Below are 47,016 nucleotides of genomic sequence, written 5' to 3'. Positions count from 1 at the left end.
AAAGGGCAGCCACTTCCTTGCCTTCCTCGGCCTCGCCGCAGCCCTCACCTGCTACAAAAGACTCGCGAAGCTCGCCACGTGAGACATCCTCTAAGTTCGCGTTTCCTCGATGTAAGTTAGCGATCTCGCCCCGACTTCCGCCAGGGAGGCAGGGAAAGTCTTTATCAAGGCGACCGGACAATTGCTGCTGATAGCGGCATTTTCCCCGTCAGGGAGGGTCGGGTTCCCGGCTGCGGCCCTTGACTTACTTTTCTTGTCGGTCCTAACTTTCAGGCGTCCCGGGCCGATCGCCGTGTCGGCTCTCCGCCGGACCGATGGAGGCCCACCCATGCGCCCAGGGCGCTCACCCGCGCGGCTTCGCGCACTCGCCGCGGCGGTCACCGGGGCAGTGTTCGTCGCGGTGCTGGCCGGCTGCACGCAGGACGGCGGCCGGATCGACATGGCTCCCACCGGCGGTGTCCCCGTGCGCGGCGGTACCGCGACCATGGCCCTGCCGCCGGCCGCGACCCCCAACTGGATCTTCCCCATCGGCGCGCCCGGTTATGGCGCCTCCTACAACTACGCGATCCAGTCGCTGCTGTACCTGCCGGTGTACGACGCGGTGAAACGGGACGGCGCGCTCACCACCACCGGCCCCAACACCCTTGGCGGCAAGCCCGTCTACAGCGATGGGAACACGACCGTCACCGTGCCGCTGCGCGAGGACATCACCTGGTCCGACGGACGTCCTGTGACCTCACGGGACATCGAGTTCTGGTTCAATCTGGTCAAGGCCAACAAGGCGGACTGGGGCAACTACTCGGTCGGCACGATGCCCGACAACGTCAAACGCTTCGAGACCGTCGACGCGCACACCGTACGGCTGCGCCTGGACCGCGCGTACAACCCCGACTGGTTCACCGCCAACCAGCTCACACTGATGCGCGCCCTGCCGCAGGCCGCCTGGGACGCGAAGACCGACGGTGGGAAGACGGGGGACTGGGACCGCACCACCGCCGGGGCCAAGGCCGTGTTCGCCCGGCTGACCCGGCACTCCAAGAGCCTGGGCTCCTATGCCAGGGACCCGCTCTGGAAAACGATCAACGGCCCCTGGAAGATAGCCGAATGGCGGGACTCCGGCCAGGTCTCTCTCGTACCGAACCCCCGGTACACCGGCGACGACCGGCCGCACCTCGACAAGGTCGTCCTCAAGCCCTTCACCACCACCGACTCCGAATTCAATGTGCTGCGTTCCGGCGGGGTCGACTACGGCTACATCCCGCCCTCCGCGCTGGCGCAGAAGGCGAAGTTCGAGAGCCGGGGCTACCGCGTCGACCCGTGGGAGGGCTGGGCGGTCACCTACATCGTCTACAACTTCAACTCCTCCCACGCGGGACCGGAGATGAGGCAGCTCTACCTACGCCAGGCCATGCAGCACCTCGTCGACCAGCGGGCCATGAGCGATGTCGTCTGGCAGGGCAGCGCCGATCCGACGCTCGGCCCCGTGCCCGCCAAGCCGAAGACGCAGTACCTCTCCGACTCCATGGAACGGAACCCGTATCCGTACTCCGTGAGCAGGGCCAGGGCCCTGCTGACCGGACACGGCTGGAGCATCCACGACGGTGAGGCCCGTTGTGTACGACCCGGTACCGGCGCGGGGGAGTGCGGGGCCGGCATCCGGAAGAACGCGCCGCTGAGGCTCACACTGCTCTCCCAGTCGGGCTCCACCGAGACGACAAACATGATGCAGGAGCTGAAGTCCTCCCTCAGCAAGGCCGGTATCGACCTGACGATACGTCAGCAACCGCTCAACTCCGTCCTCGGGAACTCCGTGCCCTGCAAGGCGGGAGAGCCCGGCTGCGCGTGGGACATGTCGTTCTTCGGAACGGCAGGGAGCTGGTACTACCCGCTCAACCCCAGCGGTGAGCAGCTCTTCTCCACCGGGGCCTCCGCCAACTTCGGCAACTACTCCGACCCGAGGGCGGACCGGCTCATCCGCGCCGTGCAGTACTCGGCGGACCCCAACGCCACACACGCGTACGGCGAATATCTCGCCAGGCAACTGCCCGTCATGTGGATGCCCAACCCCGCCTACCAGGTCTCCGTCATCCGCAACGACCTGCGCGGCGTCGACCAGAACCCGACCGTCACCATCGCCCCCCAGGACTGGTACTACGTCAAGAAGGGAGCCGACCAGTGACCGGCTTTCTCGTCAAACGCCTGCTCCAGGCGGTGGTCGTCCTCTTCCTGGTGTCGGTCATCGTCTTCGTCCTGCTCCATCTGCTGCCGGGCGGACCCGCTCGCGCCATCCTCGGGCCCAAGGGCACTGCCCAGCAGATCGCGCACTTCAACGACGTCCAGGGCTACAACCGCTCACTGCCCCTGCAATATCTCGCCTATCTGAAACGCCTGCTCACCGGGGACCTGGGGGAGTCCTACAAACTCAACCAGCCGGTGGCCGATCTGCTGGTCCAGCGGCTGCCCAAAACACTGGTGCTCACCGCGCTCGCCACCCTGCTCGCCGTGATCGTCGCGATTCCGCTCGGGCTGGTGCAGGCCGTGCGCCGGGGGAGGACGACCGACTATCTGCTCACCGGCGCGGCCTTTCTCGCCTACGCCACCCCGGTTTTCTTCCTCGGACTGATCCTCATCGTCGTCTTCAGCCAGACACTGCCGCTGTTCCCCGCCGAAGCACCGCAAGGGGAGTCCCTCTCCTCCATCTTCAGCGGGTTCTCCGGCATGGTGCTGCCCATTGTCACCATGGCACTCGGCATCATCGCGATGTTCAGCCGCTACATGCGCTCCGCCACCCTCGACAACCTCACCGAGGAGTATGTGCGCACCGCGGCGGCCAAGGGCCAGTCCAACCGGCGGATCCTTGTGAAACATGTCCTGCGCAACGCGCTCATCCCGCTCGTCACACTCCTCGGCCTGTATCTGCCGACGCTGTTCAGCGGCGCGCTGGTGGTCGAGGCGATGTTCAACTACCCGGGGATGGGACTGCTGTTCTGGAACGCCGCGCAGGGCTCCGACTTTCCCGTCCTGCTCGGGGTGACGCTGGTCGTCGGCGTCGCCACCGTCGTCGGATCGCTTCTGACCGACATCGTCTACGCCGTTCTCGACCCCAGGATCCGGAGCGTCTCATGAGCACCGCCGCTGTCGTGGCGCCCGGCCACGAGGACGCCGACCTGGCGACCCCCTCCCTCGCCCGCCGTACCCTGAGGGTCTTCACCGGCAATAAACTGGCCCTCACCGGTGTGATCGTGCTCGTACTGCTGCTGGCGTTCTGCTACCTCGGCCCGCTGATCCATCCCACCGACCAGGTCCACACCGACCTGTCCCGGGCCAACCTGCCGCCCGGCAGCCCCGGCCACCTCCTCGGCACCACCGACCTCGGATACGACCTGCTCGGCCGGCTGATGACGGCCGGCCGGTCCTCCCTGGAAGTCGGCCTCGCCGCCGGGCTGCTCGCCACACTCTTCGGCACGGTCTGGGGAGCGGTCTCCGGCTATTTCGGCGGCTGGACCGACGCCGTGATGATGCGGATCACCGATGCCGCGCTCGCCATCCCCGCGATGTTCCTGCTGGTGGTCGTCGCGGCGATCATCACACCCAGCGAGGGCGTTCTAGTCATGATCATCGCGGCGGTGGCCTGGCTCTCCCCGGCCCGGCTGGTCCGGGGTGAGGCGCTCGCCCTGCGCGACCGCGAGTATGTCCAGGCGATGCGGATGATGGGTGGCGGTGGTGTCCGCGCCGTGTTCCGGCACATCGTGCCCAACGCCATCGGCACGGTCATCGTCAACTGCACCTTCCAGATAGCCGACGCCATCCTCTATGTCAGCTACCTGGCCTTCCTCGGTCTGAGCGTCCCGCCGCCCGCCACCGACTGGGGCTCGATGCTCTCCGCGGGCATCACCTACACCCAGAACGGCTACTGGTGGCTGATCTTCCCGCCGGGTATCGCCATCGTGCTGGTCGTCGGCGCCTTCAACTTCATCGGTGACGGCCTCCGGGACGCCTTCGAAGTGCGGCTCCAGAAGAAGTAGCCGCCGCCTGACCGCCCTTTCCACCGCCGCACCGTCCGGAGGAACCACCCATGACCGATCCGCTGCTCCGGATCGACGACCTGCACGTCGACATAGCGACCCGCGACCGGACCGTCCACGCCCTCGACGGAATCAGCCTCGATCTGGCCCCCGGCGAAGCCCTCGGTGTGGTCGGCGAGTCCGGCTGCGGAAAGACGATGACCGCACTCAGCGTGCTCGGCCTGCTTCCGGCCGGCGGCGCCGTCACGGCGGGCCGGATCCTCTTCGACGGGCATGATCTCGCAGCCGGAGGCGAACGCCTTCTGCGGGACGTCCGCGGCGACACCATCGGCATGGTCTTCCAGGATCCGCTGACCTCCCTCAATCCCACCATGACCATCGGCGCCCAGGTCGCCGAGCCCCTGCTGCTCCACCGCGACCTGACCAAGCGGGAGGCATGGGCCAGAGCGGAGGAGATGCTCGGACTCGTCGGGATGCCGCGCCCGGCGGAGCGGATGAGGAACTATCCGCACCAGCTCTCCGGCGGGATGCGCCAGCGAGTGGCCATCGCCATGGCACTGGTCTGCGAGCCGAAGCTCCTGATCGCCGACGAGCCCACCACCGCTCTCGATGTCACCACCCAGCACCAGATACTCGAACTCATCGGCGATCTCCGCTCCCGCCTCGGCATGGCGATGATTCTGGTCACCCATGACCTCGGCGTCATCGCCCACCGCGTCGACCGGGTCGCGGTGATGTACGCGGGCAAGGTCGCCGAGACGTCCGGCGTACGGGACCTCTTCGCGCGCCCCCGGCACCGCTACACCGAGGCACTGTTCGCCGCCCTCCCGGAGAGGGCACTCGTCGGCGCCACCGAACTGCGTACCATCCCCGGGCTGCCGCCCAACCTCGCCGTTCCCCAGCACGGCTGCCGCTTCGCCGCGCGCTGTTCGTACGCCACCGAGGTGTGCCGTGCGCAGGAGCCCGCGCTGAGCGAGGGGGACCACCGGTTCGCCTGTTTCCACCCCGTGCCCGAGGACAGCGGCGCGGAGCGCGAGGAAGTGCCGTCCGGCGCCGGGCGGCAGTCGGCCGTCGTGCCGTCCGGCGCGGCGCTGCTGGAGATCACCGGCCTCCACAAGGATTTCCCGCTGACCGGCGGTCCGTTCTCCCGTGGGCGCGGCACGGTCAGCGCTGTCGGCGGGGTCACCTTGAGCGTCAGGAAGGGTGAGACCTTCGGCATGGTCGGCGAGTCCGGCTGCGGCAAGACCACCCTCGGGCGGCTTGTCGCGGGACTCGAAACCCCCACCTCGGGCTCGATCGCGTTCGAGGGCCAGGACCTGACGGAGATGGACCGTGGCCGGCGCCGCGCCCACCGCCGGAAGATACAACTGATGTTCCAGGACTCCACCGCCGCCATGGACCCCCGTATGCGCGTCGGAACCATCCTGCGCGAGCCTCTGGTCATCCAGGGGGTGGGCGACCGCGCGGACCAGGACCGTACGGTCGGAGAACTGCTCGACGCGGTCGGTCTGCCGCGCGGCGCCGTCGAACGCTATCCGCACGAGTTTTCGGGAGGCCAGCGACAGCGCCTCGGCCTGGCACGCGCGTTGACGCTCTCCCCGGAGCTGATCGTCGCCGATGAGCCGGTCTCCGCGCTCGATGTCTCCGTCCAGGCACAGATCCTCAACCTCATGCGGGACCTCCAGCGCGACCTCGGCCTGACCTATCTCCTCATCTCGCACGATCTGGCCGTCGTCCGCCACCTCGCGGACACGGTCGGAGTGATGTACCTCGGCAAGCTGGTGGAGGCGGGCCCGGCGGAGCGGATCTACACCGGTCCACTGCACCCGTACACCCGTGGCCTCCTCGACACCGTCAATGTCCCGGAACCGGACCGGGCCGGGCCCGGCCGCGCACCGCTCGGCGGCGAGACACCGTCCGCGGCGCATCCGCCCTCCGGCTGCCGGTTCCGTACGCGCTGCCCGATCGCCCAGGACATCTGCGCCGAGACCGAACCGCCGGTGACCACCCCGGCGGGCGCCGGTCACCAGGTCGCCTGCCACTTTCCGCTGGTCTGAGCCGGTGTGTCGGGCCGGGGCGCACGGCGGCCAACCGCACGGCGTCCGGGCCGTGACCGGCGGATCTGACTCGTACGGCCCAGCATCGCTGTCCCCCCGGGCGCCGTGCCGCCGAGAGTGGAGGGGTACGCCCTCGCCTCGACACCCCGGAGCCCGCGATGACCTGTCAGAACCGAAGCGACCTCGGCCTGCTCGCCCTGCGGCTCGGCACCGGAGCGGTACTCGCCGCGCACGGTGCCCAGAAACTGTTCGGGTGGTTCGGCGGTGGAGGGATCGAAGCGACCGCCCAGGGCATGGAGGCGATGGGCTTCCGGCCCGGCAGGGCGAGCGCGGTCGCCGCCGGGCTCGCCGAGGCCGGCGGTGGGGCGCTGCTGGCCCTGGGCCTGGCCACCCCGGCGGCGGGGGCGGCGGTGGTGGGCGAGATGGCGACGGCTGCCTCGGTGCACGCTCCCAACGGTTTCTTCAATCAGTCGGGCGGCGCCGAATATCCGGTCCTCCTCGGCTGGGCCGCCGCCTCCCTCGCGGTCATGGGCGCCGGCCGCTACTCGCTCGACCATGTCACCTGCTACCGCCTCGACCGGCCCTGGATGGTTCCCGCGGCGCTCGCGGGGAGTTCGGCCGCCGCGGCCCTGATCATCTGCAGGCGGGCCCGGGCGACGGCGGCGGCCCAGGACCCGAAGGACGCCGGCACCGAGGGCTGACAGCCGCCGGCCGCCAGATCCGGGGACGGGCAGCAGAGCCCCGGCGCCAGGCTCGAACGGAGCATCGCCGTACGCGAGTTGGCGTTGGGCCGGAGGTGACTCGCGATCCCCGTCCCACCGATGGCCGGGCGGCGCCACTCTCGTAACTCACCCCCGTTGTGGTGCTCATGGAGGTGAGTGACGGCGGGTGCGACACCGTGTCTCCTTTTCGTACGAAGAAGGGCACTCCTGTTCAGGTTTGGCATCTCGTCCGAGTGACGGTTCTTCCTGTGTCTGGTCACCATGCCGCCCGGCATGTCATAAAAGTGACCCCGACAAGGGAGGAAATCATGAACAAGCTGGGCATCAAGCGTCGAGTCACTACAACCTTCGCCGTACTCGTGGTCGCTGGTTCCGGAGTCCTGGCCGCCACACCGGCCCATGCCACCACCCCGGAAGCCACCGCCTCGGTCTCCTGGCCGGCTCTTCCCAAGGGAAAGGTGGTCTCAAGGATCACACTGAACATCCGTGAGGACCCGACCACCAACTCCCCGTCCCTGGGCGGGCTCCGGCCGGGCGCGATCGTCGCCCTGGACTGCAAGGTCAGGGGACAGAATGTGAACGGCAACAACCTCTGGTACCTGCTCGCGGACGGAGCGCCCGGCTATGTCGCGGCCCGTTACGTCCAGAACCTGTCGTACGTGCCGTACTGCGAGGACTGACGGCCCCGGGCCGCGAGAGACCCGGCCGACGACGATCGTCCTGACAACTGACCGCCCGCGTAGCGGAGTTGCTCCAGCCGACCGCTGGAGATCCCAGTCGGCATGTCGGCCGACGCCTCCGCGGGAGCGCATTGATGATGCCTCCCGGGGCGGGCCCCTTCGACGGGTGTACCGGGCCGCGCGCCCCGCCCGTGTGCGGGAACGACGAGCAGCGCACTCCTCGGCCCTTACGATCACCCCGGCACCGGGCCGCTGACGAGGGCCCCCACCGGACGGGGCATCCGGGCGGACGGGATGTCCGGCCCAACGGGACGTCCGGCAACCACGCGCGGCGGTTGCCGGCGTTCCGGGCCGGGGCCGGAGCGATGTGCCGAACGCACTGGGAACACCGGCGGCAGTCGTGCCCACATGGTGGGTATGCAACGGAATCATCCGATTGACGCAGCGATCAAGGTCCTCTTAGCGTGTCCACGTCACGGGTGGGCGGCAGGCCTCCCGGACGGGCATGGGGGGCACCTTGCGCAGATCGAAGAGAACGACGGCCGCCGTCCTGGCCGGCGCCGCGGCGCTGATACTCGCGACCACCGGGATGACGGCCCTGCCGTCCACCGGGCGGGAGCGCGACACCGGGACCTCGGCGAAGACAACCATCGGTCCGGGCGGGACAGTTACCCTGATCACCGGTGACCAGGTCCTCCTGGACGGCCGGGGCAAGGTGGTGCGACTACGGCCCGCCAAGGGCCGTCAGTCCGTCCCGGCCCAGATCCGTGAGGTCAAGGGGCACACCTACGTACTGCCCTCGGACGCCGCCGGAATGATCGCCACCGGCAAACTCGACATGCGGCTGTTCGACGTGACCGAGCTGAGCCGCCCCGAATACCGCGAACTCGTCGGTGACGGGATCCCGTTGATCGTCACCTACACGAGCCCGGGATCGCGCTCCGCCACGCGTGACACACTGCGCGCCCAGCCCGGCACGACCGTACGCGCCGAGATCGGCTCGGTCGGCGGCGAAGCGCTGACCGTACGCGGGCCGAGCGCCGCCGCGGTGTGGACCTCGCTTACCACCGGCTCCGCCCAGGGCCACCGGCTCGCCCCAGGAGTGCGCTCCCTCCGCCTCGACGGCCTGGTCAAGGCATCCCTCGATGTCAGTGTGCCGCAGATAGGGGCACCGGACGCCTGGCACGCCGGCTACGACGGCGCAGGGGTGCGGGTCGCCGTGCTGGACACGGGCGTGGACACCCGCCACGCCGATCTGGCGTCCCAGGTGGTCGCCGAGGAGAACTTCACCAACACCCCTGATGTCACCGACCACTTCGGCCATGGAACGCATGTCGCCTCGACGATCGCCGGCACCGGCGCCGCTTCCGGAGGGAAGTACAAGGGGGTGGCGCCCGGAGTGGAACTGATCAGCGGCAAGGTGCTCAACGACGGTGGCGCCGGCACCGAATCCTCGATCATGGCGGGCATGGAGTGGGCGGTCGAACAGGGCGCCACGATCGTCAATCTCTCTCTCGGCGGCGGCGACACCCCTGGTGACGATCCGCTGGAGGAGACCGTCAACAAGCTCTCGGACCGGGCCCTGTTCGTGATCGCCGCGGGCAACGACGGACCCGGAGCGGGCACACTGGGCTCTCCGGGCACCGCGCAGAGCGCGCTCACCGTGGGGGCCGTCGACAAGCAGGACGCACTCGCGAGCTTCTCCTCCCGGGGACCGCGTGCGGGCGACAGCGGCCTCAAGCCCGATCTGACCGCGCCCGGCGTGGACATCACCGCGGCGGCAGCGGCCGGGAGCCGTATCGACACCAGCCCGGGGACTCCGCATCCGGCGCCCGGCTATCTCACGATCTCCGGCACCTCGATGGCCACTCCGCATGTGGCGGGCGCCGCCGCGCTCCTTTCGCAACAACACCCGGAATGGAGCGGCACACGGCTCAAGGAGGCGCTCGTCGGGTCCGCGAGGCCGGGCCCCTACAGCGCCGTGGAGCAGGGGAGCGGCCGCGTCGACATGACCCGGGCCGTCGCCCAGAGCGTCGTCGCGGAGCCGGCCTCGCTGAGCTTCGGAGCCCCCGCCTGGCCGCACGACGACGACCAGCCGATCACCAAGACCCTCACCTACCGCAACACCGGCGGCGCGGCGATCACCCTGGACCTGTCCGCCACCGCCACGGGACCGGCGGGAACGCCCGCGCCGGACGGCTTCTTCACGCTCGGCGCGTCCAGCGTGAGCGTCCCGGCCGGTGGCACCGCGTCCGTCGATGTGACGGCGGACGCCAGGCTCGGCGGCACCCTCGGCGTGTACAGCCTGGCCGTCACCGCGAGCGCCAGCAAGCAGAGCGTCCGGACCGCGGGCGCGCTCAACCTGGAGGGTGAGATGTACAACCTCACGCTCCGGGCGACCGCGCGTGACGGCTCGGTGCCGGCGGACGGCGACTGGTCGGGATACATCTACAACCTGGACGCGGACACCATGGTCGCCGTCTCCGGTGACCGCGGGACGGCCCAACTCCGGCTGCCCCGCGCCCACTACACCGTCCTCGGCGAAGTGCCGCTGCTGAGCCCCGAGCTCTACTACATCGGCGACGACTTTGTCGCCGCGCCCCGGCTTCTGCTCGACAAGGACACCACACTCCCGGTCGACGCGCGGAAGACCAAACTGATCGACCTGGCGGCACCGGACCCGGACGCCTCGTACGCGTCGGGGTTCGTGACCATCACCCCCGACGGCGCACCGGGACCGATCGCCCTCTACATCGGCACGCTGACGGAGGGCTTCCGCACCCAGCAGGTGGGCCCGCCGCCGGCGCGCGGCACGGTGTCCTCGCACATCGTCGCCACCTTCGAGTCGGACAGCGCGCAGTATCTGCTCGCCGACACCGTCAAGGACGCCTTCTACACCGGCCGCACCCTCCATCCGCGGCGCGGAGAATTCGCGCGAATCACCTCGCACCAGGGTGCCTCGGTCGGCGGACGCTCCGGCCAGATCGTCAGTACCCCCGGCGCCGCCGTCTCCGCCTACTCCTTCACCGCTCTGCCGGGGACCGTCACCACCTATGTCCAGGGCGGCCGGAGTTGGCAGCGGACCTTCCAGCAGACGAGAGGCAGGACCGTCGAGGCGGAGTACCGGCTGCCGGCCCGCTCGTACCACGGTGGGCGTGATTACACCGAGGACTTCAACAGCGGGGTCTTCGGACCGGCCCTGGGTACGGGCGCGGGCGGGGGACTCAGCAGGGACGGCGACCGGCTGACCGGCTCGATCAGCCCCTTCGCCGACGGCGCGGGACACGGCGGCGAAAGCCTGTACGACACGGCTTCTTCCAGCACCACGCTCTACCGCGACGGCAAGGAATTCGCCACGGTGGAGGGCGGACTGGACTCCGCCGTGTTCGACCTGCCCGGCGCGAGGGCCCGCTACCGGCTCGTCACCACCGTCCGCCGGGCCGAGTCCGGTGTGTCGGCGGTCAGTACGGAGGTGAGCTGGTCGGCCGAGTTCACCTCGGGCCACACCGCGAGGGCCACGGCGGTCCCGGCGAGCGTGGTGCGCTACACACCACGACTCGCCCCCGACTCCACAGCGGCGGCGGGCGCCCGGCAGCGTGTGCCGGTCACCGTGCAGGGCTCGGCCGCCGGCCGGGATCTGGCGTCGCTGGCGGTGTACGCCTCCTACGACCGAGGAACGACCTGGTCGCGGCTGGTGGTGCGCGACGGGGCCGTGACGGTGGTGAATCCGGCGGCCGGAGGCACGGTCTCCTTCCAGGCCGACGTCGTGGACCGGCGGGGGGCCGTCTCCACGCAGACGGTCCTCGACGCCTACCGGACGCGGTAGCGGCGGCGGCACGCCGGACGGCGCGGCGCGGCGGCTCACACGGCCGCCGCCCCCCCCGCCCGTCGCCGTGGCGGGCCTTCTCCTACGAGCCCGGGCTACCGCCGAGCCACCGTCTGCCGCCTGGACGTTGGGCGGACGCCCGGTCCCGGTCCGCGCGCGGGCGCGGCGACCGCAGTCGACCTAATGTGTCGTCCATGAGCAGCCGGAGAGGCGCTTGAGGCACTGGCCGTCGCCCGGCGGGGCGGCGGTCCCGCACGGGAGGTCGTCGGATGACGGTTGCTGGTCCGGCAGGCGGTGAGACATCGCGGCGTCGCGTGCTGGCATGGGGCGCGGCGCTGGCGGCGACCCCCGCCCTGGCCGGTTGCGGAAGCCCGGACGGCGCAAAGGGGCCCGTCGCGCAGAATCGGGTACGTACGTATTACATCGCGGCGGACACAGTGACCTGGAACTACGTCCCGCAGGGCCGGAACCTGATCTCGGGGGCGGCGTTCACCAGCAAGGAGCACAGGTGGACCGTCGCCGGGCGCGGCCGGCTGGGTCCTCGGTACGAGAAGGCGCAGTACCGGCAGTACACCGACGGCTCCTTTACGACGCTGGTCAAGCGGCCGGCGCGGGGGGCGCACCTGGGCATTCTCGGGCCTGTGATCCGGGCCGAGGTCGGCGACACGATCCGTGTGGTGTTCAGGAACAACGCCATCTTTCCGGTGTCGGTGCACCCGCACGGTGTGTTTTACACCAAGGCCAACGAGGGCACTCCGGGCGACGACGGTACCTCCGGCGCCGACAAGGCCGACGACGCCATCGCTCCGGGCAAGAGCTACACCTACACCTGGCAGGTGCCGGAGCGGTCGGGACCCGGGCCGGACGACCCCTCCTCCCTGGTCTGGCTCTACCACGACCATGCCCTGGACATGGGCGTCCCCGGTACCCAGGCCGGTCTGGTCGGTCCGCTGGTGATCACCCGGCGGGGCGCCGCCAGAGCGGACGGGGGACCGGCCGATGTCGACCGCGAGTTCTTCACCTTCTTCACCCTGTTCAACGAGAACGACAGCCCCTATCTCCGCCGGAACATCACCCGCTTCGCCCCCGGCCAGCGCCCTGATCTGAACGACGCGGTCTTTCAGGACAGCAACACCAAGTCCTCTGTCAACGGCTACCTGTGGGGCAATGGGCCGGCCGGGACGGACAATACCCACACCGCCATGACCATGGCCAAGGGCGAACGGGTGCGCTGGTACGCGTTCGCCATGGGCAGCGAACAGGACCAGCACACTCCGCACTGGCACGGAAACACCGTGCAGGTCGCCAAGCAGCGCACCGATGTCATCAATCTGCTGCCCGCGACGATGGTCACCGCGGACATGCGGCCCGACAACCGCGGTATCTGGCTGTACCACTGCCATGTCGACGACCACATGGAGGAGGGCATGATCACCCGCTACCAGGTCCGCTGACCCGGCTTGAGACGGAGCCGGCGACGCCCCGCTGGGCTGGTGTGGTGGCGAAATTGTCAACTACCTGGTTAGCTAGGTAGTGTGGTGTCATGGCAGGGGAAGCGCAGACAACACGGGAGAGACTCATCGAGGCCGCCACGCAGGAGTTCGCGGCCCATGGCATCGCCGGCGGGCGGGTGGAGCGCATCGCGAGGTCGGCCCGGTCCAACAAGGCGCAGATCTACTACTACTTCGGGAGCAAGGAGGCGCTCTTCGACGCCGTCTTCGAGGCGCTCGTTGTCAAAGCCACCCAGGAGATCCCCATGGACCCCGGCGACCTGCCCGGATACGCGGGCCGGCTCTTCGACGGCTACGAGGAGCTGCCGGAGGTCTCGCGTCTGGCGGCCTGGTACCGGCTGGAGCGCGCCGAGCGGCATCGGCCGGTCCAGTCCATCATCAGCTCAAGTCTCGACAAGATCGACGCCATCGAGAAGGCGCAGAAGAGCGGGCTGGTCCCCGACCATTTCACCGCGACCGACCTGCTGACCCTGGTGCTCACGCTCGCCGCGACCTGGACTGCGCAGACGCCGGAATATCACTTCGTGGCAGGGAAGAGCAGCAGGGGCCAACGCCGCCGGCTCGTCACCGACTCCGTCGCCGCGCTTCTGGCCGCGCCGCCGCGCTCCCGGTCCCTCGAAGGCGGCGGCCTTGACCGGCCCTCGGGCAAAGCGGTCGACACGGGATGGCCCCGGCCGGTACCGGCGGCCGGCGCGACCGCGAGCCGTACGGCACCGGACGCCTGACCGGCGAAGGACGGAGCCCCGGCCGGCGACCGCCGCTCGCCCGTATTCGAGCGCGTTCGGCCCGCGCGGAGTGACCACAACGGCACCCCGGGAAGCGGCGGAGAATTCGGTCAGCGATTCTCGGCGCCGTCCTGGGTCAGCAGGGCCTTCACCGCGTCGGTGAGGACGCGGCGGCGATGACTGCGAGAGGTCCGCGCGAACTCCCCCTGGAGCTCAGGGAACACAAAGGCCCAGAGGAAGGAGAGGTGCAGTACCAGGTTCAGCAGGTCCGCCGGCCGGTAGCTCGACGGCAGGGTACCCGCCTCCTGAGCCCGGCTGATCTGATCGAGCTCGTCCCTGATGGTGTCCGAGAGTACGTCGACCTGGTTGGGGCCAAGGGTCCGTTCCAGGCGGTACCACGTGGCGAGCCTGGCGATGCGCGGACTGTCCTCGTAGCAGTCGAAAAGCCGGCCCGCGTATTCCGGCAGATCATCGACATCGATGGGGATCTTGCCCGCGGTCTCGGACACGACCGATGTCATCACGGCGTCGAAAAGACGCTCCTTGCTGCCGAAGTAGTGATAGATCTGCGCCTTGTTGCTGCGTGAGGCCGCGGCGATCCTGTCGACGCGCGCCCCGGCGATGCCGTAGGCCGAGAATTCCTCGGCCGCGGCCTCGACCAGTCGCTGCTTCGTGGCTTGCGCGTCTCGAATCATCTCGCAAGCATAGCCGACTAACTGGATAGATGAGACTTGGCGGGGGGACCCGAGGGGGACGCCGGGGGCTTCTGAGAGTCCAGGGGGGAGCGGTCGGTGCCGGGTGCCGGCTCCGTCCGGGCCACATTGTCGACTGGATCCCGTCGACAGGATCCACCGACTGCATAGAACGCAGATCAGTGGGTAAATCGGACAAATGAGCATTCAACGTTTTCCACGTCTGCGTGTGGAGAGCCTCCTGGAGCACCCGCTCGGGCGTGGGCTGGTGGCGATTCCGATCACGCTCATCGTGGTGATCACCATTGTGGACATACATATGCCGGTGGATGTCCACCTGGGGCCATTGCTGGTGGTCGCGCCCGCACTCACCGTCTCCTTCGCGGGACCGCGCCTCACCTCTTTGATCGGGGCGCTGGCGGTGTCGGCCGAGGTACTGATCGCCGGAGCCCAAGGTGGCCTGAACTCGACCAATCACATCGCGCAGATCATCGCGCTGACCGTTCTCTCCACTCTGGTGACCCTGGTCTGCCTGGTGCGCGAAAAGCGTGGCCAGGAGCTGAGCCGGGTGCGTTCGGTGGCGGAGACGGCGCAGCGAGTACTGCTGCGCCCGCCGCCCCGGCGGGTTGGGCCGCTGTGTGTCGCCTGGCTCTATCTGGCTGCCGAGGACGAGGCCCAGATCGGTGGCGATCTGTTCGGGGTCGCCCGTACCGCACACGGCAGCCGCGCGATCATCGGCGATGTACGGGGCAAGGGTCTGGACGCCATCGGCGAGGCATCGGTCGTGCTGGGCGCCTTTCGCGAGGGTGCCCACCGGTGCGCCACCCTGCCCACGCTGGTGACGGCTCTCGAAGAGAGCGTCAGCCGGAGTGTCGAAGAGGCCACCGAGATCGAGCACGATCACGGCGAGCACTTCATCACCGCGCTCACACTCGACATCCCCGACCACGACTCACGGGCCGAGATGGTCAACTGTGGCCATCCGCCGCCGCTGTTGTTGCGTGGACGCGATGTCCAGGTTCTGCATTCGCACTCGCCCGCGCCGCCGCTGGGCGTGTGCGAACCGTTGGAAACGGCCCACCGCACCGACACGTTCACCTTTGAAGCCGGCGACGCCCTTCTGCTCTACACCGACGGGGTCATTGAGGCCCGTTCTCCGGCCGGCGCCTTCTATCCGCTGGAGGAGCGGCTCGCCTCGTTCCCCATGTGCAGCCCCGAAGCCCTGTTGCGGCGAATCCACGACGATCTGCTCACCCACACCGGCAAGCACCTCTGCGACGACGCCGCTCTCCTGGTCATCGAACGTGCGCCGTCCCGGCTGCACCTCCATGGCCCGCACATCCCGGTACACCGCCCCAAGGAAAACCAGCGGGTCAACGGCAGCGAACTCTGATCGCCGGGTGCCCGGTGCCCGGCGCCGTACGTACCGGTCAGTGGGGGCCTCAGCCGCGCCACCGGCCCTGCCGGGCCGCGCCCCGGTGTTCGAGCAGTTGGCCCGCCACTCCCGCCAGTACCAGAGCCGCCGCGATGAGCAAACCATTCGGCAGCATCATGCCCGCGACCAGCAGCGCGATCGCCAGGGACATGATGATCCAGGCCGGGCCCCGCCGTTTCGCGCGCGGCCGACCCGGGTGCCGGGGAATGGCAGCACGGGCGAAGCGCGTGTCGGGCGCCAGTCGCTCTGCGAGACCTGCCAGGGACTTGTCGGTGCCGTCGGGCATCTTCCCTCCCGGAGATCGGGCCGGATTGGTGACGTCTCCACCCTCTCCCCGCCCCCGGTGCGTCCGGTATCGGTATTGACCCCCATTTCTGGCGGTGGCACGTCCCGGACGAGCGCCGGCATGGGTGTGGGCACCGAGGGTCTCCGCCTCACGGCGCCGGCCCGTGGGGCTGCCGGCCCACGGGAGAGCGCCCCGGACGGGGCACCTGCGGCGCACTCCCGGCCACAGCGCCCATAGTGGGTGGTGAGGGGCGCACTGGAGGGAGGCGGGCGCGGTGTCATTGTTCTGGCGGCTCTTCCTGCTGAACGCACTCGTGCTGGTCGTGGCCACCGCGCTGCTGTTGGGGCCCGTCACCGTCTCCACCCCCGTCCTGCTCACCGAGGTCGCCGTCCTTGTCGCCGGACTGGCGGCCATGCTGATCGCGGACGCCGTCCTGCTCCGGATCGCCCTCGCCCCCTTGCAACGGCTCACCCGTGCCATGACCACCACCGACCTGCTGCGCCCCGGGCCACGCCCCGAGGCCGGCGGCCAGCGCGAGATCGCCGAACTGATCACCACCTTCAACACCATGCTCGACCGCCTGGAAGCCGAGCGCGCCACCAGTGCCGCCCGTGCTCTGGCCGCTCAGGAAGCCGAACGCCGCCGCATCGCCCAGGAACTCCACGACGAGATCGGCCAGACCCTCACCGCCGTGCTGCTCGAACTCAAACGCGTCGCCGACCACGCCCCGCCCCCCGTCGGTGACGACCTCCGGCAGGCACAGGAGACCACGCGTGCCAGCCTGGACGAGATCCGCCGCATCGCCCGGCGTCTGCGTCCCGGCGTCCTGGAGGAACTCGGCCTGGCCAGCGCACTCACAGCGCTCACCACCGAGATCTCCGCCCCCGGACTCACCGTGCACCAGCACATCGCCGGGGACCTGCCGCCCATGGGCCAGGACACCGAGCTCGTCCTCTACCGCGTGGCCCAGGAGAGTCTCACCAACACCGCCCGCCACTCGGGCGCCCGCCGCGCCGACCTCACGCTCCACCGCACCGCGACCGGAGTGGAACTGCGCGTCCGCGACGACGGCCATGGCCTCGGCCGTACCACCGAAGGCTCCGGGATGCGCGGCATGCGCGAGCGCGCCCTGCTCATCGGCGCCCGGCTGACCCTCGGCCCGGGCGCTCACGGCGGTACGGAAGTGTGCCTGACCGTACCCGTCGGCGAAGGGAGAACCTGACATGTCCCGGGCGACCCCCACCCGCATCCTGCTCGCCGACGACCACGCCCTGGTCCGCCGCGGCGTCCGTCTCATCCTCGACAACGAGCCCGACCTGACCGTCGTCGCCGAAGCCGGCGACGGGGCCGAGGCGATCGCCCAGGCCCGCGCCCACCATCCCGATCTGGCCATCCTCGATATCGCCATGCCCCGCCTGACCGGCCTCCAGGCGGCGCGCGAACTGTCCCGCGTCCAGCCCGGCCTGCGCATCCTCATGCTGACCATGTACGACAACGAGCAGTTCTTCTTCGAGGCCCTGAGCGCCGGCGCCTCCGGCTATGTCCTCAAGTCCGTCGCAGACCGCGACCTCATCGAAGCCTGCCGCGCGACCATGCGGGGCGAGCCCTTCCTCTATCCCGGCGCTGTCAACGCCCTCATCCGCACATACCTCGACCGCACCCACCAGGGCGGCGCCGTCCCCGCCAAGGCGATCACCGACCGCGAGGAGGAGATCCTCAAGCTCGTCGCCGAGGGCCACAGCTCACAGGAGATCGCCGGCATCCTCGTCATCAGCGTCAAAACCGTTGAACGCCACCGTGCCAACCTGCTCCAGAAACTCGACCTCAAGGACCGGCTGGAGCTCACCCGCTACGCCATCCGCGTCGGCCTGATCGAAGCCTGAGGACCGTCCCCGTCTGCGATCTCCTGTCGGCCCACCGCGCATCAGCCCTCGGGAAGCCGCCAGCCGCGCTCACCGGCCAGCCGCGACGCCGCCTCCGGCCCCCAGGATCCCGGCGCGTAGGGGAGCGGTGCGGGGCGGTCGCGCAGTACGGGATCGCACACCTGCCAGAGGCGTTCGATCTCGTTCGCTCCTGTGAAAAGTGTCTGGTCCCCGTGCATGGCGTCCAGCAGCAGCTTCTCGTACGCCTCCAGGGGCTGGACGCCCGGGAATGCCTGTTCGAACCGGAGGTCCATGCGCGCGTCGCCGACGACCAGCTCGGGTCCGGGCCGCTTGGCCCGCAGGGCTACGGACACCTCCGGCTCGTCGGTGAGTTCCAGGATGAGCTCATTGGGCGCCTGTCGCCGGCACGCCGTCGAGCCGAACAACGCCAGTGGCGGATCGCGGAAGCCAATGGTCACCACCCGGCGGTTCTCCGCCATCGACTTGCCCGTGCGCAGCAGGAACGGCACGCCCTGCCAGCGCCAGTTGTCCACCCAGGCGCGGACGGCGACAAAGGTCTCCACCGTCGAGTGCGGGTCGACCCCTTCCTCCTCGCGGTAGCCCTCGTACTGCCCGAAGACGACCTCGTCCGGGTCGAAGGGGCGCAGGGACTGGTAGAGCTTGTACTTCTCGGCCCGCAGCTCCTGGGCGCCGATACGCACTGGCGGCTCCAGGGCGATGAAGCCGAGGATCTGGCACAGATGGGTGGACACCATGTCGCGGAGGGTCCCCGTGCCCTCCATGAACGCCGCACGGCCCTCAATGCCGATGCGCTCCGGCACATCGATCTGCACATAGGCGATGTGGTCGCGGTTCCACGCCGGTTCGAACAGGCCGTTGGCGAAGCGGAGCACCAGGATGTTCTGCGCCGGCTCCTTGCCGAGAAAGTGGTCGATGCGGAAGACGCGCTCCTCCGGTACCACCTCGTGGATGGCGGCGTTCAGAGCGCGCGCGCTCGCCTCGTCCGTACCGAAGGGCTTCTCCATGATGAGGGAGGCGTCCTCGGCGATGCCTGTGGCGCCGAGCATCTGGATCATGGGTTTCATGGTGCTGGGCGGGACGGAGAGATAGATCAGCGTCTGTGCCGATTCCCCGGCCTCCCGCTGGGCCCGCCGCACGGCCGCCGCCAGCTTCTCACCGTTCTCGGCCGACGAGGTCTGGAAGCTGATGTGGCGGGCGAATCCGGCCCAGGACTCCTCGTCGAACGCCTCCGCCGCGTGCTTGCGTACGGCCTCGGCCAACCGGCCGCGGAACTCCTCGTCCGTACCGGGGGAGTGCCGGCCCGAGCCGATGATTGTGAAGTGCGCGGGCAGCATCCCCGCGTGGAACAGGCGGTAGAGGCCGGGAAAGAGCTTGCGGCGGGCCAGGTCACCGGTCGCGCCGAACAGGACGAGGATCCGCGGGGCCGAGGGCGCTGCCGCAGTCCGGTCGGCAGAGGTCATGGGGCATCAACTCACTCTCGGGAGGTGGCCGGGGTCCAGCGTGTGCACGAAGACGGCCAATACCAAGAGGACGCACCGATGGGCACCCGGGCTTTCTGGACCCGCGCGTCCGGCGGGCGGCGCGACCCCGGTGCGGGCGAAGAGCCGGTCCTGTGAAGCCGCCGCGTCGGCGAGGACCCCTGTTCCGCGCTGGAGCGCGCCGTCTCCCTGCGGACCCGGCGCGCCACCACGACCGGTGCGGCGTATCCCGCGTGACCCGCCCCGGCTTCGTCGGCACGCGACGCGCTGTAGAGTGGGGAACCGCCCTTGACCTGCACAAACGCAGGCAGGGAGCTGAGATTCAGGAGTGCCTCCATGTTGCGTACCATGCTCAAGTCCAAGATCCACCGCGCCACCGTGACCGGGGCGGACCTCCATTACGTGGGCTCCGTCACCGTGGACGCCGACCTGATGGAAGCGGCCGACCTGCTCCCCGGTGAATTGGTGCACATCGTCGACATCGACAACGGTGCCCGCCTGGAGACCTATGTCATCGAGGGCGGACGCGGCTCCGGTGTCATCGGCATCAACGGCGCGGCCGCGCATCTTGTCCACCCCGGCGATCTGGTGATCCTCATCAGCTACGCCCAGGTGGACGACGCCGAGGCGCGGGCCCTCACCCCGAAGGTCGTACATGTCGGCGCGGAGAACCGCGTCGTCGCGCTCGGCGCCGACATGTCCGCGCCCGTGCCGGGAAGCCGTACCGCACGCGGCCCGCACTCCGTCGCGAGCGTGAGCCGCGCGGGGGTGTCTGAGGGCTGACCGCCGTGTGCCTCCGCTGTCAACGGTCGCGGCAGCGCGATTACCGGTCAGTGGGTCACCCGTTACCGGCCGGAGTTAGCGTCCCTGAGTCCTGAGGGACACACGTGTCCCCCAGTGGCGGACGTTGCGGGGGTCGGATACGAGCGGTGACGGAATTGAGGAGGCACCCCGCCATGACGGGTGAGAAGTCGCGACGGGCCGTCGTGCTGGGCGGGAGTATCGCGGGCCTGCTCGCGTCCCGGGCGCTGTCGGAGGTGTACGACGAGGTCGTCGTGGTGGACCGCGACGAGCTGACCGACCTCCCCGAGAACCGGCGGGGCATACCGCAGGGCCGCCATGTGCACGGAATCCTGGCCCGGGGCCAGCAGATCCTCGAAGAGTACTTCCCCGGTATCACCGAAGAACTGGAGGCGGCCGGCGCCGTCACGGGCGACGTGGCCGGCGATGTCCGCTGGATCATGGACGGTGTACCGATGAGCAAGGGCCATTCCGGCCTGCTCGCGGTGTCCGTGTCCCGGCCCACGCTGGAGGCGCGCGTCCGGCACCGGGTGCGCGCGCTGGTGAATGTCTCGTTCCTCGACCGCAGAGAGGTCGTCGGACTCCGGTTCGCGCCCGGCAACCAGCAGGTGACAGGCGTACGGACGGTCGACCGCGACCGGCGTGACGGCACGTTGGACGTCGACGCCGATCTGGTGGTCGACACCATGGGCCGGGGCTCGCAGGTGCCCCGGTGGCTGGCGGACCACGGCTGGCCGGTCGTCCAGGAGGACCGGACGAAGGTCGGTCTCACCTACACGACCCGTCATTACCGGGCCGGGGCCGAGCCGTCGCCCGGTGACCTGTCCGTCGATGTCGTCGCCACCCCGGACAACCCCCGGGGAGCGATATGCGCCCGTATCGACGGTGAGCGCCAGGTCGTGACCGCGTACGGAATCCTGGGCGACGTACCGCCCACCGACCCGGAGGGCTTCCTCGACTTCCTCAAGTCGCTCTCCTCGCCCGAGATCTACGAGGCGATGGTCGACGCCACGCCGCTGGACGCCCCGGTGTCGTACCGCTTCCCCGCCAGCCTGCGCCGCCGCTACGAGCGGATGGAGCGCTTCCCGTCCGGGCTGCTCGCCATGGGGGACGCGGTGTGCAGCTTCAACCCGACGTACGGACAGGGGATGACGGTCGCCGCGCTCGGCTCGCTCGTCCTGCGCGAACACGCGGCGGGCGACGGCGTCCCCGATCCGGCCGCCTTCTTCGGCGACCTGGCCCGCGAGGCGGTGGACGAGGCGTGGCGGCAGGCGCTCAGCAACGATCTGGGCTTTCCCGGGGTCGAGGGGATCAGGACACCGGAGATCCTCGCGGACCAGGAATACGTCGGACGGGTCCTGGAGGCAGCGCAGCGGGACGGCGCCGTCGCGGCGGCCTACGCGCGTGTCATCGGTCTCGTCGACCCGCCCGAGGCGTTGCGCGCCCCGAGCGTGCGCGAGGCGCTGGGCCCCGCCTGACCCGGCGGACTTGGCTCCCCACGGCCGGCACCCCCACCTCCCACGGACAGGCAGCCCTGATGCGGATCACCTTGAGCGAGCTGACCTTCGACGTCGATGTGGCGGGACCGGAGGACGGCGATCCGGTTCTGCTGCTCCACGGCTTCCCGCACAACCGGCAGTCCTGGAGCGACATCGCGCCGGTCCTGCACCGGGCGGGGCTGCGCACCATCGCTCCCGACCAGCGCGGCTACTCACCCGGTGCCCGGCCGGAGGCGACGGCGGCCTACGCGCTGCCGGAGCTGGCGGGCGACGCGCTGGGCATCCTGGACGCCCTCGGCATCACCTCGGCACATGTCGCCGGCCATGACTGGGGCGCCGTCGTCGGCTGGTACCTGGCGGCACGGACCCCGGAACGGGTGCGGAGCCTGACGGCGGCGGCCTTCCCGCACCTCGACGCCTACCAGCACGCACTGCGGGTGGACCCGGAGCAGCGGGACAACTCCGGGTACATCGAGACACTCAGCGCCGAGGACGCGGCCGATTCCTTCCTCGCCGACGGCGCGGCGGGCCTCGACGGCTGGTACCGGCAGGGCGGCGAGGGTGTGCTGAGCGAGGAGCAGATCCAGCGTTACCTCCGCACCCACACCAGCCCCGGCACACTGCGGGCCGCGCTCCAGTGGTACCGGGCGGGCACACTGCGGGACGACAACGGTCCGATCGGGCCCGTCGCCGTGCCCACCACACACATCTGGAGTGAACACGATCCGTCGGTCAGCCGTTTCGCCGCGGAGCACACCGCGGACCATGTGACGGGGGAGTACCGCTTCGTCCGCCTGCGGGGCGTCTCGCACTGGCAGCCCCAGCAGGTCCCGGAGACGATCGCGGCGGAGATCCTGCGCCGGACCGGCCGCGGCTGAGCGTTTCCCGGCCGTCAGTCGTCCCAGGCCCCGGCGGCCGCGGCCCTCTTGGCGAACTCGGCGAAGTCCCTGGGGGGCCGCCCGAGCACCCGCTGGACACCGTCGGAGAGATGGGCGTCCTCGCCGTCCCGTATCCAGCCGAACAGCTCCGCGATGAAGCGGGCCAGATCCGGCGGTACACCGTCCGCGGTCAGCCCCGCCACGTACTCCTCCTCGGAGACCGGTACGTAACGGATCGCGCGGCCCGTCGCCCCGGCGATCGTGGCCGCCGCCTCGCCCATGCTCAGGGCGCGTGGCCCGGAGAGCTCATACACACTGCCCTCGTGCCCGTCTCGGGTGAGGACCGCCGCCGCGACCGCGGCGATGTCCTCGGCGTCGATGAACGGCTCAAGGCCGTCGCCGCTGGGCAGCCGCAACTCCCCGGACCGTATTGGTGCGCGCAGTGTGTCGTCCTCGGTGAAGCCCTGCATGAACCAGGTCGGCCGGAGAATCGTCCACGCGCCGCCGGAGTCCTTCAGCGCGTTCTCCGTGGCCAGCATCTCCGGATCGCCGGAGCTTGCCCAGCCGCGCGCGGAGAGCAGGACCAGCCGCTCCACGCCCCGCTCGACGGCGAACGGCGCGAAGGCGCGCATCCGTTCGGCGGCGTGTTCGTTCTGCGCGTCCACCAGATACGCGCGGCGCGCGCCGGACACCGCGGCCTCCCAGGTGGACTCGTCGAACCAGTCGAACCTGACCGGCGCAGAGCGGGCCGCGACCCTGACGTCCTCACCGAGCCGCCGAAGCTCTGTCACCACATGCCGGCCGGTCTTGCCGGTACCGCCGACGACCAGGACAGGACCGTGTTCGCTCGCGCGTTCCATGGCACCGAGTAGACCATGAACGTCCCCTTTTCACGGTGGGGTTGGCGAAGGCGGGTCGAAGCCCGGTGCCGGCGCCGCCGGGCGGGCTCGCGTCAGCGTGAGGCGCGCGGCGGGTCCGGCGCGAACCTCTCCTCCTCGTCCGCCGCGCTCTCGTGGTCCCTCGCCGCCCCGGCCGCCAGCCCGGCGCGGAACGCCTCCTCACCGAGCCTCTCGCGGATCCGGGCGGAGATCCGCTCCACGTCCCCGCGCTCGGCCGGCGGCAGCGGCGCGCCCGAGCGCGCCCTGGTCTCGGCCGCCGTACCCAGCAGTCGCGCCGCACGGATGTGCCGGCCCGCCAGCGAGTGCGCCCCGGCGAGCCCCTCCAGCGCGAGGGCGACGGCCCGTGAATCACCCGTCACCCGGGCGGTCGCCAGACAGTCCATGTGCAGGGACAGAGCGGCGGCGGCGTCACCACGCTGCTCGGCGACAAACCCCAACTCGGCCAGCACCAGCGCGAGTCCGGTGAACGCGCCGCGGCTGCGGTTCCACTCCAGCCATGGCCGCAGATGCTCCTCCGCCGCGTCCAGCCGGCCCTGGCGGCGGGCGCCCAGCGCGAGCCCCAGCTCCGCGAACTGCTCCACCGGCCGGTTCCCCTGGTCCACGGCCAGCCGCAGTGCCCGCTCATGGAGTTCGTCCGCCTCCGTGAGCCGCTCCGCCAGCAGGGCGATCCGGCCAAGCCCCGACAGCTTGCGCGAGACCTCGGACCACAGCTCCAGGGATTCGGCGATCCGCAGCCCCTCCCGGTGCAGCCCGGCAGCCTGTTCGTAGTCGGCGTTGATCTCCGCGAGGACGCTCAGCACCTCCGTCGCCTTCAACTGGCCCCAGGCGTCGCCGAGGTTGATGAAGTGACTGCGGGCCTCCAGGGCGTTGCCACGCATCGCCTCCAGATTGCCTCTGGCCATGGCGAGGGCCGCGCGGGTGCTCAGCGCCGCCGCCACACCCCAGGCGTCGCGCAGTGCCCGGAAGTCGGTCAGGGCGCTGTTCATCCGCTGCTCGCCGGCCGTCAGCGCGCCCAGGCTCCACTCGGCGAACCCGAGGAACCACTCCGCCCTGGCCCGGCCCACCGTCCGCTCCGGCCGTTCCTCGCCCGGCGCCTCGACGCCCGAGCCGCTGTCACCCAGGAGCATGCAGAGCCCCGTGTGCCAGGTCCTCGCCTCCGCCCGCTCGGCCGCCGGCGCCTCGCCCTCCGTACCGAGCGCCGTCGCCAGCGCCCGGCATCCCTCACCGAGCCTGCCGCGCAGAAACCAGTACCAGGTCAGGGCATTGGCCAGCCGCAGCGCCCACTGCGCGGAGCCGGTACGCCGCGCCTCGTCCAGCGCGCGCTGGAAGTTGGCGGATTCCGCGTCCAGGAGCTGGAGCCAGCGGCGCTGATCGCGGCCGTGCAGATGCGGCCGGGCGCGTTCGGCCAACACGGCGTAGTAGCGCAGATGGCGGCGGGCCAGTTCGGCGGTCTCGCCCAGGTCCATCGACTTCCGCTGGGCGTAGGCCGCGACGGATTCCAGCAGCCGGTAGCGCGGCACCGGCGGGCCGTCCACCCTGATCACCAGGGAGCGGTCCACCAGCCGGGCCAGGATGTCCAGGACCTCGTCGCGGGAGACCTCGGTGTCGGCGCACAGCTCCTCGACCGCCTCCAGTGTGCAGCCCTCGGCGTGTACGGCGAGTCCGCGCAGCAGTGCCTGTTCCCGCGCGCTGAGCAGGCTCCAGCTCCAGTCGATCGTCGCCTGGAGTGTCTGCTGGCGCTGCGGGGCGCCCCGGTATCCGCTGTTCAGTATGCGGAACCGGTCGTCGAGCCGGTCCAGCAGCTCCTGAACGCCGAGTGTCCGTACCCGGGTGGCCGCGAGCTCCAGCGCCAGGGGCAATCCGTCCAGCCGACGGCAGATGTCCGTCACCTTGGGCGCGGTGACGGCGTCGAGAGTGAAACTCGGGTCGACGGCCTTGGCCCGCGCGGCGAACAACTGGACGGCGCTGGAACGCCGCGCCGCCGCCGTGTCGCTGTCGGGACGGGGCAGGCTGAGCGGCAGCACCGGCCACACCGTCTCGCCCGGTATTCGGAGACCTTCCTGACTGGTTGTCATCAGCTTGATGTGCGGCGCGGATTCCAGCAGCGAGCTGACCAGTTCGGCCACGGCGTCGACCACATGCTCGCAGTTGTCCAGGACCAGCAGGAGCCTGCGGGAGGCCAGCGCTCCGACCAGCCGCCGCACGGAGCCGCCCGGCGACTGCGCCGCGAAGGCTCCCGCGCCGGAGTCCTCGCGGATGCCGATCACCGCCATCACGTGTTCGGCCAGTGGCTCAGGACCGGCGGGCCGTTCCGCGCCGCCGAGTCCCGCCAGCTCCACCAGCCACACACCGTCCGGGAATTCGCCGTCCAGCTCCCTGGCGGTGGCCGTGGCGAGCCGCGTCTTGCCGACCCCGCCGGGGCCGGTGAGTGTGACCAGCCGCCGGTCCCGTACCAACTGCTGTACCTGGGCGAGCGCTTCGTCCCGTCCCAGCAGGGAGTTCACCCCGGCGGGCAGATTGGTGCGGGGCCGGGTGCCGGGGATGGAGTTCGGGGTTCCCGCGCCGCCCTGCAATCCGGGGTCCTGGCGGAGAATGGCCTGTTGGAGTGTTTCGATGGCGGGGCCGGGAGTCAGGCCCAGCTCCTGGTCGAGCAGCCGCCGCAGCTCCGCGTAGCTGTCGAGCGCTTCCGAGGAGCGCCCGACCCGGTACAGCGACCGCATCTGGACCACTCTGAGCCGTTCCCTGAGCGGATGAGCCGCCACCAGAGTGGTGAGTTCACCGATCAGCATGCTGTGCTCGCCGAGTTCGAGCCGGGCCTCGGCGTGCTCCTCCACGGCGGTGAGCCGCTCCTCCTCCAGACCGGCGACCGCTGCCTGGACAAACGGTTCGTCCGCGAAATCCGCGAACGCCGGTCCCCGCCACAGCGCCAGAGCGTCCGTCAGGACGGCGGCCTTCGCGCGTGGGTCCTCAACGGTGCGGGCCTGCGCCACCAGTGTCCGGAACCGGTCCGCGTCCACCGACTTGTCCGGCGCCTTGAGCGCGTACCCGGGCGCCCTGTGCACGATCAGTTCCCGGCTGCCGGGCTCCGCCTCGTCCAGGGCCCGGCGTAACTGCGAGACCTTCGCCTGGAGGGATCCGACGGGGTTGGCGGGAAGTGTCGAGCCGCCCCACAAGTCCTCGACGAGCCTGTCGGCAGGCACCACCTGTCCGTTGTGGGCGAGCAGATCGGCGAGCAGTGCCCGGACCTTCACCTCCGGTACCCGCACCAACCTCTCCTTGGTGGCCCACACCTCCAGCGGTCCCAGCACCCCGAATTGCATATGTCCAGCCTAACGCAGGGTGCTCTGTAGAGATGGGTAATTTCGCAGGTCACGGCGGTTCCGGAGCGTTTGCCCGAGGTGCCCCGAAGCGGACCGGAAGGAAACCCGAAGTCATATGCCGCACAGTGATTTCCGGCAGGGACGGAAGCAGGGCGAAGGGGATGGGGACTCGGATGGGCGACACCGACCGACTACGGCTGGTGATCATCATCGGTAGTGTCAGGAAGGGCCGGTTCGGGCCCGTGGCCGCGGAGTGGCTCGCCTCGCGGGCGCGCCTGCGTGATGATTTCGACATCGATGTCATCGATCTCGCCACCGCCTGGCTGCCGGATGTGATGTCCACCGAGCTCTCGGCAAGCAAACCGCAGGCGGTGCAGGACCTGGCACCGTGGCTGGCCGCGGCGGACGCGTTCGTGGTGGTGACGCCCGAGTACAAGCAGAGCTTCCCGGCGTCCTTGAAGAGCGCCATCGACTGGTACGACGAGGAGTGGCACGCCAAGCCGGTCGGCTTTCTCTCGTACGGCGGAGCGTCGAGCGGGCTGTGTGCCGTCGCGCAGTTACGGCAGGTCTTCGCCGAGGCCCACGCCGTCACGGTCAGCGAGACCGTCAGCTTCCACGAATACCAGGAGCGTTTTGACGCGCACGGCCGGCCCTTCGACATCGAGGCCGGTCACGAGGCCGCCCGCGCCATGCTCGACCGGCTCGGCTGGTGGGCCCGCGCGCTGCGCCAGGCGCGCGCGCTGGAGCCGTACGAACGCGTGACGGACCTGTGCCTAGGAGAGTGACCCGTGCAGGAAGGAGGGAGAAGCACCATGGACAGCAAGTGGTTCAGACGGTACGTCCGGACGGAACCGGGTGACGCCGCCCGTCCCAGGCTCATCTGTTTCCCGCACGCGGGCGGCGCGGCCAGTGCCTACGCCGGTCTGGCGCGACTGCTGTCGCCGCACCTCGATGTGGTGGCCGTGCAGTACCCCGGCCGGCAGGACCGCAGGCGTGAGACACCGGCGCCGGGGATCACCGCGCTGGCCGGGACCGTCGCCGAGCTGCTGCGCGAGGACGCCGCCGGGCCGTACGCGTTCTTCGGACACAGCATGGGCGCGCTCGTCGCCTACGAGACCGCTCGCGCGCTTCAGCGGTGGGACGCGCCGGGACCGGTGCGGCTCCTTCTCTCCGGCCGGGGCGCGCCGGGCGCGACGCTCAATCCGCACGACCAACTCGACAGCGACGACGCGGTCCTGGCCGCCGTCCGGCGTCTGGGCGGTACCGATGCCACCGTGCTGGACGATCCGGAACTGGTCGCCATGGCGCTTCCCGCGCTGCGGGCCGACTACGGTGCGCTCGCCTCGTACCGCTGGGCTCCGGATCCCGTGCTGAACACGCCGGTCAGTGTGTTCGTCGGGGCCGACGACCCGGTCGTTCCGGTCCCGGCGGCTGACGCGTGGCGGGACCGGACCACGCTGGAGAGCGAGACGCTGGTGTTCGCCGGCGATCACTTCTATCTGGGCGCACAACTCGACAAGGTCGCCGGGGCGATCGTGGACCGGGTCGGAGTCCGGGCCGCAAGCTAGGGCGCCTGGATCTCGCTGGACCCGGCCAGATCCAGACGAAAGACCCTGGCGACCGGACAGGACTCGCGCGACACACCCGGGACGTGACCGGTCCGGGGCCGCGCCGGTCAACCAGGATCCGCCGTACACGGTCCTACTCGTCCGGAAGGACGGACGCGCCGTTGACACCACAGACACCGCATGCCGACCACACAGACCGGGCCTTGGCGGTACGGCCCTCCGAACTCGTCGAATCAAGACACTTTACCCATGGGGGGACAAGCGTGGAGTTCAGGATTCTGGGTCCGTTAGAGGTGTCGTACCGCGACCGGGCGGTGCCTCTCGGGGGCTTCAAACAACGTGCGGCGCTGGGGCTGTTGCTGCTGCGGGCGAACCGCGTGGTGGCCACCAGTGAGATGCTGGGCGCGCTGTGGCCGGAGGAGGACCTGCCGGCGACCGCCCGGAAGATCGTGCAGAACGCCGTGTGGGGGCTCCGGGCCATACTCTCGGAACCACCGGACGACCGGGGCCGGGGACCGGCGCCGGGCGAGCGCCCCGAACTGCTGACTCAGGCCCCCGGATACATTCTGCGTGTCGATCCCGAACGTCTCGACGCGAATCGTTTCGACCGGCAGGTCGCCGAGGGCCGGGCCCGGCTGGTCGCCGGGGACGCGGAGCGGGCGGCGAAGCTGCTCCGCGAGGCCCTCGGCGAGTGGCGCGGACCCGCACTGGCCGATCTCGCCGAACACGGCGTCGCCTGGCCGGAGCTGACCGCGCTGCGTCAGCTCCGTCTCGATGTCATGGAGGACCGCTTCGAGGCGGAACTGTCCTGCGGCCGCCACCAGGGTGTGCTGGGTGAGCTTGTCTCGCTGGTCGCCGCGGAACCACTGCGGGAGCGGCTGTGCGGACAGTTGATGCTCGCCCTGTACCGCTGCGGCCGGCAGGCCGAGGCCCTCAGTGTGTTCACCCGGGTGCGGCGCGCGCTGGTCGAGGAGTACGGCCTGGAGCCCTCCCGGGACCTCCAGCTCCTCCAGCAGAGCATCCTCACCCATGACCCGTCCCTGGTCGCGCCCGTGGAGGCCGGCCCCGAGGAACTGGTGCTCGCGACGGTACGGCCGCTGCGCGGCGGCTCACCGGCCCGGCCCGCGGAGCCTCCCCGTCAGGACACCCGGGTGAATGAGGAGCGCAGGCCGGAGGAAGAACACGAACACCATCGGCCCGGGCCGGAACACCGCCAGGACGGCGAATGCCCCCTTCAGTCACAGGAGAGACGGGCCAGACAGGAGGAGCAGACGAGACGGGAGCACCGGCCCACCGCGCCCCGGGCCGCCGCCGGCCGTGCCGACGCGGACGGACCCACGGCGGGCCCGTTGGTCGAACGCCGACAGGTCAGCGTGGTGCTGGTGCGTACCGGATTCACCGGCGAGGCCGACGCGCTCGCGGCCGACCGGATCGCGCTGTCGCTGCACGACGCGGTCAGCGCCTTCTCGGAGAGCGTCGAGGAGTACGGCGGCACGGTCGTCGGCTCGCTCGGGTATGTGTCCGTCGGCCTGTTCGGGCTGCGGGAGGACAGGCCCACGGCGTCGCTGGACGCGGTGGCGGCGGCGCTCGCCGTACGCGACCGGCTCAACCGGGTGCCGGGACCCACCTTCCACGCAGTGGTGGTCGCCGGTTCGGCGCTGGTCCGCCACGACCCCGGCGACCCGGCCGCGCCCGTCACCGTGGTCGGCCGGCTGCTCGACGACGCCCAGACCCTGCTCACCGCGGTGCCGCCCGGTGAGGTGTACGTCAGCGGGGACGCGGCACGGGTCAGCGAGGTCAGGTCGCGGCACCGGCCGGTGGTCCACCTGGAGGCGGAACCCGAGGTGCCGCGGCAGCGCGTACCGGGAGAGACGTACGACGCGCCGGCCGCTACGCACCACGACCCGGCCGACCGGGAACACGAACTGGCCATCCTCACCAACCTGCTGGACCGCTCCCGGAGCCAGGAGTCGCCGCACCTGGTGACGATCCTGGGCGAACAGGGCGTCGGCAAGACCCGGTTCCTTGAGGACTTCGAACGCCGGGTCTCCCTGCGGTCCGCGCAGGTCCGCGTGGTACGGGTGGCGGCGGAGGGCGACTTCGACAACGGGCCGCAGCTCGCCCGCGACATCCTGGCCGCCTGCTGCGGACTTCCGGCCGGGGCCGGCGCGGACAATCGCTTCGGCGAAGCCGTCCGCAGGCTCGCGGGGCACGGGGCGACCGCCGAGCGTCTGCTGTACAGCCTCCATCCGCTGATGGGACCGGCCTCGAAAGCACCGAGCCACGACGAGGTCCACGAGAGCTGGATAGAGCTGGTGACGCTCGCGGCTCGCGAACGGCCGCTGGTCCTCTGCTTCGACGACATCCACCGGTCCGAGGACTCGGTGCTGGACTGCATCGAGAGACTCGTCTCCACGGCCCGGTCCGCGCCGCTGTTCGTGGTCGCCTCGGCCCGCCCGGAACTGCTGGAGCGCCGTCCCTTCTGGGGCAGTGGACAGCGGCACACCGGCACCCTGACCCTCGACCGGCTGCCGGAGCCGGGCGTGGACCTCCTCTCGCGGTTCGCCGGCCGGACGGGACCGGCCGAGGGAGCGGCGTATCCGGCAGGCTCCCCGCGCAACGGCGCGCGCTGGGGCCGGGCACTCAGCGGTCATGAAGCGTTCCTGGCCAGGCATGCGGAGCGATGACCGCCGAATGGAGCGGATGAGCACGGGACTTGCTTCCCTGAAAGCATGGATGACAACAACCCCCCGTCACATCCGACCCAGTGGCCGACGCGCGGCGCGGACATGGCCCTCGCCTCGCTCGTGGGCAGGGATTTCGTCGAAGCGCTCGACGCCGGGCTGCGCCGGGCGGGAGCCGCCGGACGGCGCCGGGCGCGGCCCGCGTCGCCGCCCCCGGCCGTGTCCGAGGCCGTGGCCCCGGCTCCCGTCCGGGACCGGCAGCCGGACCCGGTGCGCCGGGCGGACCTGGCCGTGGAATTGCTGAGCCGGCACGCCGCCGCGATCCTCCGGCGTTTCGAGACCGCGCTGCCGACGGTGCTGATCCCGGGCGGGGTGTCGCGTCGTGTGTCTCGGCTCTCGCTCACCGTCTGGGCCCGGAGCGTCCTGCGTACCGCGATGCGCCTCGACGAGCCGGCCGGCACCAGGACGCCGCCGGCCGCGGAGCAGCAGGTGATCGCGGCGGCCCTGCTGCTGGAATGCGCGGCCGCGACGCTGCCGGCCGGGCATCCGGCGGGCGCGGAGGCGATCGGCGCGCTGGCCCGGGCGATCCGTACGCTGCGGACCGATCCGGTGGCGGCGGCCCGTCCCGCGGTCCCGCCGGTCTCCGTCCGGCGGCCGTGACGGCGGGGAAGGCGCGCAGGGGCGCGCGGGCGGGCTCATCGTCCGCGTGGCGGCGCCGGGTGTGTACCGGACTCGGCCGGGGCTCAGGCGACGTCCGCGCTGCCGTCCGGGACGAGCAGCGACTTCAGCAGCCGGTCCAGCGCGTCCCCGTCGACGGGAGCGAGGCTGATGGTCATGGTGTGCGGACGGCCGCCCGCCCAGTCGGGGCGGCGTTCCAGCAGTTGGGCGCGGGCGCCGACGACATTCAGCAGGGGGACGTCGGCGCAGGCCTGGGTGAGCTGCTCGACCGTCTCCAGAACGATGTCGTCGGCCTGGTGCAGGTCGTCCCAGATGAGGACCAGTAGCTGTTCGCGCGCCGCCTCGGTGAGGAAGTCCCGCCAGGCGGCGAGGACATCATGGACGGGGAGCGCGCGGTGCGAGCGGGGGACCACGGCGATCAGCGGACGCAGCAGGGACAGCATCGCCCGGGCGCCCTTCTCGCTGCCGGTGAGCCGGGTCAGTGCGGTGCCGGCCTTCCGGAGCGCCTCCTCCTCCGTGTCCCGGCCGGTTATCCCGCAGTACGCGGCGAACATCTCCGCCGGCACGGAGAGCGGACTGCCACTGCCCGGCCGCGGAACCGCCCCGGCCAGCACCCGTACGCTGTCCGGCTCGGCGGTCAGCCTGCGGCGGAACTCCATCAGCAGTCGTGTCTTGCCGAGTCCGGACTCGCCCAGCACGGTGATCAGATGCGGTGTCGAACGGTGCTGGGTACGCCGCAACAGACCGCGCATCAGGTCCAGTTCGCATTCCCGTTCGCTCGCCTGAGCCGCGCCCGGTTCGTCCGCGCCGTCCGGGAGGCGGCCGACCGTACGGACCTGCCACGTCGAGCTGGAGGTGCACACGTGGTGGTACGTGATGACCGGTTCCGTCAGCCGGCGGGTCCTGTCGCACACCTGGACCTCGCCGCCGGGTGTCTGGTCCAGCATGTCCTGGCACGCGTCGACCAGATCCCCGCCGATCCAGGGTCTGACGGTGCCCGCCACGGTCCAACCGCAGACCACGGCCTCGCCCGTGGTGACCGCCGCGTGCACATCGAGGCCGCGCACCACGGGAGCGAGCGGAGTGAGCGGGCCCGCCGGAATGCTGAGGCAGTCCCTGACGGCGGCGCCCGCCCGCACCGCCCGGTCCGCGCCGTGCTCCGGCCCCGGCGCGTGGGCGAAATACCCGAGCTGGACGGAGCCGATCGACGCGGCGGCCAGACCGCCGAACTCCTCGATCTTCTCGCGGGCGAGCTGGGAGACGGCGTCGAGGACCCGGTCGACGTCCTTCGGCGGAAGATGGTCGAACTCCGCGCCGAGCTGGAAGCGGAGCATCAGGATGGTGGCCGGCTGTCGTGGGTTCAGCGGCTCTCCCACCGCCTCGCACGGCCATGCCGCCGGGGCGGGCTCCGGCGCGGTGACCTCCTCCTCCGGCTCGCGCGCGCCGCTGCCTTCCGGGGCCCGGCCGGCCGTGGCACCGGCCGTGGCCGGCCCCGCGGTCGCGCGTCCGTGTTCACGCCGCGTCACCACCTCCGCGGGCAGGTCGAGCGACGGATCCTGGGTGAGGACCGACTGCTGGAGGAGCTGCATCTGGCGGCCCGGCTCCAGGCCGAGTCCTCCGACGAGTGCCGCCCGCACGCGGCTGTAGACATCCAGCGCCTCGGCCTGCCGGCCGCAGCGGTACAACGCGATCATCAACTGCTGGGAGGCCCGTTCCCGCAGCGGTTCCGCCTCGACGAACGCCTCCAGCTCCCGCAGTACGGCATGGTGCCCGCCACAGGCCAGCTCCGCCTCGAAACGGTCCTCCATGACATCGAGGCGCTTCTCCTGCACCGCGGTGAGCTGCGGCCAGGCGGTGCCGTCCTCCACCAGATCGGCGAGAGCGACGCCCTGCCACAGGGACAGGGCGTCACGCAGCACCCGGCTCGCCGTGAGCGGATCACCGGCCGTCAGTGCCGCGCGCCCCTCGCTGACCCGCTGCTGGAAGACGAGCAGATCGACCTGGTCGGGCCGGACCCGGACCATATAGCCGGGGGCACGCGTCACCAGCTCCGGGGCGTCCTCGGGGTCCGCGGCGTGCGAGAGTGCGCGGCGCAGCCGCCAGACCGCGTTCTGGAGGATCTTCCGCGCGGTCATGGGCGCGCGGTCCGTGGGCCACAGCGCGTCGAGCAACTGGCTGGTGGGCACGACCCGGTTGGCGTGCAGCAGCAGGAAGGCCAGTGCCGCCCGCTGCCTGGTCCCGCCGAGTTTCACCAGCCCGGAGTCGGTCTCGACTTCCAATGGACCTAAGAGCCGAAATTGCATGGATCTCCCCGCTTGAAGCCCCGCACGCTACAAACCCTTGATCACCTGTGTCAAAGACCGCTGGGACCGGTCAGTTCGGACATATGGGCGTCGACGTGCGGGGGCGAGGCACGCGGCGCCCGCTCAGCGGACGGGGGCGCCCGTGAGTCGTTCACCGGCATGGTCCCTCAAGATCCCGCAGATGTCCCGGAGCCCGTCGACGAGTTGCGCGATCTGCGCGTCGGAGACCTGGAGGGACGGTTCGAACCGGAGGGTGTTCAGGGCACTCGCGGTCGGGAACGTACGGATGTCGTGCCGGCGCAGCAGATGCCCGGCGAGGACATACCCGAAGAGGCCGCCGCCCGCCGCGTCCCGCAGGATCGGTGACGAGGATCCCGACTGGTCGTGGAACTCCATGCCGAGCATGAGGCCCTGGCCCCGGATGTCCTTGACCACCTCGGGAAACTCCTCGCGCACCGACTCCAGCGCGGCCCGCAGGGCCTCGCCGCGTTCCACGGCCCGCCGGTAGGCCGCGCCGTCGTCCGCCTCCAGCAGTTCGAGGACCTTGAGCGCGATGTGGCAGGAGAAGCTGTCCTTGGCGAAGGTCGAGCTGTGGACGATCTCGAACTCCTTGCGGTAGCGCGCCCGGCGCACCAGCATCACCGATGTCTTGGCGATCCCCCCGCCGAGTGTCTTGGCCAGCGTGTAGTAGTCGCCACGCAGACCGAGCTGCGAGCTCGCCAGGAGGGTCCCGGTCCGGCCCATGCCGCTCTGGATCTCGTCGATGACCAGCGGGCAGTCGACCGTCTCGCAGAACCGCTGGATCTCCGCCGCGAATTCGGCCGACAGGACATTGATGCCGCCCTCTCCCTGGATCGGCTCCACCAGGAAGGCGCAGAACGCGGGGAACTCGCGTTCCGTCACCTCCACCCTGCCGTCGGAGACGGACACGTCCCACACCAGCCGCCGTTCCTCGGCGTGGATCTCCTTGAGCGCCTCGGGACGCTCCCTGGGCACGAATCTCGCCTGCGCCGCCAGTGACTTGAAGGGGGCGCGGTATGCCTCGTTGTGCGTCAACTGCACACTCGCCGCCAGCTTTCCGTGGAAACCTCCCTCCAGTGAGAGGAACAGCGGGGGCCGCGAGAGCTGTTCGGTGTTCCGGCGGGTCAGCTCCGCCGCGAGCAGGTCGAAGCCGCCGCCGGGCGCCGGTGCGGTGATGCCCAGGCGGGCGTACGCCCCGGCCGTGACCGTCGCCGTACCGTCCGCCACCGCGTCCCGGGCGCGCTCCAGCCGGGTGGCGAGCTCCTCCTGGAGCGCCGCCAGCCGCATGACCCGGTCGAGTTCGGCGTGTTTGACGGCGGCCTCCACGGCCTCCGCCCCGGTGTTGGCGAAGATGGCGAAGTACGCCTCGTCGGTGTTCAGTTCCCGGTGAATGATCCGGTTGAGTTCCGCCGCGAGACGGTTGGCGTAGGGGTGCCGGGAGAACTGCGCGTGTACGGGAGTCCCGGCGGCCAGCAGTTCGGTGGCGCGGTCGATGATCGCGGGATGGTTGTGACCGAGCAGGACGGAGCCATAACCACCGGCGTAGTCCACCACCGGTATCTCGGCGCCGTCCTCGCCGAGTCGGAAGAGAGTGTTGTTCTCCGCGCGGACATATTCGACGGCGAGCCCCGCGGTGCCCAGCACCTCGCGCAGATACGGCTCGGCGAGTTCCGGCTCGGCGGACTCTGGCTCAAGGGATACGGAGTCTGTGTGGTCCATGGGCACAGAGTGCGCCCGTGAGGTAAACCACCAGTCATCGCGGAGTCACGCCGCCGGCGACGGGACGGGGAGTGGTCACGGTTACCCGACGGTGGAGGCGCGTCGATGGGCCGCCGGTACGTTGATGAACGCCGGCCCGTGTTTCGAACCGGAACGGTCCGAGCGTGCCCCAACGAATTCGGAGAAGGTGGCATGAATTCCGCGTCCGCTGAACTCGACCCCGCAGCTTCCCACTCCGCGCCGCGCCGGGTGGGCCCCGGCCGGCTGAGGGAAGTGATGTCCCGTTTCGCGACCGGCGTCACGGTGATCACCGTGGGCCGGGAGCATCTGCACGCCATGACGGCGAATGCCTTCAGCTCTCTGTCGCTCGAACCGCCCTCGGTGCTGTGCAGTGTGGGGCACGGCGCGGTGATGCACCAGGCGCTCACCTCCGCCGGCCGGTTCGCCGTGAATATCCTCGGTGTCGAACAGGAGCCCCTCGCACGGCATTTCGCCGACAAGAACCGGACCCTGGGGGCCGCGCAATTCGACGGCGTCGAATGGCGGCCGGGCGAGCACACCGGGGCGCCGCTGCTGGCCGGCTCACTGGCCTGGCTGGAATGCGAACTCACCGCGGCGCACTCCTTCGGCGACCACACCATCTTCATCGGGACGGTGCTGGAGGCGGGCCGGGGCGGTGACGGCCGCAGTCTGCTCTTTGTCAACGGCGCGTTCGGCCGTCCGGAACTGTCGGTCCACTGAACGACCGGGGCCCCTCGGCGCCGCGCCGGCGCCGGGCGGCCCGCACCCGTACCGTCCGCCGCACGCCGGCCGCCTCCCCGGGCGGCCGGCGTGCGCCATGTGTGCCCGGCGGACCAGAGGCGTGTCCCGTTGTCTCCGTCCCACCGGACGCCGCCGGTGGCCGTACGACCGCTCCGGCGGAATGGGTGAGCGGCCACCACGAGTGCGAGTGCGGCCGGAGGCGTCCGCGCCGACGGCGCGACGGCGGAAAGGCACACGGCGGAAAGTCACACCGCGGTAAGCGGGCCGCTCTCACCGTGGCGCGGGGGCGCTGACCCAAGAATTACCCGGCCATGACAGAGAACCCCCCGGAATGAATCCGGGGGGTTCTCCTGCCGCGCGCGCGGTGCGGTCCGTTACTCGGCCACCAGACCCGTGGCGGCCACCGGACGGTCGATCGCCATCAGCCAGCGGCCGTCCTCGATACGCCGCAGCACGTCCGTGCAATTGCCCTCCAGGAGGAGGGGCGCGCCGTCCGGGCCGGTGGTCTCTATGCTGTAGTCGACGCCGATCAGCGCCACATCACCCGCGACGTACGAGTGGGTCACCCTGGCCTTGAGGCTCGGCTTCGAGGCCAGGAACTCCTTGAAGAACGCCAGGCGCGCCTCCCCGGTGAGCGGCTCGCCCGAGAAGTTCGAGATGGAGTCGTCGAGGTACAGACGGTTGAACAGCTCGCCGTCACCCGAGTTGAAGACCTGGATGAAGATCTCGTTCTGGGTGTCGGTGTCGTTGGTGAGATCAGGGTTCTCGGGATCGAAATTGACGGTGAAGGCCATGATGAACCGGCCCGCCTCTCTGTGATGGCCGAATAGGTCTGCTGTGCCGTGCCGACTGGTGCGTGTGGTGACCGGGCGCCGCCGCGCGGGACGGCGTGGGCGTGGCCCCGCGAGCCGGCGGAAGTGCCCTCAGCCCTGGCCGTACGGGTCGTCGACGGCGTAGCGCCAGACGGTGTCCTCGCCCAGGCGCAGCACGTCGACGCCGACGCCCTCAAGCCGCTCGGGCGCGCCCTGCTCGTCGACGGTCTCGATCACCCAGTCGACGATCAGCAGCGCGGTGTCGCCGGTGACGAAGGACTGCCGGGGCACGGCGGTCATCCTCGGCTTCCGGGCCAGAAACTCCCGCTGGTAGTCCTTGCGGGCCTGACCCGTCAGCGGCTTGCCCGGCTCCCAGACCGCGACGGCCTCTTCGGTGTAGAAGCTGTCGACGGCGTCGAAGTCCCCGGCGTTGAAGGCCTCTACGTAAAGCTCCGTGCGCTTTTCCAAGTTATCCGTGAGTTGAGACATGGCGAGAGTCGGCCTGCCCTTCAGGAGGTGAGGTGGCTGAGTTCCACGTACCGGGACGCTATTCCATGCGGCGCAACACCCCGGGCATCGCCGGGTAATACGGTGCTCTCCCGCCGCCGGTCGCTTCGAATTACCCGATCAAGGCCGCACGTTGAGTTTCCGGAGAGAGTGAATGCCTACGATCATGTCCCAGGTTTGCCTCAATGCTTTGGGTTGTCGGTTAATTCAGCCGGAAGGGCAGTCGAGCGCGATGACGAATCAGCACCACCTTGAGACCCCCGTGGCACGTGGGGGAGACAACGAGGCCGTCGCGGTCGTCGGACTCTCCTGCCGTCTTCCCGGCGCGGACAGCCCTGCCGACTTCTGGGAACTGCTCCGTACCGGAACGAGCGCCATTACGGCCGTGCCCGAGGGCCGCTGGGAGAGCGCGACCGGGGACACCGACGCCGGGGAGAGCGGATCCGGGATGCGCCGGGCCGGATTCCTGGACCGCGTGGACACCTTCGACGCCGCCTTCTTCGGTGTCTCGCCGCGCGAGGCCGTCACCATGGACCCACAGCAGAGGCTCGTACTGGAACTGGCCTGGGAGGCACTGGAGGACGCCGGCATCGTGCCGGCGTCACTGCGCGGCAGCCGTACCGCCGTCTTCGTCGGCACACTGCGCGACGACTACGCCGCGCTGCTCTATCAGCACGGTGTCCAGGCGATCACCCAGCACACCATGGCTGGTGTCAACCGCGGTGTCATCGCCAACCGTGTGTCGTACCACCTGGGCCTGCGAGGCCCCAGCCTGACCGTCGACTCGGCACAGTCCTCCTCCCTCGTCGCCGTGCATCTCGCCTGCGAGTCGCTGCGCTCCGGTGAGTCCGAGGCGGCCGTCGTGGCCGGTGTCAACCTCAACATCCTGGCTGAGGCCGCCGTCACCGAGGAGCGCTTCGGCGGCCTGTCACCGGACGGTACGGCCTACACCTTCGACGCCCGCGCCAATGGATTCGTCCGGGGCGAGGGCGGCGGCGCCGTCATCCTCAAGCCGCTCGCCCGCGCGGTCGAGGACGGCGACCACGTCTACGGTGTGATCCGCGGCAGCGCGGTCAACAACGACGGGGCGACTCCCGGCCTGACCGTGCCGGGCCGCGCGTCCCAGGAGATGGTGCTGCGCGAAGCGTACGAGAAGGCCGGCGTCGACCCCACGGCGGTCCAGTACGTGGAGCTGCACGGCACCGGCACGCCGGTCGGCGACCCCATCGAGGCCGCGGCGCTCGGCGCGGTCCTCGGGGCGGGCCGTGCCCCCGACCGGCCCCTGCGGGTCGGCTCGGCGAAGACCAACGTCGGTCACCTCGAAGGCGCCGCCGGGATGGTCGGCCTGCTCAAGGCGCTGCTGGCGCTCAGCCACCGCCGGCTCCCCGCGAGCCTCAACTTCGAGACGGCGAGCCCGGACATCCCGCTGGCCCGGCTCGGCCTCGCGGTGCAGAGCGAACTCTCCGAGTGGCCCGACTCCGAGGGACCGCTGCTGGCCGGTGTGTCGTCCTTCGGCATGGGCGGCACCAACGCGCATGTCGTGCTCTCCGGTCACCCGGCAGTCGAGCAGGCTCCCCGGGCGAGGCCCGCCGATGCCCCCGGCCTCACCCCCTGGGTGGTCTCCGGCCGTGGCACCGCCGCACTGCGCGCCCAGGCCGAGCGGCTGCGTACCGCGGTCGCCGCCGCCGACACACTCGACCCGGCCGATGTGGGCCTGTCCCTCGCGGCGCACCGCACCGTCTTCGACGACCGCGCGGTCGTTGTCGCCGACAGCCGCGCCGCGCTTCTGGACGGGCTCGCCGCGGTGGCCCAGGGCACACCGGCCCCCGGCGCCGTCACCGGCACGGCGCGGCCCGGGGGACCCGCTCTGCTCTTCACGGGGCAGGGCGCCCAGCGCGTCGGCATGGGCCAGGAACTGCACCGTACCTTCCCGGTGTTCGCCCGTGCCTTCGACGAGGTGTGCGCTCATCTCGACCCACTGCTCGACCGCCCGCTGAGCGAGGTCATCACCTCCGGAGACGGCCTCGACGAGACGGGCTTCACCCAGCCCGCGCTCTTCGCGGTGGAGGTGGCGCTGTACCGCCTTGTCGCCTCCTGGGGCGTGGTGCCCGCGTATGTGGCCGGCCATTCCATCGGGGAGATCGCCGCCGCCCATGTCGCCGGAGTAATCTCGCTCGCGGACGCGTCGCGCCTGGTCGCGGCCCGGGGCCGGCTGATGCAGGCCCTTCCGGCCGGTGGCGTCATGGCCGCCGTGCGGGCCACCGAGGACGAGGTGCTGCCGCTCCTCGCGGACGAGCCCGGGGCCGCGATCGCCGCCGTCAACGGACCTCTGTCGACGGTCGTCTCGGGTGACGAGGACGCCGTCGAACGGATCACCAGGCGCCTGTGCGCGCAGGGCAGAAGCATTCGCAGGCTGACCGTCTCGCACGCCTTCCACTCCCCGCTGATGGACCCCATGCTGGACGACTTCCGCCGGGTCGTCGAGGGGCTCACCTTCCATGAGCCGAGCCTGCCGGCCATCTCCACGGTGACCGGGGAGCCGGTCGGGCCCGGGCAGTGGTCCTCCCCGGAGTACTGGGTGGAGCAGGTGCGCCGCCCGGTGCGGTTCCTGGACGCCGTACGCGCTCTGGAGGCCGCCGGCGTCACGACCTTCCTGGAGCTCGGCTCCGACGCCGTCTGCTCGGCGATGGCCGTCGAGTGCCTGCGCGACGCGGACGCCACGGCCTCGGTGGCCACACTGCGCTCCGGCCGTCCCGAGCCCCGGACCCTGCTCACGGCCCTCGCCACGGTCTTCGTCCGCGGCGCCCGGGTGGACTGGGCGGCCGTCTACGCGGGCCAGGAGGCCCGCCGGGTCCCGCTGCCCACCTACGCCTTCCAGCGTGAGCCGTACTGGATCACCGGCACGGCCCGCGCGGCGACGCCCCTCACCAGCACGGCGGCGGAGAGCGGGGCGGACAGCGCCGCGGCTCCGCCCAGGACCACGGCCACGGCCGACCTCGCCGGACTCGTCACCGCGCACATCGCCGCCGTACTGGAGTACGGCGACGAGCGCCGGGTCGAACTCCACACCAGCTTCAAGGAGTTGGGCTTCGACTCGCTGATGTCGGTGGAGCTGCGCAACGCACTGTCCACCGCCACCGGCCTGCGGCTGCCGAGCGGGCTCCTCTTCGACCGGCCCACTCCCACCGCGCTGATCGACCACCTCCGCACCCTCCTGGCGGGGGCCGACGAGACGGCGGAGGACGAGGGGCTCCGCGCCGAGGCCACCGGTGAACCCATCGCCATCGTCGGCATGGCCTGCCGCTACCCGGGCGGCGTCACCTCGCCCGAGGATCTGTGGCAGTTGGTCGCCGAAGGCACCGACGCGATCTCGGGCTTTCCCACCGACCGGGGCTGGGACGAGGAGCTGTACGACCGCGATCCTTCGAGCACCGGCAGGAGTTCCGTGCGCGAGGGCGGGTTCCTGCACGAGGCCGCCCAATTCGACAACACCCTCTTCGGGATCTCGCCGCGCGAGGCGCTGGCCATGGATCCGCAGCAGAGGCTGCTGCTGGAGACCGCCTGGGAGGCCGTGGAGCGGGCCGGGCTGGACGCCGGCACACTCCGGGGCAGCCGTACCGGTGTGTTCGTCGGGGCGACGGCGCTCGACTACGGGCCGCGGATGCACGACGCGCCCGACAGCGTCGAGGGCTATGTGCTGACCGGCACCACGCCGAGTGTGATGTCCGGCCGCATCGCCTATCAGCTCGGGCTCGTCGGGCCCGCCGTGACCGTGGACACGGCCTGCTCGTCGTCGCTGACGGCCCTGCACCTCGCGGTACGGTCGCTGCGCTCGGGGGAGACCACCCTGGCCCTCGCCGGCGGCGCCACCGTGATGTCGGCGCCCGGCATGTTCGTGGAGTTCTCCCGGCAGCGCGGCCTCGCGGCCGACGGCCGGTCGAAGTCCTTCGCGGCGGGAGCCGACGGCACCTCCTGGGCGGAGGGCGTCGGCCTGCTGCTGGTGGAACGGCTCTCGGACGCCCGGAAGAACGGCCACCCGGTGCTTGCCGTGATCCGGGGCTCCGCCGTCAACCAGGACGGCGCGAGCAATGGACTCACCGCGCCCAGCGGCCCCTCCCAGCAGCGTGTCATCCGCCAGGCACTGGCCGACGCGGGCCTCGGCCCGGCCGAGGTCGACGCGGTCGAGGCACACGGCACCGGCACCCGTCTCGGTGATCCCATCGAGGCCGAGTCGCTCATCGCCACCTATGGCCAGGACCGTGAACGTCCGCTGCTGCTGGGCTCGTTGAAGTCGAACATCGGTCACGCCCAGGCCGCCGCCGGTGTGGGTGGTGTGATCAAGATGGTGCAGGCGATGCGGCACGGTGTGCTGCCCAGGACATTGCATGTGGATGAGCCGTCGCCGCATGTGGACTGGGAGTCGGGCGCGGTGGAACTGCTCACCGAGCGGACCGACTGGCCCGAGGTGGACCGGCCGCGCCGCGCCGCCGTCTCCTCCTTCGGGATCAGCGGCACCAACGCCCATGTCATCATCGAACACCAGCCGCTGGACGAGGAACACCGCCCGGCGGCCCCGGAGCGCCCCGCCCCGGCGGTCCCCGTGCCCTGGCTGATCACCGCGCAGGACGACACCGCACTGCGCGCCCAGGCGGCCCGGCTGCGCGAACACCTCGCCGACACCGGCGCCCACCCGGCGGACATCGGCCTCTCCCTCGCCACCACCCGTGCCGCCCTCGACCAGCGGGCCGTGATCCTCGGTACCACCGCCGACACATTCCTGGCCGGACTCGACGCCCTGGCAACGGGCACCGGCGTACCGCATCTGGTGACCGGAAGCGCCTCGGGCGCCGGCCGTACCGCCTTCCTCTTCACGGGACAGGGGGCGCAGCGCGCCGGTATGGGCCGGGAACTGTACGAGTCGTCGCCGGTGTTCGCCGCCGCCCTCGACGAGGTCTGCTCCGCACTCGACGGCCACCTCGAACAGCCGTTGCGGGAGGTGATGTTCGCTCCGGCGGACAGTGCGGCCGGCGCGCTGCTGCACCGGACCGCCTACACCCAGCCGGCCCTGTTCGCCGTGGAAACGGCACTGTTCCGGCTGCTGGCACACCACGGGCTCGTCCCGGCGCTGCTCGCCGGACATTCGATCGGCGAGCTGACCGCCGCCCATGTGGCGGGTGTGCTCTCGCTCGACGACGCCGCGCTCCTGGTCGCGGCCCGGGGACGGCTGATGGAGTCGGCGCGCGCCGGCGGCGCCATGATCGCCATCGAGGCCGAGGAGTCCGAGGCGGCCGCCGATCTCATGGAACACTCCGGCCTGCTCTCCGTCGCCGCCGTCAACGGCCCCACCTCGCTGGTGATCTCCGGTGACGAGGACGCCGCCGAGCGGGTCGCGGAACGCTGGCGCTCGCGCGGCCGCAGGACCCGCAGGCTCCAGGTCAGCCACGCCTTCCACTCGCCGCACATGGACGATGTCCTGGACGAGTTCCGGGCGCTCGCACGCGGCCTCACCTTCCACGCGCCCGCCATTCCGATCGTCTCCACCGTCACCGGCGAGCCGGCAGAGACCGCCGACCTCACCTCGCCCGACTACTGGGCCGGGCAGATACGCGGCACCGTCCGCTTCCTGGACGCGGCCCGCGCCCTGGAGCGGCAGGGCGTCAGTGTGTTCGTGGAGGTGGGCCCCGACGCCGTACTGACACCGATGGTGCGCGACTCGCTCGCCGGCGACCCGGCCGCCGTGCCGCTCCTGCGCGCCGGCCGGCCCGAGACGGAGACGCTGACCACGGGACTCGCGAGGGCCCTCACCCGTGGCGCACCGCTCGACGTGGCGTCGTTCTTCCCCGACGCGCGCCGCGTCGACCTGCCGACCTACGCCTTCCAGCGCGAGCACTACTGGCTCGCGAACGACACCGTCACCGACGCCCGGGGGCTCGGTCTCGACCCCGCCGGCCACCCACTGCTGTCCACCGCGGTGGAGCTGGCGGGCCGTGAGGACCTCGTGCTCACGGGCCGCCTCGGCACCGGGAGCCACCCGTGGCTGGCCGACCACGCCATCGACGGCACGGTCCTGGTGCCCGGCACCGCCTTCCTCGAACTCGCCCTGAGCGCGGGCGGACACCTCGGCGCCGAGCGGGTGGAGGAGCTCACCCTGGAGACACCGCTGGCGCTGCCGGAGCAGGGCGCGGTCCGTGTCCAGGTCGCCGTGGACGCCCCCGACGCCGCCGGCACGCGGACCTTCGGTATCCACTCGCGCCGCGACAGCGCGGCCGACGACCCCCAGCCCTGGACCCGCCATGCCTCGGGTGTCCTGGGCCGCGCGGGAGCGCCGGCCACCGGGGAACTGAGCGTCTGGCCGCCCGAGGGCGCCACGGCCCGGCCGCTCGACGGGGTCTACGGCCGGCTCGCGGAACTCGGCTACCAGTACGGCCCCGCCTTCCAGGGGCTCACCGACGTCTGGCGCGTCGGGGACGACCTGTGCGCCGAGGTGTCCCTCCCCGAGGAGTACCGCTCGGACGCCACCCACTTCGGCATCCACCCGGCCCTGCTCGACGCGGTCCTCCATCCGCTGGTGCTGCACGCCGCCGACATGGCGGGCAGCGAGGCCGCCGGCTCGATCCGGCTGCCGTTCTCCTGGACCGACACCGTCCTGTACGCCACCGGGGCCACCACCCTGCGGGTGCGTATCTCTCCCACCGGCCCCGACACCTTCTCGCTGACCGCCGCCGACGCCACGGGCCGTCCGGTGGTCGCTGTCGAGTCCCTGGTCCTGCGACCCGTCGCACGCGATCAGCTCACACCAGCCGCGAGCGGTGCCGACGGCCTCTACACCGTGGAGTGGACGTCCCTCGCCGCCCCGGCCGGGGCGCCGCGCGCGCTGCGGATCGCGGAGGCGCTCAACGGTGAACTGCCGGGCGTGGACGAGGCGGCCCGTCCCGACGCCGTCCTCGTACGGGTCGACCGGCTCCGTACCTCCGGGCCCGGGACGGACGAGCCGGCCGCCGCCCATGAGTCGGCGGCGGGCGCGCTGCGCCTGGTCCAGCGGTTCCTCGCCGACGAACGGTACGACGACACACAACTGCTGCTGGTCACCCGGGGCGCCGTCGCGGCGGCCCCCGGGGAGAGCGTCACCGCGCCGGCGAGCGCTCCCGTCTGGGGCCTGATCCGCGCGGCGCAGTCGGAGCACCCCGGCCGTCTGGTGCTTGTGGACGTGGACGTGGACGGTACGGAGACGCTGCTGCCCGTCGCCCTGGCTACCGGTGAGCCGCAACTCGCCCTGCGCGGCGATCAGTTGAGGGTGCCCCGGCTGGCGCGGGCGAACCCGGGCGAGGCGGGCACCGCTCCCGCGTTCGACCCGGCGGGCACCGTACTGATCACCGGTGGCACCGGTGGACTCGGCGCCCTGTTCGCCCGGCATCTGGTGGTGTCGAGCGGGGTCCGGCGGCTGTTGCTGGTGAGTCGTCGGGGTCCGGACGCGCCGGGTGCCGGTGAGTTGTCGGCGGAGTTGGAGGCGTTGGGTGCCGAGGTGTCGGTGGTGGCGTGTGATGTGACGGACCGGGAGGCGCTGGCGGGGTTGTTGGGCCGCTTCTCGCCGGAGGATCCGCTGACGGCCGTGGTGCACACGGCCGGTGTGCTCGACGACGCCACGGTCGAGACGCTGACGCCCGAGCGGCTGGACGCCGTACTGCGGCCCAAGGTGGACGCGGCCTGGCATCTGCATGAGCTGACCCGCGACCTGGACCTCACCGCCTTTGTGCTCTTCTCCTCCGTCTCGGGTCTGCTCGGCACCGCCGGACAGGCCAACTACGCCGCGGGCAACGCCTATCTCGACGCCCTGGCCGCACATCGCCAGGCGCTGGGACTCCCCGCCGTCTCGCTCGCCTGGGGACTGTGGGACGGCAGCCACGGCATGGGCGGCACACTCGGCGAGGCCGACCTCAGCCGCTGGAGCCGCATGGGCATCAGCCCCCTCACACCGGAGCGGGGACTCGCCCTCTTCGACCTGGCGCTCACCGAGGGGCCCGCGCTGCGCGTCCCCCTGGAACTCGACACGGCAGCCCTGCGCGCTCTCGCCGATGAGCCGCCGGCTCTGCTGCGCGGGCTCGGCAGACCCCGCCCGCGCCGCGCCGCCGCACGCGCCACGGCGGACGGCGGGCCCGACTGGGCCCAGCGGATGGCCGCGCTCCCCGAGGAGCGCCGCCGCGAGACCGTGCTGGAACTGGTGCGCGGCACCGTCGCCGCCGTCCTCGGCCACGCCGACGGCTCCGCGCTCGACCCACGACGCGCCTTCAAGGACATCGGGTTCGACTCGCTCGCCGGGGTGGAACTGCGCAACCGCCTGAACACCACCACCGCGCTGCGACTGCCCGCCACCGTCGTCTTCGACCACCCGTCGGCGCAGGCCCTGGCCGACTACATCTTCTCCCGGGTCTCCGACGTCCGGCCGACGGCCGCGTCGTCCGCGGCGCGCACCGCCGTCGCCGCCGACGAACCGATCGCGATCGTCGGGATGGCGTGCCGTTATCCGGGCGGGGTGGCGTCGCCGGATGATCTGTGGCAGCTCGTGCGGGAAGGCACGGACGCCGTCAGTGAGTTCCCGGTGAACCGCGGCTGGGACCTGGACGCGCTCTACGACCCGGACCCCGAGCGGACCGGTACGTCCTATGTACGGCACGGCGGATTCCTCCATGAGGCCGACCTGTTCGACCGCGAGTTCTTCGGGATCCCGCCCCGCGAGGCCACCGCGATCGATCCCCAGCAGCGCCTGCTGCTGGAGACCGCGTGGGAGACGCTGGAGAGCGCCGGTCTTGACCCGGCGGATCTGCGCGGCTCGCGGACCGGTGTGTTCACTGGAGCCATGTACGACGACTACGCGTCCCGGCTGTCCGCGAGCCCCGAGGAGTACGAGGGCTTCCTGCTGGCCGGCAATCTCTCCAGCGTGGTGTCCGGCCGGTTGTCCTACACGTACGGGTTCGAGGGGCCCGCGGTGACCGTGGACACGGCGTGCTCGTCGTCGCTGGTGGCGTTGCATCTGGCGGCGAACGCGCTGCGTTCCGGTGAGTGTGATCTCGCGCTCGCCGGCGGTGTCACCGTCATGGCCGGACCCAGTGTGTTCGTCGAGTTCTCGCGGCAGCGTGGCCTTTCGGCCGATGGTCGGTGCAGGTCGTTTTCGGCGGGGGCGGATGGGACGGGGTGGTCGGAGGGTGTGGGGTTGTTGTTGGTGGAGC

At 71.0% G+C, this 47,016-nt stretch carries 30 protein-coding genes; 21 read left to right on the top strand and 9 right to left on the bottom strand.

Features of this window, described 5'->3' with window-relative positions:
- Nucleotides 1-328: 328 nt before the first annotated feature.
- From ABZ707_RS31655 to ABZ707_RS31615, 9 genes are all read left to right on the top strand, one after another.
- Nucleotides 329-2,179 (top strand): peptide ABC transporter substrate-binding protein, encoded by a 1,851-nt coding sequence (locus ABZ707_RS31655; protein WP_360181749.1) that lies wholly within the window; start codon nucleotides 329-331, stop codon nucleotides 2,177-2,179.
- On the top strand, nucleotides 2,176-3,126 hold the full coding sequence (locus tag ABZ707_RS31650) for an ABC transporter permease (RefSeq protein WP_360181746.1): 951 nt from the start codon (nucleotides 2,176-2,178) through the stop codon (nucleotides 3,124-3,126). The genes ABZ707_RS31655 and ABZ707_RS31650 overlap by 4 nt, the downstream gene beginning before the upstream one ends.
- A complete protein-coding gene (locus tag ABZ707_RS31645) occupies nucleotides 3,123-4,025 on the top strand; it encodes an ABC transporter permease (RefSeq protein WP_360181743.1) in 903 nt (300 codons plus the stop codon). The genes ABZ707_RS31650 and ABZ707_RS31645 overlap by 4 nt, the downstream gene beginning before the upstream one ends.
- Nucleotides 4,026-4,075: 50 nt before the next feature.
- Entirely contained in the window at nucleotides 4,076-6,082 is a 2,007-nt protein-coding gene (locus ABZ707_RS31640; protein WP_360181740.1) for an ABC transporter ATP-binding protein, read from the top strand.
- Nucleotides 6,083-6,240: 158 nt separating this feature from the next.
- A complete protein-coding gene (locus ABZ707_RS31635) occupies nucleotides 6,241-6,783 on the top strand; it encodes a DoxX family protein (RefSeq protein ID WP_360181737.1) in 543 nt (180 codons plus the stop codon).
- Between the two features lie 329 nt (nucleotides 6,784-7,112).
- A complete protein-coding gene (locus ABZ707_RS31630) occupies nucleotides 7,113-7,484 on the top strand; it encodes an SH3 domain-containing protein (RefSeq protein ID WP_360181734.1) in 372 nt (123 codons plus the stop codon).
- A gap of 517 nt (nucleotides 7,485-8,001) precedes the next feature.
- Complete coding sequence (locus ABZ707_RS31625; RefSeq protein ID WP_360181731.1) at nucleotides 8,002-11,310, top strand: S8 family serine peptidase; 3,309 nt, start codon at nucleotides 8,002-8,004, stop codon at nucleotides 11,308-11,310.
- Between the two features lie 269 nt (nucleotides 11,311-11,579).
- Nucleotides 11,580-12,764 (top strand): multicopper oxidase domain-containing protein, encoded by a 1,185-nt coding sequence (locus ABZ707_RS31620; protein ID WP_360181728.1) that lies wholly within the window; start codon nucleotides 11,580-11,582, stop codon nucleotides 12,762-12,764.
- Nucleotides 12,765-12,853: 89 nt separating this feature from the next.
- Complete coding sequence (locus tag ABZ707_RS31615) at nucleotides 12,854-13,546, top strand: TetR family transcriptional regulator (RefSeq protein ID WP_360181725.1); 693 nt, start codon at nucleotides 12,854-12,856, stop codon at nucleotides 13,544-13,546.
- Nucleotides 13,547-13,656: 110 nt separating this feature from the next.
- Here the strand turns inward: ABZ707_RS31615 and ABZ707_RS31610 are convergent, their stop codons facing one another.
- The gene (locus ABZ707_RS31610) at nucleotides 13,657-14,241 is read right to left on the bottom strand and encodes a TetR family transcriptional regulator (RefSeq protein ID WP_360181722.1); all 585 of its coding nucleotides are present in this window, start codon (nucleotides 14,239-14,241) and stop codon (nucleotides 13,657-13,659) included.
- Nucleotides 14,242-14,437: 196 nt separating this feature from the next.
- Between ABZ707_RS31610 and ABZ707_RS31605 the strand changes: the two genes are divergently transcribed.
- Nucleotides 14,438-15,631: a PP2C family protein-serine/threonine phosphatase gene (locus ABZ707_RS31605; RefSeq protein ID WP_360181719.1), complete on the top strand. Its 1,194-nt coding sequence runs from the start codon at nucleotides 14,438-14,440 to the stop codon at nucleotides 15,629-15,631.
- A gap of 49 nt (nucleotides 15,632-15,680) precedes the next feature.
- On the opposite strand, the gene ABZ707_RS31600 is transcribed toward ABZ707_RS31605, so the two are convergent.
- The gene (locus tag ABZ707_RS31600; RefSeq protein ID WP_360181716.1) at nucleotides 15,681-15,959 is read right to left on the bottom strand and encodes a hypothetical protein; all 279 of its coding nucleotides are present in this window, start codon (nucleotides 15,957-15,959) and stop codon (nucleotides 15,681-15,683) included.
- Nucleotides 15,960-16,233: 274 nt separating this feature from the next.
- Between ABZ707_RS31600 and ABZ707_RS31595 the strand changes: the two genes are divergently transcribed.
- Nucleotides 16,234-17,181, top strand: a complete 948-nt coding sequence (locus ABZ707_RS31595; protein WP_360181713.1) for a sensor histidine kinase — start codon at nucleotides 16,234-16,236, stop codon at nucleotides 17,179-17,181.
- Nucleotide 17,182: 1 nt separating this feature from the next.
- Nucleotides 17,183-17,842, top strand: coding sequence for a response regulator transcription factor (locus ABZ707_RS31590; RefSeq protein WP_360181710.1), 660 nt, complete (start codon nucleotides 17,183-17,185; stop codon nucleotides 17,840-17,842).
- A gap of 41 nt (nucleotides 17,843-17,883) precedes the next feature.
- Here the strand turns inward: ABZ707_RS31590 and zwf are convergent, their stop codons facing one another.
- Nucleotides 17,884-19,323, bottom strand: coding sequence for a glucose-6-phosphate dehydrogenase (gene zwf / locus ABZ707_RS31585; RefSeq protein ID WP_360181708.1), 1,440 nt, complete (start codon nucleotides 19,321-19,323; stop codon nucleotides 17,884-17,886).
- Between the two features lie 354 nt (nucleotides 19,324-19,677).
- Here zwf and panD point away from each other — a divergent pair, with 354 nt between their 5' ends.
- From panD to ABZ707_RS31570, 3 genes are all read left to right on the top strand, one after another.
- The gene (gene panD, locus ABZ707_RS31580; protein WP_360181705.1) at nucleotides 19,678-20,124 is read left to right on the top strand and encodes an aspartate 1-decarboxylase; all 447 of its coding nucleotides are present in this window, start codon (nucleotides 19,678-19,680) and stop codon (nucleotides 20,122-20,124) included.
- A 173-nt stretch (nucleotides 20,125-20,297) separates the two neighbouring features.
- Nucleotides 20,298-21,620: an FAD-binding monooxygenase gene (locus ABZ707_RS31575; protein ID WP_360181702.1), complete on the top strand. Its 1,323-nt coding sequence runs from the start codon at nucleotides 20,298-20,300 to the stop codon at nucleotides 21,618-21,620.
- Nucleotides 21,621-21,679: 59 nt separating this feature from the next.
- Nucleotides 21,680-22,519 (top strand): alpha/beta hydrolase, encoded by an 840-nt coding sequence (locus tag ABZ707_RS31570; RefSeq protein WP_360181699.1) that lies wholly within the window; start codon nucleotides 21,680-21,682, stop codon nucleotides 22,517-22,519.
- 14 nt (nucleotides 22,520-22,533) lie between these two features.
- Here ABZ707_RS31570 and ABZ707_RS31565 read toward each other — a convergent pair whose 3' ends face one another.
- The gene (locus tag ABZ707_RS31565; RefSeq protein ID WP_360181696.1) at nucleotides 22,534-23,379 is read right to left on the bottom strand and encodes an NAD(P)H-binding protein; all 846 of its coding nucleotides are present in this window, start codon (nucleotides 23,377-23,379) and stop codon (nucleotides 22,534-22,536) included.
- Between the two features lie 92 nt (nucleotides 23,380-23,471).
- Complete coding sequence (locus ABZ707_RS31560) at nucleotides 23,472-26,738, bottom strand: BTAD domain-containing putative transcriptional regulator (RefSeq protein WP_360181693.1); 3,267 nt, start codon at nucleotides 26,736-26,738, stop codon at nucleotides 23,472-23,474.
- A 173-nt stretch (nucleotides 26,739-26,911) separates the two neighbouring features.
- Between ABZ707_RS31560 and ABZ707_RS31555 the strand changes: the two genes are divergently transcribed.
- From ABZ707_RS31555 to ABZ707_RS31540, 4 genes are all read left to right on the top strand, one after another.
- Entirely contained in the window at nucleotides 26,912-27,523 is a 612-nt protein-coding gene (locus ABZ707_RS31555) for an NAD(P)H-dependent oxidoreductase (protein WP_360181690.1), read from the top strand.
- A 27-nt stretch (nucleotides 27,524-27,550) separates the two neighbouring features.
- Complete coding sequence (locus ABZ707_RS31550; RefSeq protein WP_360181687.1) at nucleotides 27,551-28,306, top strand: alpha/beta fold hydrolase; 756 nt, start codon at nucleotides 27,551-27,553, stop codon at nucleotides 28,304-28,306.
- Between the two features lie 263 nt (nucleotides 28,307-28,569).
- Entirely contained in the window at nucleotides 28,570-30,993 is a 2,424-nt protein-coding gene (locus ABZ707_RS31545; protein WP_360181684.1) for a BTAD domain-containing putative transcriptional regulator, read from the top strand.
- A gap of 45 nt (nucleotides 30,994-31,038) precedes the next feature.
- The gene (locus ABZ707_RS31540) at nucleotides 31,039-31,650 is read left to right on the top strand and encodes a hypothetical protein (RefSeq protein ID WP_360181681.1); all 612 of its coding nucleotides are present in this window, start codon (nucleotides 31,039-31,041) and stop codon (nucleotides 31,648-31,650) included.
- Between the two features lie 83 nt (nucleotides 31,651-31,733).
- Here the strand turns inward: ABZ707_RS31540 and ABZ707_RS31535 are convergent, their stop codons facing one another.
- The gene (locus ABZ707_RS31535) at nucleotides 31,734-33,947 is read right to left on the bottom strand and encodes a BTAD domain-containing putative transcriptional regulator (RefSeq protein WP_360181678.1); all 2,214 of its coding nucleotides are present in this window, start codon (nucleotides 33,945-33,947) and stop codon (nucleotides 31,734-31,736) included.
- A gap of 147 nt (nucleotides 33,948-34,094) precedes the next feature.
- The gene (locus ABZ707_RS31530) at nucleotides 34,095-35,711 is read right to left on the bottom strand and encodes an aminotransferase class III-fold pyridoxal phosphate-dependent enzyme (protein ID WP_360181675.1); all 1,617 of its coding nucleotides are present in this window, start codon (nucleotides 35,709-35,711) and stop codon (nucleotides 34,095-34,097) included.
- Between the two features lie 192 nt (nucleotides 35,712-35,903).
- On the opposite strand from ABZ707_RS31530, the gene ABZ707_RS31525 reads away from it, so the two are divergent.
- Nucleotides 35,904-36,452: a flavin reductase family protein gene (locus tag ABZ707_RS31525; protein ID WP_360181672.1), complete on the top strand. Its 549-nt coding sequence runs from the start codon at nucleotides 35,904-35,906 to the stop codon at nucleotides 36,450-36,452.
- Between the two features lie 395 nt (nucleotides 36,453-36,847).
- On the opposite strand, the gene ABZ707_RS31520 is transcribed toward ABZ707_RS31525, so the two are convergent.
- Nucleotides 36,848-37,267: a nuclear transport factor 2 family protein gene (locus ABZ707_RS31520; RefSeq protein ID WP_360181669.1), complete on the bottom strand. Its 420-nt coding sequence runs from the start codon at nucleotides 37,265-37,267 to the stop codon at nucleotides 36,848-36,850.
- Between the two features lie 129 nt (nucleotides 37,268-37,396).
- Complete coding sequence (locus ABZ707_RS31515) at nucleotides 37,397-37,753, bottom strand: nuclear transport factor 2 family protein (protein ID WP_360181666.1); 357 nt, start codon at nucleotides 37,751-37,753, stop codon at nucleotides 37,397-37,399.
- Nucleotides 37,754-38,024: 271 nt separating this feature from the next.
- Here ABZ707_RS31515 and ABZ707_RS31510 point away from each other — a divergent pair.
- A partial coding sequence (locus tag ABZ707_RS31510; RefSeq protein ID WP_360181663.1) for a type I polyketide synthase occupies nucleotides 38,025-47,016 on the top strand: 8,992 nt, incomplete at its 3' end.

The sequence above is a fragment of the Streptomyces sp. NPDC006923 genome, assembly GCF_040635655.1.
Classification (GTDB): Bacteria; Actinomycetota; Actinomycetes; order Streptomycetales; family Streptomycetaceae; genus Streptomyces.
The sequence above is the reverse complement of the archived record's forward strand: the minus strand, read 5'-3'. Positions and strand labels throughout refer to the sequence as shown.

What these genes read in the sequence shown, in the direction of transcription:
- ABZ707_RS31635 (WP_360181737.1), top strand. Translation starts at nt 6,241, where the DNA reads ATGACCTGTCAGAACCGAAGCGACCTCGGCCTGCTCGCCCTGCGGCTC.
- zwf (WP_360181708.1), bottom strand. Translation starts at nt 19,323, where the DNA reads ATGACCTCTGCCGACCGGACTGCGGCAGCGCCCTCGGCCCCGCGGATC.
- ABZ707_RS31525 (WP_360181672.1), top strand. Translation starts at nt 35,904, where the DNA reads ATGAATTCCGCGTCCGCTGAACTCGACCCCGCAGCTTCCCACTCCGCG.
- ABZ707_RS31575 (WP_360181702.1), top strand. Translation starts at nt 20,298, where the DNA reads ATGACGGGTGAGAAGTCGCGACGGGCCGTCGTGCTGGGCGGGAGTATC.
- ABZ707_RS31630 (WP_360181734.1), top strand. Translation starts at nt 7,113, where the DNA reads ATGAACAAGCTGGGCATCAAGCGTCGAGTCACTACAACCTTCGCCGTA.
- ABZ707_RS31530 (WP_360181675.1), bottom strand. Translation starts at nt 35,711, where the DNA reads ATGGACCACACAGACTCCGTATCCCTTGAGCCAGAGTCCGCCGAGCCG.
- ABZ707_RS31640 (WP_360181740.1), top strand. Translation starts at nt 4,076, where the DNA reads ATGACCGATCCGCTGCTCCGGATCGACGACCTGCACGTCGACATAGCG.
- panD (WP_360181705.1), top strand. Translation starts at nt 19,678, where the DNA reads ATGTTGCGTACCATGCTCAAGTCCAAGATCCACCGCGCCACCGTGACC.
- ABZ707_RS31600 (WP_360181716.1), bottom strand. Translation starts at nt 15,959, where the DNA reads ATGCCCGACGGCACCGACAAGTCCCTGGCAGGTCTCGCAGAGCGACTG.
- ABZ707_RS31555 (WP_360181690.1), top strand. Translation starts at nt 26,912, where the DNA reads ATGGGCGACACCGACCGACTACGGCTGGTGATCATCATCGGTAGTGTC.
- ABZ707_RS31540 (WP_360181681.1), top strand. Translation starts at nt 31,039, where the DNA reads ATGGATGACAACAACCCCCCGTCACATCCGACCCAGTGGCCGACGCGC.
- ABZ707_RS31560 (WP_360181693.1), bottom strand. Translation starts at nt 26,738, where the DNA reads ATGCAATTCGGGGTGCTGGGACCGCTGGAGGTGTGGGCCACCAAGGAG.
- ABZ707_RS31565 (WP_360181696.1), bottom strand. Translation starts at nt 23,379, where the DNA reads ATGGAACGCGCGAGCGAACACGGTCCTGTCCTGGTCGTCGGCGGTACC.
- ABZ707_RS31590 (WP_360181710.1), top strand. Translation starts at nt 17,183, where the DNA reads ATGTCCCGGGCGACCCCCACCCGCATCCTGCTCGCCGACGACCACGCC.
- ABZ707_RS31615 (WP_360181725.1), top strand. Translation starts at nt 12,854, where the DNA reads ATGGCAGGGGAAGCGCAGACAACACGGGAGAGACTCATCGAGGCCGCC.
- ABZ707_RS31645 (WP_360181743.1), top strand. Translation starts at nt 3,123, where the DNA reads ATGAGCACCGCCGCTGTCGTGGCGCCCGGCCACGAGGACGCCGACCTG.
- ABZ707_RS31655 (WP_360181749.1), top strand. Translation starts at nt 329, where the DNA reads ATGCGCCCAGGGCGCTCACCCGCGCGGCTTCGCGCACTCGCCGCGGCG.
- ABZ707_RS31620 (WP_360181728.1), top strand. Translation starts at nt 11,580, where the DNA reads ATGACGGTTGCTGGTCCGGCAGGCGGTGAGACATCGCGGCGTCGCGTG.
- ABZ707_RS31550 (WP_360181687.1), top strand. Translation starts at nt 27,551, where the DNA reads ATGGACAGCAAGTGGTTCAGACGGTACGTCCGGACGGAACCGGGTGAC.
- ABZ707_RS31520 (WP_360181669.1), bottom strand. Translation starts at nt 37,267, where the DNA reads ATGGCCTTCACCGTCAATTTCGATCCCGAGAACCCTGATCTCACCAAC.
- ABZ707_RS31610 (WP_360181722.1), bottom strand. Translation starts at nt 14,241, where the DNA reads ATGATTCGAGACGCGCAAGCCACGAAGCAGCGACTGGTCGAGGCCGCG.
- ABZ707_RS31605 (WP_360181719.1), top strand. Translation starts at nt 14,438, where the DNA reads ATGAGCATTCAACGTTTTCCACGTCTGCGTGTGGAGAGCCTCCTGGAG.
- ABZ707_RS31570 (WP_360181699.1), top strand. Translation starts at nt 21,680, where the DNA reads ATGCGGATCACCTTGAGCGAGCTGACCTTCGACGTCGATGTGGCGGGA.